The following is a 56,324-nucleotide window of genomic DNA, read 5'->3' on the forward strand; positions in this document are numbered from 1 at the left end:
GGGGGGGGGGGCGGGGGGGGGGGCAATCGACCGCCTCGGAAAGGGTGAAGCAGTCGGCATCGTTTGCCATCCACACCGGTTGGCCAAGCTGCTGCATGATATCCCGGCGCAGATCGTGGCCGTTGAGCACCAGGCAGTTGCAGTTTTTAATGCGTCCGCTTTGCGGATCGATAGCCCCGGGCAGGCCGATCCCCAGAGTGAACGGCTGCGGGCTGACCGCGCGCATATCGGCAATCAGGGTCAGCAGCTGACGCATAAAGGCGTCATAGCTCTCTTTGTGGGTTGGCCGACGCAGGCGCTGGACGCATTCGCCTGCGGGATCCAGCAGTACGGCCTCCATTTTGGTGCCGCCAATATCTATTCCAAGATGTAACATAGTGACCTCGGGGAATCAGACCCGGCCAGCACGTCTGGCCGGGCAAGGCGCTAGGCGTGAAGCGGTTGCGCGCGGTAAATCGCAATCAGTTCGGCAATCAGCTCTTTCGCCAGAATGGAGGTCATCAGGTGATCCTGAGCATGGACCATCACCAGCGTCATTTTGGTTTTTCCCTCGCCTTCGTCAGCTTCGATAAGCTGGGTCTGCACAAGGTGAGCTTCGCGGGAATAGTGCGCCGCTTCCTGCATTTTGGCGTCGGCGGTGGCGAAATCACCCGCTTTAGCGGCGTGCAGCGCTTCGTAGCACAGGCTACGGGACTGGCCGGCGTTGATGATGATCCCCATCACCTGTTCTTCTAATTCCATGATTATCCTCTGAATCGTTAGCGTTAAGCGGTTTGCGCCGCGTTGTCAGCCTGGTCGACGGCGTTTTCACGCTCCTGGGCCAGCAGCTGTTTTTCGTAAGCTTTGAGAAATGGCAGGTACATCACCATGGCGGTGGCCATACAAATAAGGCACAGGATCACCGGGCTAAAGCTCCAGTTCGCCGCCCACGAGGCGCCGATAGGGGCCGGCGTCGTCCACGGCGTCATCGACACTACGCGGCTGACCAGGTCCAGCTTCAGCGCAAAGTATGCCAGGGTCGCGTTGACCATCGGCACCAGCACGAACGGCAGGAAGAACAGCGGGTTCATGATGATCGGCGCGCCGAACAGAATCGGTTCGTTGATGTTAAATACGCCCGGAACCACGCCCATCCGGCCAATCGTCCGCAGATGCACGGCCTTGCTGCGCAGCAGCATCAGCGCCAGCGGCAGGGTTGAGCCGACGCCGCCGATCAGCAGATAGTGATCCCAGAAGCCCTGGACATAGATGTGCGGGATAGCGGTGCCAGCGGCCATCGCCGCCTGATTGACCGACAGGTTGGCCATCCAGAACGGGTTCATGATCCCGGTGACGATCAGCGCGCCGTGGATCCCGGCGAACCACAGTACCTGACAGACCAGCACTGACAGCAGGATCGCCGGCAGCGTATCGGAAGCTGCGACCAGCGGTTTCACCAGCGACATGATCGCTTCCGGAATGATCATCCCCAGCTGGGCCTCGATAAACAGGTTCAGCGGATGTAGCGTCAGAATGATCGCCAGCACCGGGATCAGGATCTCGAACGAGCGCGCTACCCCGGCAGGCACTTCCGGTGGCAGGCGAATGGTGATGTTATGTCGCTTGAGGAAGGCGTACAGCTCGGTGGAATAGATAGCCACCAGAATGGCGGTAAAGATCCCCTGGCCGGAGAAGTAGGCAGTAGAGATCTGGCCATCTTTCAGCGGCGCGGCGACCAGCAGAAACGACATCAGCGACAGCATCCCGGCGGTCAATGAGTCCAGGTGATGGTGCTTGGCGAGGCTGGCGGCGATCCCGACGGCGATAAACAGGGTCATCACCCCCATGCTGAAGTTGAACGGCAGCATCAGCGCCTCGCGATGATCGAGCGAAAATTGCAGCCAGGCGCGGGCAAAGCCCCACGTCGTATCCGGAGAAAACGGCGGGAAGATAAACACCAGCAAAAACGAGCCGACGATCATAAAGGGCAGGGCGGTAATAAAACCGTCTCGGATGGAGGTAACGTATTTTTGCTGGCCGATCGCCCCCGCCATAGGCGTGATCTGCCGTTCGATCACATCGATCAATTTAGCGTACAGAGAGCTCATGATCTTTCCTTAGTTCTTGTTTTCGATGAGGGAAAGGGCGAAATCAAGGACTGCGGCGCCTTTTTGCATGCCGTAGTCCATCATATTGATGGGTTCGACGCGGATACCGTATTTATCCGCCTGCTTTTGCAAATCCTGCTGCATGTATTTCACCTGCGGCCCCAGCAGCACCACCTGATAATGGCCAACCTGTTCGGCGAACTCTGCTACGCCATAGGCGTTGATCTCTACCGGCAGGCCCCGCTGTTCGGCTTCCGCAATCATTTTTTTCATCAGCAGGCTGGTGGACATGCCTGCCGAACAACACAACATAATTTTTTTCATAAGTACCGCTCCTGATGAGGTTGGATGTGCGGACTATAGTCAAAATGGATGCATTACGGAAAGCGCTTTCCGTTTATGGATTTATTTATTGTGACCATGATCACCTATGGCAGGCTTTCACTTTCCGGTGTTGTGGGCGATCATCCCGGCGAGACAATCATTCGCAAAGGTAGGAGTATGAACATTCAGTTAATGAATGTGGCCGTGGACATCATCGAGCAGCGGCTGGCGCCGCTGGCGAATGTTCTGACGCGCAACAACCACATTACGGCGATGCGCGATAGCTTTGCGCTGGCGATGCCATTTGTGATTGTTGGCAGCCTGTTGGTTCCCATTTTGTTTCCGCCCGTTTCCATCGACGGCGCCTCGCGTTTCGGCCAGGTCTATTTGCTGCTGCGGCCTATCCTGCTGCCGACCTTTCAGCTAACCATTGGCCTGGTGGCGCTGATTGTCGCTTTCGGCGCCAGCGCCAGTCTCGCCAAGCAGTACCGTCTGCCGGAACGGCTCTGTGGTTTAACCGGGTGTCTGGCTTTTCTGCTGTTTATCGGCTTTCGCGAGACTGCGGTGAGCAACGTTTATCTCGGCGGCATGGGGATATTTACCGCCCTGATATCCAGTACCTATTCCATTGAGATAATTCGTTTTTTCTACAAAAAAGGCTGGTGTATCCGCCTGCCTGATGAAGTGCCGCTGATGACTCGCAATGGCTTTCAACTGCTGATCCCGCTGCTGGTGGTGATGCTGTCGATAAGCGTGATGAATGCCATACTGCTGCAGACGACCGGGCGTATCGTACCGGAGCTAATCAGCGAAGCGGTGCGGCCGCTGGTGCTGGCGTCCGACACGTTGATGGCGGTACTTATCTCTTTGTTTATCTGTAACTTACTCTGGTTTATCGGTATCCACGGCGCGCTGATTATCACCGGGATTATGAACCCCTTCTGGATGACCTATCTGTTTGAAAATCAGCAGGCTTTGGCAGCGGGTTCGCCAACGCTGCCGCATATTTATCTGCAGGGATTCTGGGATTTTTACCTGCTGATCGGCGGTATCGGCTCCACTCTGCCGCTGGTATTGATGGCGATGCGCAGCCGCTCACGGCAGCTGAAAAGCGTGGCCAAAATTGGCCTGCTGCCGTCGCTGTTTAATATCAACGAGCCGATACTGTTTGGTTTTCCGGTGATCATGAACCCGGTTTTTTTACTGCCGTTTCTCTTTGTTCCGCTGATAAATGCCTGTATTGCATGGTATTTGACTCAGCTGGGCATCCTCGATCGCGCGGTGGCGATGCTACCCTGGTCGATGCCTTCTCCGCTGGGGGCGGCATGGTCGGCGAACGGCAGTTGGAAAAATTTGTGCATGAGCCTGTTCGCGATGTTTAACGCCTGGATGCTTTATCGCCCCTTCTTCAAAGTTTACGAACGCCAGCTCGCGGAAACCGAGCGCTGATCCCCTCGCCGTCGGCGGCTTATCCCCCGACGGCACCTGTTCACTTTCTCTTTCTTCCGCTCTGCTGCCGGCTTCCGGCGGTATTCTTGTTATTTTATGTGATCAGTCTCACGAATATATTCGTCGCAGAGCGAATTTTGTGAACCAGATAGGCAATTATGGAAAGCGCTTTCCATTTGTGGATGTACATTTCCATTTTTGATCCGTAAATTTCCCCTCCGTTATCAGTTCGTGTTAACAAACATAACGTGGGAAAAAATAATGATAAAGCTGAAACACTCAATACCTCTGGCTCTCCTCTCGCTGGCCGGGACCAGCAGCCTGGCCTGCGCCGATCCGAAGTATGATTTTGCGCTGCATGGCTATATTCGCTCCGGGATCCTTGCCAATTCTGATGGCAACCGCGCGGACTCCGTCGGCCTGATGCCGGACGGCAAGTGGCGACTGGGCAACGAAGAAGACACCAAGATTGAATTGATCCCCACCGTGACGCTGACGGCGGACAGCGGCGTGGTGGCGAAAGTGCAGGCCAACCTCACTCACCAGTCGAAATGCACCTCCGACTGGAACTGTCAGGATGACGATGGCCATGATGTGCAGTTTCGTGAAGGGTTCGCCGAGCTGAGCAATCTGGATTTTGCGCCGGAGATGACCTTCTGGGCCGGTAAGCGCTACAGCAGCTCCAACACTTCCAGCCATCAGTTTGACTGGGAGTACATTCAATACAATGGCACCGGCGGCGGCTTCGACAACATGGATCTGGGCTTCGCTCGCTTCGATGCCGGGGTCTACGCCTTTTCGCCCACCGATGAAACCAAAGCCTACCCGGTGGATAAGGGAGATCAGGGCTACCCGGATGACTACTCCCTCAACCTGTGGCTGAAAAAGATCGCCGGGACAGGCTTCGATCTGGAGCTGATCGGCCACCACATGAACCGTAACGAAAAGCATCCGACTTCCGCCGAAAAGGGCTATGGCGTGACCGGTATTTATAACTTTGACGGTTTTTATGGCCTCACCGGGGGGTACTCCCGCCTCGCATTGCAGTACGGCAAAGGGCTGGCGGCGGGCGACTCGCTGGGTAAAAACGGCTGGGGCTGGGCCAATCTGGAAAACACCCAGTCCTGGCGGGTGGTGCTGGATAGCGTGGCCTCGATGGGCGATCTGGAAATCTCCACCTTCGCCTTCTGGCAGAAGGATAAAAACTACCGCTGGTGGACGGAAGATGACAATGGCTGGGGACGCTCGATGTGGGTCGCCGGTATCCGCCCCTATCATCAGATCACCCGCAACTTTGCCATGCAGTACGAGCTGGGCTACGAATACCTGGATGACAAAAACTACAAAGGGGTTAACGGCAAAGGCAAAGGCGGCCTGACCAAAGTCACCGTTGCGCCAACGCTGACTTTTGACTCCGGCTTCTGGGCGCGCCCGCAGCTGCGTTTCTTCGTCACCTACGCGAAGTGGGACAAAGGTGTCTCCGATGCGCTGGACGGCAACTACAACTGGGATACCAATACCATCACCGCCGGCGGTTATTCCCGCAGTGGCTCAACCGACACCGTTAACTTCGGCGTACAGGCCGAAGTCTGGTTCTAAGGAGAGACAGAGATGAAGCCGATGAAAAACCTGCTGCTAATGGGGCTGCTGTCCGCGCTGGGGGCCGGCGGGGCGCTGGCCGCCGAGCGCTCGCATTTTGAACACTTTATCACTCGCGACGGCGCCGCTCTCAAGGATGGCGATAAGGTGTTTCGCTTCGCCGGGATCCACGCGCCGGAGCTGCACCGCATTGAAGACGACACCCGCGGCCCCTGCAGGGCAGACCCGCGCGGCTGGGGGCAATACTTTAAATGGCCGACGGCCCAGGAGCAGCAAAACTGGATCCAGGCGATGGTGCAAACCGGGGCGAAAGCCCAGCGCGTCTACGTGCTGTCGGTGCAGCAGGAGTTTGACAAGGCCTGCGGCCGCGAGACCCATATTCTCGCGCCAGAAACGGCGGACGGCATGCCGCGGCTGAATGAGAAAGCCATGCGGGTGTATGACAACATGATTGCCGAAGCGGATAAACAGGGATTGCGACTGATCCTGCCCTTTATCGACCACTGGTGGTGGTGGGGCGGGCGCGAGCAGCTGGCGGCGTTCTACCACGAAAAAGCGGAAGACTTTTATCGTACCGATAGCAAGACCTTCAAAGCCTATCTGGATGTGATCCGTCAGGTCATCACCCGGACAAATACCGTCACCGGCCGCGCCTATTTTGATGAGAAGGCGATCATGGCCTGGGAGACCGGTAACGAGCTGGAGGATACCAATGCCGATTTTCTGCAGCAGACCGCGGCGTGGATTAAAAAGTGGGCTCCCAACCAGCTGGTGATGGATGGCACCTATAAGAAAATCAATTCTTTTGCGTTGACTGACCCCAATGTGGATATCGTCAGCAATCACTATTACACCAACGCCGATAATAACCATCCCGGGCAGGTGACGCAGGATCTACGCGCCGTCGGCGGGCAAAAAGTCTATCTCGTCGGCGAGTTTGGCTTGCTGCCGGCGGATCAGCTGAACGCCATTATGCAGTCGATTGTTCACAGCGAGGTCAACGGGGCGCAAGCCGCCGGGGGGCTTATCTGGGGCTTCCGCGGCCATCGTCACGACGGCGGCTTCTACTGGCATAAGGAGTCGACCGGACACTACAGCTACCACCTGCCGGGGTTTGCAAAAGAAGGCGAAGCGAACCAGGAGCAGGCGGTGGTCGATCTGGTGCGCACCGCCGCAGCGCAGATGGCCGGACAGCAGAGGATGGCGCCGCTGCCGAAGCCGGACGCGCCTCTGCTGCGCGAGACCACCTCGCCCTTCGCGATCAACTGGATGGGTGCCGCGGTAGGACGTAGCTACGATGTCGAACGCGCTGGCTCGCCGACCGGGCCGTGGACGGTGGTGGGCCGGGATATATCCGATGGCGTTAACGAATGGAACCCGGAAACCATGGTTCTGTTCCGCGACGATTATCGTCAGCTTCAGCTCGGGCGGACGTACTACTACCGGGTGACGGCGAAAAACGAGAGCGGTCGTTCTGCCCCTTCCAATGTGATTAGCGTGAAGCATAGTGAGGTGAATCAGCCGCCGGCTATCACGCTGGAACCCGCCTTAACTACCACTCAGGACCAGGGCGTCGAGCTTACGGCCAACTGGCAGGACGATGGCCTGCCGTCGCGAGAGGTGAAAGTGGGCTGGCAGCACGCCGGCGACGGACAGGTACATTTCTGCCATGCCGATCGGCCGCAAACCCGGGCCTGGTTCACGGCGCCAGGCACCTATGCGCTGACGTTCACTGCCGACGATGGGCTGCTGAAAAGCAGCAAAACCGTGACCGTGACGGTGGGCGAGGCGACGGGGAAGGCGCCGGCGGATTTCTGTCGTTATCACGGCAAAGTCTATGGCGTGGCTGAGGGGCGCCTGACGGTAATGAAGAGTGATAAAGACGCGCTGGCAGTTGGCGAGGACGGTTTTCTCGGCCCATTTGCCAGCGAGGGGGATAAGATCAGCTGGCAGGTGCAGGCGCCGTGGAGCGGTCAGTTCCAGCTCAACGTAACCTTCAACGGCAAATGGGGCGGCAAGCAGAACTCCTTTGTCGTCAACGGGGGCGCTCCGCAGGCCGTGGCCTTCCCGCAGACGGATGAGCAGGGCCAGCAGCTGCGGATACCCGTAACGCTGAAAGCGGGGAGCAATCAGGTTGACTTCGGCCGCTTCGCCGGCGACTGGGGCTATATGTTTATTAAATCGATCGAAGTGGTCGCGGAGTAGTACGCTCAGGCTGCGCCAGACGGGCGCAGCCTTTTTTCGAAAGGAGAGGTTATGCAGCAGTATCAGTTTCCGCAAGGGTTTCTGTGGGGGGCGGCGGCGTCCGGCCCGCAAACGGAAGGGGTCACCAATAAACGCCATCGTTCCATCTGGGACAGCTGGTTTGCTGAGCAGCCGGAGCGATTTTATCAACAGGTAGGGCCGCAAACCGTGTGTGATACTTATCATCAGTATCCGCAGGACGTGGCGCTGATGAAACAGACCGGCTTCAACTCGTTTCGAACCTCGATTCAGTGGTCACGACTGATCGCGGATTTTGAAACCGGCGCGCCGGACCCGGACGCGGTGCGTTTTTATCACGCCTATCTTGATGAGATGATCGCCAACGGCATTGAGCCGATGATCAATCTCTACCATTTTGATATGCCTGAGGTGCTGCAGAAACAGTACGGTGGCTTTGAATCGGCGCACGTAGCAGAGCTGTTCGCCCGCTTTGCCCGCACCGCCTTTAACCTGTTTGGCCATAAGGTTAAATACTGGATAACCTTCAACGAGCCGATTGTACCGGTTGAGGGAGGCTACCTGTACGACTTCCACTATCCGTGTAAGAAAGATGGCCGGCTGGCGGCGCAGGTGGCGTTTAACATTATGCTGGCGCATGCCAAAGCGGTAACGGCTTATCGTGAACTGGCGCTGGCGGGCGAGATCGGCGTGGTGCTCAACCTGACTCCGAGCTATACGCTCACCGACAGCGACGCGGATAAAAAGGCCGCCTGGTATGCCGACCTGTTTTTTAACCGCAGCTTCCTTGACCCGCTGGTAAAACATGAATTCCCTAAAGCGCTGTGCAAGATCCTCGCCGCCCACGACTGCCTGCCGACGACCAGCAAAGACGACGTGGCGTTGATCCTCAGCGCGGAGATCGATTTTCTTGGGGTGAACTATTACGTGCCGCGGCGGGTAAAAGCGCGTGAGAGCGAATATAACCTCGATTATTTCACCCCGGAATACTATTTCGAAAACGCGGTGAACCCGCAGGGCCGCTTTAACCCCTATCGTGATAACAACGAGATCCTGCCGCAGGCTATTTACGACATTGCCGCCAATATTCGTGAAAACTACGGCAATATTAAGTGGTATCTCGCGGAAATCGGTATCGCGATGGATCGACAATCAGAGGGAGAGCCCGGGGCGGACGGGGTCATAGACGATACTTTCCGCATTCAACTGATGGAAGAGCATCTGGTGCAGCTGCACCGCGCTATTGCCGACGGCGCGAACTGCTTTGGCGTGCATCAGTGGACGTTTATCGACAACTGGTCGTGGATCAATGCCTTCAAACGGCGCTACGGCTTCTGGCGACTGGATCTGGATACCGGCGAGCGACAGATAAAACGCAATGCGCTGTGGTTTGCCGAACTGGCGACCAGCAACGGTTTTACCCGCGACAAATAGCGCGCTGCGCCAGCGCTCCCTCCTGGCGGCGCGCAAAGAGGGAGCGTGCGAGGCTACACCAGTTCGTCTTTATTAATGCCCAGCCGCTTCATGCGCGACAGGAGCGTGGTGCGCTTCAGCCCCAGCCGCTGGGCGGCGCCCTTCGGCCCGGCCACCACGCCGTTGCTCTCCTTCAGCACCCGGACAATCAGTTGATATTCATCTTCGCCTTCCTCAGGCAGGACCTCTGGCGACCGCGGAGGCTCGACGATATCCCGCTCCGGCAGGGAGAGCTGCAGCACGTTGCCGCGGGTCAGCAGGACCGCCCGTTCGATGACGTTTTCCAGCTCGCGCACGTTGCCCGGCCACTCCATGCGCGTCAGGGTGCGCAGGGTTTCCGCCGGGATGCTGTCGATATTGCGTCCCATGCGGCGGGCGATTTTGAAGGTAAACGCCTTCACCAGCAGCGGGATGTCGTCGGGACGCTCGCGCAGCGGCGGCAGGTGGATCGGGAACACGTTGAGCCGGTAGTAGAGATCGCTGCGGAATTCCCTGTCGATAACCATTTGCTTGAGATCGCGGTTGGTGGCGGCGATCAGTCGGACGTCGGTCTGGATCAGCTTGTTGCTCCCCAGGCGTTCGAACTCCTGCTCCTGGAGGACGCGCAGCAGCTTGGGCTGCAGCTCCAGCGGCATATCGCCCACTTCATCAAGGAACAGGGAGCTTTTGTCCGCCAGTTCGAAGCGGCCGATACGCTGGGCGCTGGCCCCGGTAAACGCGCCGCGTTCGTGGCCGAACAGATCGCTCTCCAGCAGCCCGGCGGGCATCGCGGCGCAGTTCATCTTCACCATCCGCCGACTGTTTCGTCCGCTGAGGTTATGAATGGCGCGGGCGATAAGCTCTTTACCGGTGCCGGTTTCGCCGAGGATCAGCACGGTGCTGTCGCTGTGGGCCACCATCTCGACCTGCTTGAGCACATTGTTCATCGCCTCGCTGCGGCCGATGATCTCCCCGAATTCGCTCTCGACATTGTTGAGCTGCTCGGTGAGGGCGAGGTTCTCATCCACCAGTCGCTCTTTCAGGCGCTGAATTTCGCGGTAGGCGAGGGCGTTATCGATAGCGATCGACACCCGCTCGGCGATCTGCCGCAGCAGCTTGAGATTGGTGGTGGTAAACACCTGTTCGTCGCACTGCGCCAGCTTCAGCACGCCGAGCAGGGTGTTGCCGGACATCAGCGGCAGCAGGCACAGGGTCTGGATCTTGTTGCCCCACATCTCGAAGAGCATTTTCTCGTACGGCGCGAGAGTGTCATGCTCGTGCAGGTTAAGCAGCAGCATCTCTTTGCTTTTGAACACCCGCTCGGTGAGGGTGCCGGCTTCATCCACCTCGCTCTGGTCGTGAACCGGATGGCTGGCGTCAAGATAGTGGGTGGAATAGATGTTGAGCTTCCCTTTGCGGTTGCTGCGCAGCACTACGCTGATGGCATCGATCCGGAAGTAGCGATGGATCTCTTTCGCCACCTCGCTGACCAGCTCGTCGATATCCAGACGCGAGAGGACCGCGTTGGTGATCGCCACCAGGATGCGAAAGTTGTCGCGCTCGTGGCACAGCAGATCGTAATCGACGTTGTTGCTGACCCGGTTCTGAATCTGCTCGGTGACCACGGCGACGATCTGCGCGAAGGTATGCAGCCGCTGGAACTCTTTCTCGCTCCATGGCCGGTTGTCACGACGCAGAAATTCGCAACCGCCGAAGATCCGCCCGTCGGCCGCCAGCGGCAGCAGCGAGTAGTACCCGAACGGGCGATAGATCCCGCTGCGGATAAGCTGCGGCCAGGTGTCGGCAAAGGTCTCATGATCGCAATGCAGGGCATCCGGCCGGGAGAGTAAGCGGCGTACAGGGCCGTGGGCGAGCACGGTTTCATCTTCGTAGCTCACCGGCTGGCCTGCCTCATCGCAGGCGTATCTGGCCGCGCGGTGGTTGCCTGCGTTCCACAGGATAATGGCCGCTTCGTCGGCCAGCGCGGACTGTTGCACCAGGCGGGTCAGGGTTTCGCTCAGCGCAGCCAGATCGGGCTGCTGTAATAAAAGCCGGGTGATATCAAACAGACCCTGCTGGCCGAGATCGCTCATCGGTGTATACGACATGGCTTACATCCAAAACGCGCCGGCAACGCGGCGCATAAGAAAATGATGGTACAAATAATAGTATGTTAATAAGGCGGTTGTGACCGCCGTTAACCCATCCGTGGGTGCCCGCTGGTTTGGGCGGGATACTCATGCTGGCTTTTCCCGGCTTACGCTGCGCTTAGCCGGGCTACAAGTGCGCGGAGTTTTGTAGCCGGATAAGGCGCCAGCCGCTATCCGGGCCCCGACGCCGTCGTTAACAAATTCTCGGCAGCGGCTCGGCGTGGGGAAGATCGAGCGTCCGCTTCACGCCGTACAGCCCGACGGAACGCACGCCCGGTCGGGCGACCACCTCGCCGATTATCGCCGCCTCGCATCCCAGGGCGTGAGACCGTAGATGCGTCAGCACATTTTCCGCTTCTTCGCGGGCGACGGCGATCACCAGCTTGCCTTCATTGGCGAAGTTCAGGGCGTCCAGCCCGAGCAGCTCGCAGACCCCGCGCACGGTGTCGTTGACCGGCAGCTTCGCCTCGTGCAGTTCAATGCCGCAGCCGCTGGCGACGGCGAACTCATGGGCGACGGCGTTGACGCCGCCGCGGGTGGCGTCGCGCAGGGCTTTTACGCCGCGCAGCGGCCGCAGGGTTTGGATCAGCGGCGTCAGCACCGCGCAGTCGCTGGACAGCGCGCCGTCGAGCCCCATCTGCTCACGCAGATTAAGGATGGTGGCGCCATGATCCCCCAGCGTGCCGCTGACCAGCAGCACATCGCCGGCGCTGATCTGCTGCGTCCCCCAGCGAACGTCCGCCGGGATGGCGCCGATGCCGGCGGTGTTGATAAACAGCTTATCCGCCGCGCCGCGCGGCACCACTTTGGTATCGCCGGTGACGATGGCGATCCCTGCCGCCCGAGCGGTATCGGCCATGCTGGCGACCACCGCTTCCAGGGTAGTCATCTCCAGCCCCTCTTCGAGAATAAACCCGCAGGAGAGATAGCGCGGGATGGCGCCGCTGACCGCCACGTCGTTGGCGGTACCGCAGACGGCCAGCTTGCCGATATTGCCGCCGGGAAAGAACAGCGGGTCAATCACATAGCTGTCGGTGGAGAAGGCGAGGCGATCCCCCTGAGCGGCAAGCGCCGCCAGATCGAGGCGCGCCTGATCCTCCTGCTCCGCCAGCCAGGGGTTGGCGAAAGCCTGCATAAACAGGTCGCCGATCAGCTGCTGCATTGCCTGACCGCCGCTACCGTGGGCTAACTGGACGCTTTTCATGCTTCATATTCCTGACTGCGATATTGATACCAGGCGGCGCAGGCCCCTTCCGAGGAGACCATCAGCGCGCCAAAGGCGCTTTGCGGATTGCAGGTGCTGGCGAAGAGCGGGCACTGGTGCGGTTTACAGCGACCGGTCAACACCTCGCCGCAGCGGGCGCGCGGGTCGTCGCACACGCGCTGCGGCGCCGGGCGGAAATGGGCCTCGGCATCGAAGCGCTGATAGGCCGGCGTGAGGCGCACGCCGGAGTCGCTGATGACCCCCAGACCGCGCCATTCGCTGTCGCCATCAAGGCAAAACACGTCGGCCATCGCCGCCTGCGCCAGCGGGTTGCCGGCATCCGGCACCACGCGACGGTACTGATTTTCCACTTCGCTACGCTGCGCTATTGTCTGCTCAACCAGCATCACCGCGCCTTGCAGTAGATCAAGCGGTTCGAAACCGGCGACCACTAACGGGCGATGATAGTCGCTGGCGATAAAGCCGTAGGCTTCGGTGCCGATCACCATACTGACGTGGCCGGGGGCGAGAAAGGCGTCGATACCGTTGTCCGGCTGATCCAGCAGACTGCGCAGGGTCGGCAGCAGGGTGATGTGCTGACAGAAAAAGAAGAAGTTTTCGACGTTGCGCTCCCGCGCCTGACGCAGGGTGAGGGCGGTGGCGGGCATGGTGGTTTCGAAACCAAGACCGAAAAAGACCACCTCACGCTGCGGGTTTTGCTGCGCCAGCCGCAGGGCGTCCATCGGCGAGTAAACGATGCGAACATCGGCGCCGCTGGCTTTCGCCTGCAGCAGTGAGCCGTTTTTGCCCGGCACGCGCATGGCGTCGCCGAAGGTACAGAAGATCACCCCCGGGCGGCTGGCAATCTCAATGCAGGCGTCGATGCGCCCCATCGGCAGGACGCACACCGGGCAGCCGGGCCCATGAATAAATTCAATATTCTCCGGCAACAGCTGGTCGAGACCGAACTTAAATATGGCATGGGTATGGCCGCCGCAGACCTCCATAATGCGCAGCGGACGCTGCGCGGTGTGCGGCAGCAGATGGGCACGCTGCTGAAGATGGGCCACCAGCTGCATGACCTGCTCGGGGGCGCGGTATTCGTCAACGTAACGCATTATCGCTCCTCGCCGTACAGCAGGGCGCCGACGTCCGGCTCCACGTCAAACATATTTTGCAGCGCCTCGAGAGTATCGCGCGCTTCGTCTTCATTAATCACGCTCATGGCGAACCCGACGTGCACCAGCACCCACTGGCCGAGACGCGGCTGACCCTGGTCGTCAACGGCGCCCACCAGCGTCAGGTCAACGTCGCGCTGAATGCCACAGACTTCCACCTTCGCCAGCACGCCGTCGATGGCGCAAATTTGTCCCGGAATGCCTATGCACATCGTTGCGTCTCCAGCCAGGTGAGCCACTGGTCCATGCCTTCGCCGCTGGTGGCGGAGAGGAGGATAATTTCAATATGCGGATTGACCTCGCGGGCGCAGGCCAGGCATTTACCGACGTCGAAATTGAGATACGGCAGCAGGTCGACCTTGTTGAGCAGCATCAGGCTGGCGGCGGCGAACATATGCGGATACTTCAGCGGCTTGTCTTCGCCTTCGGTGACCGACAGCACCGCCACCTTATGGCGTTCGCCGAGATCAAAGCTCGCCGGGCAGACCAGGTTGCCGACGTTTTCAATAAACAGAATGCCGTGGTCAGCCAGCGGCAGGCGCGGGGCGGCGTCGGCGATCATCTGGGCGTCGAGATGGCAGCCTTTCCCGGTGTTGACCTGGATCGCCGGAGTGCCGGTGGCGCGAATGCGGGCGGCGTCATTGACCGTTTGCTGGTCGCCTTCGATCACCGCGCAGTCGGCACGCCCTTTCAGCCGGGTGAGGGTTTCGGTGAGCAGGGTGGTTTTGCCGGAGCCGGGGCTGGAAACCAGATTCAGCACCAGCTGCTGCTTTGCCGCAAAGCGCGCGCGATTGCGCGCCGCCAGGCGGTTGTTTTTATCCAGCACGTCGATTTCCACTTCCAGCATCCGCCGCTGGCTCTGGCCCGGGGCGTGAGTCCCCGCTTCGCCATGGCCGTAATGCAGATCGCCCTCTGTCGTGCGGGTGGGGGCGAAGTGGTCAGTTTTGACGCCGGTGATGGTCATCGTCTGGCGTGGGGCGGGCGCGAAGGGGGCGCTGCGGAACGCGGAATGCGGGTTTCGTTCGTCTCCTTCAATATAGAGGTTGCCTTCGCCACAGCCGCATGTCGTACACATAATTTACTCCAATTCTAAACGCTGAATCTGTAAGCCGTCATCCGCCACGATCTGTAGCTGGTCGTTATTGCAGTGCGGGCAGCGGCGGACGTGCTGCGAGACAAGATGGACGTACTGCTGACAGCGTTCGCACCAGCATTCAGCCTGTTGTTCGGCGATATGCAGTTCACACCCCTCCGCCAGCGTGCCGCGGCAGACCAGCTCAAAGCAGAAGGTCAGGGCGCTGGCTTCGACGCAGGAAAATGCCCCGACCTTAAGCCACACGCCGGTCACCCGTCGCGCGCCGGCCTGCTGCGCCTGTTGTTCAATAATTTCCAGCGCCCGCTGGCTGAGGGTGATTTCGTGCATAGTCGCCTCCGTATCGCGATGCGCCTTTTATGCAATAACGATGCCAGAACAGACTCATGGCGGTGGGAAATGTCGATGACGACGCGCCGGGGCTGTCATCGACATGTCGCGTCGGCAGGAGATAAATATAAAAACATAATTAAATCAAATAAATAAAATGTGGCACGGAAAATGCTTAAACGGTGCATCTCATGCTACGGAGAAACCGATATGACTATTTGGGAAATAAGTGAAAAGGCGGATTACATCGCCGACCGTCACCGGCAGCAGCAGGAGCAGTGGCATATCTACTGTAACTCGCTGGTTCAGGGGATCACCCTGTCGAAAGCCCGCCTGCATCACGCGATGAGCTGCGCGCCGGACAAAGAGCTGTGCTTCGTGCTGTTCGGCCATTTTCAGGTGTTCGTCGCCCTGGCGGAAGGCTTCAACAGCCACACCATCGAATACTACGTCGAAAACAAAGGCGGCGGTGATAAGTATCTGATTGCTCAGGCCACGCTCGCCGCGGATGGCACGGTGGACGGGCGGATCAGCAACCGCTCCCGCGATCAGGTGCTGGAGCACTATCTGGCGATTATCGCCACCGTCTATGACCGTCTGTACGACGCCATGGAGCAAGACCAACCGGTGGACTTAAGCCATCTGGCCCTGACCCACTGATCGCAAGGTGTCGACATGTGTCGAAAATGACACCTGCGCAACCTGATTTCGTCAAAAGTGACTTTCACCCGAGGATGACCCGGTGAACCGTTTTGTAATTGCTGACTCCACTGTCTGTATCGGCTGCCGCACCTGCGAAGCCGCCTGCTCTGAAACGCATCGCCAGCATGGCCTGCAGGCGATGCCGCGGCTGCAGGTGATGCGTAATGAAAAAGAATCGGCACCGCAGATGTGCCACCACTGCGAAGACGCCCCCTGCGCCGCTGTCTGTCCGGTTAACGCCATCCAGCGCGTCGATGGCGCTGTCCAGCTCAACGAGAGCCTGTGCGTAAGCTGCAAACTGTGCGGCATCGTCTGCCCGTTTGGCGCGATCGAATTTTCTGGCAGCCGTCCGCTGGATATTCCGGCCAATGCCAATACCCGACTGGCGCCCCCCGCGCCGCCGGCGCCGGCCCGCGTCAGCTCGCTGCTCGACTGGGTGCCAGGGGTGCGCGCCATTGCCGTGAAATGCGACCTCTGCCACTTCGATGACCAGGGGCCGGCCTGCGTGCGGACCTGCCCGACCAAAGCGCTGATGCTGGTGGATAGCCGTGATATCGCCCTGGCCAGCAAGCGTAAACGCCAGCTGACCTTTAATACCGACCTTGGCGACTTGTCGCTGTTCCAGGCGCAACAGGGGGAGAGGGAATGAGTGTAATTGGATTAGTCAATCAGGCGGTGACATGGTACGCCGCCAGCGCCGTGCTGGCCTTTGTGTTTGCCATGCGTAAACCGCTCAGCGGCGCCATTGCCGGGATCGGCGGCGCGGTGGCCAGCGCCATGCTGGTGGTTGCCGGCGGCGCCGCGCTGTTGATGCCGGATCGGATCCACGGCGGCATGCTGCAGTTTCTCCATCTGACGATGCGGGTGGGCGGCGTGAATGCCTTGTGGCTGCTGGCCATTGGCCTGTCGGCGCTGCCGGTGTCGCTGTTTAACATTAGCTGGCATCGCCACCCGCAGGTGAAGGCCAACGGCCTGCTGGTCAACCTGCTGCTGGCCGCCGCCACCTGTGCGGTGGTGGTGACCAATATCGGCTCGCTGGTGGTGATGGCGGAGATCATGGCGCTCTGCGCGGCGTTTCTCACCGGCTGCGCCGCCTCCGGCAAGCTGTGGTTTGCCCTGGGTCGTCTCGGCACGTTGCTGATGGCCTGGACCTGCTGGCTGGTGTGGTCGACCTACGGCACCCTCGAGCTGGCGCAGATCAATCTTCAGGCGGTGGATATGATGCAGAGCCCGCTGCTGTGGCTGCCGGGGCTGGCGGGGTTCGCCCTGCTGGCGGGGGCTATCCCGCTGCACGGCTGGGCGCCGCAGGCGCACGCCGGGGCCAGCGCGCCGGCCGCCGCGCTGTTTTCCACTGTGGTCATGAAGGTCGGTCTGTACGGCATGTTAACCGTTTCGCTGGCCGGCGGCGTGCCGCCGCTGTGGTGGGGCGTGATGCTGCTGGTGCTGGGGATGATCACCGCCTTTATCGGCGGGCTGTATGCGTTGATGGAACATAACATTCAGCGCCTGCTGGCCTATCACACCCTGGAGAACATCGGCATTATCCTGCTGGGGCTGGGCGCCTTCGTCACCGGCGTGGCCACCCGCAACAGCACGCTGATGGTGCTGGGTTTCATCGGTGGCATGTATCACCTGATTAACCACAGCCTGTTCAAAACTACGCTGTTCCTCGGCGCCGGGGCGGTGTGGTTCCGCACCGGCCATCGCGATATCGAGAAGCTGGGCGGCATCGGTAAAAAAATGCCGCTGATCTCCCTCGCCATGCTGGTGGGGCTGATGGCGATGGCGGCCCTGCCACCGCTGAACGGCTTCGCCGGCGAGTGGGTTATCTACCAGTCCTTCTTCAAAATGAGCACCAGCGACCTGTTTATTGGCCGTCTTCTGGGGCCGCTGCTGGCGGTCGGTCTGGCGATCACCGGCGCGCTGGCGGTGATGTGTATGGCCAAAGTCTATGGCGTCACCTTCCTCGGCGCGCCGCGGAGCAAAGAAGCGGAAAACGCCACCTGCGCCCCCTGGCTGATGACCCTGAGCGTGGTCATGGCGGCGGTCTTCTGCCTCGTTGGCGGCATCGCCGCGCCGTGGCTGCTGCCGCTGGTGAGCGGTGCCTTCCCGCTGCAGGCCCAGGTGTCGAGCGTGGTGTCGCAGCCGATGATCGCGCTGCTGCTTATCGCCTGCCCGCTGCTGCCGTTCTTGCTGATGATCTTCTTTAAAGGCGATCGCCTGGCGGCGCGCTCGCGCGGCGCGGCCTGGGTCTGCGGCTACGATCACGAACAGTCGATGGTGGTCACTGCCCACGGTTTCGCCATGCCGGTGAAAGAGGCCTTTGCGCCGCTGCTGAAGCTGCGTCACTGGCTGAATCCGGTGCGTCTGGTGCCGGGCTGGCGATCGGCCTCGGCGCCGGCGCTGCTGCGCGGAATGGCGCTGGTTGAGCTGGCGGTGCTGGTGGTGATTGTCATTTCGCGAGGAGCCTGAGAATGAGTTTGTTAATTGCATTGCTACAGGCGCTGGCGCTGTTTGCCGTCGCGCCGCTGTTATCCGGGATCGTTCGCGTCGCCCGCGCGCGGCTGCATAACCGCCGCGGTCCGGGCGTGCTGCAGGAGTATCGGGATATCCTGAAACTGCTGGGCCGCCAGAGCGTTGGTCCCGACGCCTCGGGCTGGGTGTTCCGCCTGACGCCGTACGTCATGGTGGGCGTGATGCTGACCATCGCCACCGCCTTGCCGGTGGTGACGGTGGACTCTCCGCTGCCGGTGCTTGGGGATCTCATCACCTTGATCTACCTGTTCGCCATCGCCCGTTTCTTCTTCGCGATTTCCGGTCTGGACACCGGCAGCCCATTTACCGCGCTGGGCAGCAGCCGCGAAGCGATGCTCGGCGTGCTGGTGGAGCCGATCCTCCTGCTGGGCCTGTGGGTCGCCGCGCAGGTCGCCGGCTCGACGCACATCAGCACCATTACCGATACCCTTTATCACTGGCCGGCAGCGCGCAGCATTCCCTTGATTCTGGCGCTGTGCGCCTGCGCCTTCGCCACCTTTATCGAGATGGGCAAACTGCCGTTCGATCTGGCGGAAGCGGAGCAGGAGCTGCAGGAGGGGCCGCTTTCCGAGTACAGCGGTAGCGGCTTTGGCATCCTGAAGTGGGGCATCAGTCTCAAACAGCTGGTGGTGCTGCAGATGTTTGTCGGGGTCTTTTTCCCGTGGGGCCAGATGACCAGCTTCAGCGTCGGCGGCCTGCTGCTGGCGCTGGTGGTGGCCGTCGTCAAGCTGGTGGTGGGCGTGCTGATCATCGCGCTGTTCGAGAACAGCATGGCGCGTCTGCGTTTTTGTGCCACCTCCCGCGTCACCTGGGCCGGGTTTGGTTTTGCCTTTTTAGCCTTCGTCTCCTTGCTGGTGGCGTGATTTAAGAGAGTTTGAGCATGTCTGAAGAAAAAATCGGTCAACACTATCTTGCGGCGCTGCACCAGGCCTTTCCGGGCGTGGTGCTGGACGAAGCCTGGCAGACCAAAGACCAGTTAACCATCACCGTGAAGGTCAATTACCTGCCGGAAGTGGTGGAGTTTCTCTACTACCAGCAGGGCGGCTGGCTGTCGGTGCTGTTCGGCAACGATGAACGTAAGCTGAACGGCCACTACGCGGTCTATTACGTACTGTCGATGGAGCAGGGCACCAAATGCTGGATCACCGTGCGCGTGGAAGTGGACGCCAACAAACCGGAATACCCGTCGGTGACGCCGCGCGTGCCGGCGGCGGTGTGGGGCGAGCGCGAAGTACGCGACATGTACGGCCTGGTGCCGGTCGGCCTGCCGGACGAACGCCGGCTGGTGCTGCCGGACGACTGGCCGGACGAACTCTATCCGCTGCGTAAAGACAGCATGGACTACCGCCAGCGTCCGGCGCCGACCACCGACGCCGAAACCTACGAGTTCATCAACGAGCTCGGCAGCAAGAAAAACAACGTGGTGCCGATCGGCCCGCTGCACGTCACTTCCGATGAGCCCGGCCACTTCCGCCTGTTCGTTGACGGTGAGAACATTATCGATGCCGATTACCGTCTGTTCTATGTCCACCGCGGCATGGAGAAACTGGCGGAAACCCGCATGGGTTATAACGAAGTGACTTTCTTGTCTGACCGCGTGTGCGGCATCTGCGGCTTCGCCCACAGTACCGCTTATACCACCTCGGTGGAGAATGCGATGGGCATCGTGGTGCCGGAGCGGGCGCAGATGATCCGCGCCATTCTGCTGGAGGTGGAACGCCTGCATTCGCACCTCCTGAACCTTGGTCTGGCCTGCCACTTCACCGGCTTCGACTCCGGCTTTATGCAGTTCTTCCGCGTGCGCGAAACCTCGATGAAGATGGCGGAGATCCTCACCGGCGCGCGTAAAACCTACGGTCTGAACCTGATCGGCGGGATCCGCCGCGACCTGCTGAAAGAGGACATGATCCAGACCCGTCAGCTGGCGCAGCAGATGCGTCGCGATGTGCAGGAGCTGGTGGATATGCTGCTCAGCACCCCGAACATGGAGCAGCGCACCGTCGGCATTGGCCGGCTGGACCCGGAAATCGCCCGCGACTTCAGTAACGTTGGCCCGATGGTGCGCGCCAGCGGCCACGCCCGCGATACCCGCGCCGACCATCCGTTCGTCGGTTACGGCCTGCTGCCGATGGAGGTTCACAGCGAGCAGGGCTGCGACGTGATATCCCGCCTCAAGGTGCGGATCAACGAGGTTTATACCGCGCTGAACATGATTGATTACGGTCTCGATAACCTGCCCGGCGGTCCGCTGATGGTGGAAGGGTTCACCTATATCCCGCACCGCTTCGCGCTGGGCTTCTCCGAGGCGCCGCGCGGCGACGATATCCACTGGAGCATGACCGGCGACAACCAAAAACTGTACCGCTGGCGCTGCCGGGCGGCGACCTACGCCAACTGGCCGACCCTCCGCTACATGCTGCGCGGCAACACCGTTTCCGATGCGCCGCTGATCATCGGCAGCCTCGACCCGTGCTACTCCTGTACCGACCGCATGACCGTGGTCGATGTACGCAAGAAGAAGAGCAAAGTGGTGCCGTACAAAGAGCTGGAGCGCTATAGCATCGAGCGTAAAAACTCGCCGCTGAAATAAGGAATCGCCATGTTTACCTTTATTAAAAAAGTCATTAAGACCGGCTCCGCGACGCACGCCTACCCGCTGGAGCCGATGCCGGTAGATAAAAACTTCCGCGGCAAGCCAGAGCATAACCCGCAGCAGTGTATCGGCTGCGCGGCCTGCGTGAATGCCTGCCCATCGAACGCCCTGACGGTCGAGACCGATCTGGCCACTAACCAGCTGGCGTGGCAGTTCAACCTCGGGCGCTGCATCTTCTGCGGCCGCTGCGAAGAGGTCTGCCCGACGGCGGCGATTAAGCTGTCGCCGGAGTATGAGCTGGCGGTGTGGAAGAAAGAGGATTTCCTTCAGCAGTCGCGCTTCGCTATCTGCCACTGCCGGGAGTGCCAGCGGCCGTTCGCAGTGCAAAAGGAGATCGACTACGCCATCGCGCTGCTCAAGCATAACGGCGATACCCGCGCCGAGCTGCACCGCGAAAGCTTCGAAACCTGCCCGGAATGTAAGCGCCAGAAATGTCTGGTGCCGTCCGATCGTATTGAACTGACCCGCCACATAAGGGAGGCCAGCTGATGAGCACTTTACTTGGCCCGCGCGATGAAAACGGCATTCCGGTGCCGATGACGGTGGATGAATCCATCGCCAGCATGAAGGCCTCGCTGCTGAAGAAAATCAAACGTTCCGCCTACGTTTATCGCGTCGACTGCGGCGGCTGTAACGGCTGCGAAATCGAAATCTTCGCCACCCTTTCGCCGCTGTTCGACGCTGAACGCTTCGGGATTAAGGTTGTGCCTTCGCCGCGCCATGCCGATATCCTGCTGTTTACCGGGGCGGTGACCCGCGCGATGCGCTCCCCGGCGCTGCGCGCCTGGCAGTCGGCGCCGGATCCGAAGATCTGTATCTCCTACGGCGCCTGCGGCAACAGCGGCGGCATCTTCCACGACCTGTACTGCGTCTGGGGCGGTACCGATAAAATCGTACCGGTCGATGTCTATATTCCGGGCTGCCCGCCGACGCCCGCTGCTACCCTGTACGGCTTCGCCATGGCCCTCGGCCTGCTGGAGCAGAAAATTCACGCCCGCCTGCCGGGCGAGCTTGACGAACAGCCGACCGAGCTGCTGCACGCCGATATGGTACAACCCCTGCGGGTGCGTATCGATCGCGAAGCGCGGCGTCTGGCGGGCTATCGCTATGGCCGGCAGATTGCTGACGACTATATGCGTCTGCTCGGCCAGGGCGACAGCCAGGTGCTGCGCTGGCTGGAGGCGGAAAAAGATCCGCGTCTGACCGAGATCGTCACCCATCTCAACCAGGTGGTCGAGGGGGCGCGTATCCGATGAGCGAGACGGTGGTGTTCAGTCAGCTGAGCCGTAAATTTATTGATGAGAACGACGCCACGCCGGATCAGGCGCAGCAGGTGGTCTATTACAGCCTGGCGATTGGCCACCACCTCGGCGTTATCGACTGTCTTGAGGCGGCGCTGAGCTGCCCGTGGGAGGCGTATCTGGCGTGGATCGCCACCCTTGAGGCCGGCAGCGCCGCACGGCGCAAAATGGAGGGGGTGCCGAAGTATGGCGAGATCGTCATCGACAGCAGCCACGTGGCAATGCTGGCCAACGCCTTTGATAAAGCGCAGTCCGCGCAGACCCCGCAGCAGCAGGCGTGGAGCAAAGCGATGCTCAGCATGCTGCATGATATTCACCAGGAGAGCGCCATCTATCTGATGGTGAGGAGATTACGTGACTGACGTTTTACTCTGTGTTGGCAACAGTATGATGGGCGACGACGGCGCCGGACCGTTGCTGGCGGAGATGTGCGCGGCGAACCCGGCCGGCCAGTGGGTGGTCATCGACGGCGGCAGCGCGCCGGAAAACGACATCGTGGCGATCCGTGAATTACGCCCCGAACGCCTGCTGATTGTTGATGCCACCGACATGGGCCTTAACCCCGGCGACATTCGCGTCATCGACCCCGACGACATCGCCGAGATGTTTATGATGACCACCCATAACATGCCGCTCAACTATCTGGTCGATCAGCTGAAAGAGGACGTCGGCGAGGTGATCTTCCTCGGCATTCAGCCGGATATCGTCGGTTTTTATTATCCGATGACCCAGCCGGTGAAAGAGGCCGTTGCCCGGGTGTACCAGCAGCTGGCAGACTGGCAGGGCCAGGGCGGCTTTGCCCGGCTGGAGGCCGCAGACGATTAACCCTGCGGCGATCAGGGCTCCCCGACGGCGCGCGACTGGCCTGCCGGGAGCCCCGTTACCGGCGGCGCCAGCTCAAGATTCTCTATCACTAATTTACCGGGCGACACCGAGACTCTGACCTGCGTGCCGACCGGAAATCCCGCCTGCTCCAGCCAGTCGCCGTTCAGGCTCAGGGCCGCGTGGCGGGTGTAGCGCCGCGTCTCCCGCGTTTTGCGGTTCTCATGGCGTTTTCTGACATAACCCACGGTTAACTGGCGAATGGCCCTGACGATCCCTCTGGCTGCGGGGGGCTGCTGTGCGTTCATGATCTGCTCCTTGCTGAAGATACCCCTGAAAATATACTGGATAAAATACCAGTTGTTGTGAACGGGAGGCAAACCAGAAACTGGAATCAGGCTCGAGAAAAAAACATGTAATGGATGCAACAGAAAGCAGACGCCCGTCCCCCGGTCAGCGCAGGGGGACGGGCGAGCGCCGGAGACGCGCTTAGTCGAGGTCGGCGCCGTTGCTGGCTATTACCTTCTGGTACCAGAAGAACGACTTTTTACGCTTGCGCGCCAGCGTGCCGTTGCCGGCGTCGTCGCGATCGACATAGACAAAGCCGTAGCGTTTGCTCATCTCGCCGGTTGACGCCGAGACCAGATCGATACAGCCCCAGCTGGTGTAACCCAGCACCGGAATACCGTCGCCGATGGCGTCGCGCATCGCCTTGATGTGCTCGCGCAGGTAGCTGATACGATAATCGTCATTGATCTCGCCCCTGGCGTCGATCTCGTCCCGGGCGCCGAGCCCGTTTTCCACCAGGAACAGCGGCTTCTGATAGCGGTCGTACATCATGTTCATGGTGATGCGCAGACCCAGCGGGTCGATGCCCCAGCCCCATTCGCTGGCCGGAATGTGCGGATTCTTCAGCGACTTGACGATATTGGCGGCATTGGTGTTGCTGGCGTTCATCTCCGCCGAGGCGCAGCGTGAGGCGTAGTAGCTAAAGGAGACGAAATCGACGGTGTTTTTGAGGATCTCGTCATCGCCCGGCTGCTTCGCAATGGTGACCCCCTTTTCCCGGAACACCCGCGCGGCCCACACCGGGTAGGCGCCGCGCGCCTGGACGTCAATAAAGAACAGATTTTCGCGGTCCTTCTCCAGCGCCATCCAGACATCTTCCGGCTTGCAGGAGTAAGGGTAGAAATTACCGCCCGCCAGCATGCAGCCGACCTGATTTTGCGGGTTTATCTCGTGGGCGATTTTTGTCGCCAGCGCGCTGGCCACCAGCTCGTGATGCGCGGCCTGGTACTTCACCTGCTCCTGGTTTTCTCCCGCTTCAAACACCAGACCGGCGCCGGAGTAGGGGCTGTGCAGCATGATATTGATTTCATTGAAGGTGAGCCAGTATTTCACCAGACCGTCAAAAGCTTCAAAGCAGGTGCGGGCGTAGTGGCTAAAGAAATCGACCATTTTGCGGTTGCGCCAGGAGCCGTACTCCATCACCAGGTGCATCGGCACGTCAAAATGGCACAGCGTGACCAGCGGCTCGATACCGTGCTTTTTGCACTCTTCGAACAGCGAGCGATAGAAGGCGATGCCCTGCGGATTCGGCTGCTGCTCGTCGCCGCGCGGGAACAGGCGGCTCCAGGCGATGGAAGTGCGAAAGACGCTGAACCCCATCTCCGCCATCAGGGCGATATCTTCCTTGTAGCGGTGGTAGAAATCGATCGCCTCGTGGCTGGGGTAGAATTCGTCTTCGCGAAGCGTGAAGCGCTTCTCCAGGCCTAATTTTACCGGCAGACGATGGGCGCCGTGGGGGAGGGTATCCACGGTGGCCATCCCTTTCCCCCCTTCGCGCCATGCGCCTTCAGACTGGTTGGCGGCCAATGCGCCGCCCCATAAAAATCCCTGTGGGAAACTCGCCATGCGTTACCTCGTTATCAATGATGTGTTCAGGCGTGGGTTGCCTGGGCCTGGGCCTGGCGCGCTCGGGCGTCGGCGGCGGCCTGTTCAACGGGAATATCTTCAAAGCCGAGGATCAGCGTCAGGGCAAACGACAGCACTACCGACAGCGCCATCACGCCAAACACCCAGACGATGGTCATTGGATTGGCTGGATCGAAAAACTGCACGCTGGTGAACAGCCCCGGCGCCGCCATCGAGTGGCTGGCCAGTCCGGCGATACCCGCCACCGCGCCGCAGATAAAGCCGCTGATCAAGCTGGCGATCAGCGGGCGTTTCAGGCGCACCGCCACGCCGTACAGCGCCGGTTCGGAAATCCCGGCCAGAATCGCCGATGCCGCGGCGGCCAGCGCCGTCTGGCGCAGTTCCGGGTTTTTGGTTTTCCACGCCACCGCCAGCGAAGAGCCGCCGAGCGACAGGTTAGCGCCGATCTCCGACGGCATTACCATGCCCTCTTTGCCGGTTTCGGCGATGGTCTGAATGATGGTCGGCGTAAAGACCCGGTGCATGCCGGTCATCACCAGCAGCGGCCACAGCCCGCCCATGATCGCCACCGACAGCCAGCCGAGATAGCTGTGGATCGTATAGACCAGCGCGGAAATGGCGCTACCGATCCAGATGCCGAGCGGGCCAATCAGCAGGATCGCCAGCGGGGCGGCGATCAGCACGATCAGCATTGGCTTAAGGAAGTTTTTCGTCACCGCCGGGGTAATGCGATCCACCCAGCGTTCGATATACGACAGGCACCAGGTCATCACCAGCGCCGGGATCACCGTGTAGGTGTATTTCACCGCGGTCACCGGGATAAAGGCAAATTCAACGTGTTCGCCCTGAGCGGCTTTGGCCATTAATTCGATAAACCCGGGATGCACCAGCACCCCGGCGATAGCGATGGCAAGCGACATATTGGTTTTGAATTTCACCGCCGCGGAGGCGGCCACCATCAGCGGCAGGAAGAAAAATGCGCCGTCGCCGATAAGCGTCAGGAGGGTCAGCGTCGGCGAGCCTTTCGGCAACGCGCCGCTCATCTCAAGGATCATCGCCATCAACTTGACCATCGATCCGCCGATAATCGCCGGGATCAGCGGCGACATGGTGCCGATCAGCGCGTCAAGGATCCCGGCGCCGATGCGTTTCAGGGTGACCGGCGCTTTGCCCTGCGGCTCGACCGGGCGCAGGTCGCCGGGCAGCAGATTCACCACCTCGCGATAGGCCTGTGAGACCGTGTTGCCGATGATCACCTGGCACTGGTTATCGCTGCGCACGACGCCGAGCACCCCGGTCAGGCCTTTCAGTGTAGGGCTATCGACCTGTTCGTTGTCTTTGACCACGAAACGCAGACGAGTCATGCAGTGGGTCACGGCGACGACGTTATCGACTCCGCCTAATGCCGCGACTATCTGTTGCGCCAGGGCTGCATAATTTTTCGACATCGGATTTTATCCTGTTTATCAATAGGGTACTGATCTGTTACCGCGCCGCATCGCCGGGCGATACCATGCTTTATAGGAAACCGGTTCCACAAAATCATGGTTAGTTTCATTTGATTGCACAAGAAATAAAAAAATATGATCTCAGTTTTGTGATTTTGATCGCTAATCGTCGCGGTGAACAGGGGAGTGCTGTAAAAGCGGGAAACGTGCAGTACACTGCCTGCAACTTTTGCAACAGGAAGAATCACATGGCAACGATGCTGGAGGTCGCTAAGCGCGCGGGGGTATCGAAGGCGACCGTGTCGCGGGTGCTGTCGGGCAACGGCTATGTCAGCCAGGAGACCAAAGACCGGGTTTTTAAGGCGGTGGCGGAGAGCGGCTACCGACCGAATCTGCTGGCGCGCAACCTGGCGACCAAAACCACGCAAACCCTCGGCCTGGTGGTGACCAATACCCTGTACCACGGCGTCTATTTCAGCGAGCTGCTGTATCAGGTGGCGCGGATGACCGAGGACCAGGGGCGGCAGCTGATCCTCGCGGATGGCAAGCACAGCGCGCAAGAGGAGCGGGAGGCGATCCAGTACCTGCTGGATCTGCGCTGCGATGCGATCATCATCTACCCGCGTTTTCTCACTGTCGACGAGATGGATGAGATCGTTGAGAACCACTCGCAGCCGATCATGGTGCTTAACCGCCGCCTGCGCCGCCACGCCAGCCACTGCGTCTGGTCCGATCAAAAAGCGTCGGCGATGCGGGTGGTGGAGCGGCTGATTGCCCTGGGCCACCGCGATATCGCTTTTATTACCGGCTCCCTTGACTCGCCCACCGGCGTTGAGCGTCTTGCCGGCTACAAAGACGCGCTGGCTGGCCACGGCGTTACCCTGAACGAGGCGCTCATCGCCGAAGGGCGCTGGACGCCGGAAACCGGCGCGGCGGCAGTGGAGAGCCTGCGTCAGCGCGGGGTGACCTACAGCGCGCTGGTGGCAAGCAATGACGATATGGCCATCGGGGCGATGAAGCAGCTTCACCAGCTGGGCATTAAGGTGCCGGAGCAGGTCTCGGTGGTGGGGTTTGACGATATTGTGCTGGCGCCGTACATGGTGCCGTCGCTCGCCAGCGTCCGGGTGCCGGTGACGGAGATGATTAAAGAGAGCATTAATCGCCTGATATTTATGCTCGATGGCGGGGAATTCAATGTTCAGCAGAGTTTCCCAGGGGCGCTGATCGAGCGTGAGTCGCTGGTGGCGGGTCCCTGCGCCTGACGTCGTCAGCTGTCATCGTCACTACTGACGATGACAGCGCATCACCGATTAAAATCTATTTATTATCAATAATATAAAAATTGGAACGTATTATGCATACTCCGGCGCCTAACCCTCTTACTGCTGGAGAAATGGATGAACCGTTTCATTATCGCCGATGCGAGCAAATGCATCGGCTGTCGCACTTGCGAAGTGGCCTGCGTGGTGTCCCATCAGGAACATCAGGACTGCGCCTCCCTGACGCCGCACACCTTTCAGCCGCGTATTCATGTGATAAAAGGGGTCAATGTCTCCACGGCCACCGCCTGCCGTCAGTGTGAGGACGCTCCCTGCGCCAACGTCTGCCCGAACGGCGCTATCAGTCGCGATAAAGGCTTTGTTCACGTGATGCAGGAGCGCTGCATCGGTTGCAAAACCTGCGTCGTCGCCTGCCCGTACGGGGCGATGGAGGTAGTGGTGCGGCCGGTGATCCGCCATAGCGGCGCCGGACTGAACGTCGTGGCGGAAAAAGCCGAAGCCAACAAGTGCGATCTCTGCTTCCACCGCGACAGCGGCCCGGCCTGCATGGAGGTCTGCCCGACGCACGCCCTGGTCTGCGTAGACCGCAACAAGCTGGAGCAGATGAACCAAGAGAAACGTCGCCGCACGGCGCTGGCCTGGTAACCTCTGGCATGAACGGGGTGCAAATCCGCATTCGCGGTAAGGTGCAGGGGGTGGGGTTCCGCCCCTTTGTCTGGCAGCTGGCTCAGAGGCAGGCTCGCTGCGGCGATGTCTGTAACGACGGCGAGGGCGTTCTGGTGCGGCTGGCCGGGGGCGATGACGGTTTTACTGCCGCCCTCGCTGCCCACTGCCCGCCGCTGGCGCGGGTCGACAGCGCCGACTGCGCCCCTTATCGCTGGGCGGCTCCGCCGCAGGGCTTCACCATCCGTGAGAGCGGGGCGGGGCGGATGCGCACCCAGATCGTGCCCGATGCCGCGACCTGCCCGGCGTGCCTCGCGGAGATGAATGATCCCCGGGCGCGCCGCTATCGCTACCCCTTTATCAACTGCACCCACTGCGGGCCGCGGTTGACCATCATTCGTGCCATGCCTTACGACCGGCCTCTTACCGCGATGGCGCCGTTTCCGCTCTGTCCGCCCTGCGAGGCGGAATACCGCGATCCCGCCGATCGCCGCTTTCACGCCCAGCCGGTGGCCTGCCCCGACTGCGGGCCGCGGCTGGAGTGGCGGGCCCAGGGTGAAGTGCGGCGCGGTGAGGCGGCGCTGCAGGCGGCTATCGCCCGGCTGGCGGCGGGCGACATCGTGGCGATAAAAGGCGTCGGCGGCTTTCATCTGGCCTGCGACGCCGGCAACCCCGCTGCTGTTGCCACGCTGCGGGCGAGGAAACACCGTCCGGCGAAACCGCTGGCGGTGATGCTGCCCTCTGCGGCGGGGTTACCTGCCGACGCCGTGGCGCTGATGGACTCCCCGGCGGCGCCCATCGTACTGATTAGCAAAGCGCAGGTCTCCGGCCTGTGCGACGAGATTGCGCCAGGGCTTGCGGAAGTTGGGGTGATGCTGCCGTCTAATCCGCTGCAGCATTTGCTTCTGCAGGCGCTGGCGCGCCCTATCGTGATGACCTCCGGCAACCTTAGCGGCCGCCCGCCGGCGTTAAGTAATACTGAAGCACTCAACGACTTAGCCGACATCGCCGACGGCTTTTTGCTCCATAACCGCGACATCGTGCAGCGGCTGGATGATTCTCTGGTGCGCTCGAGCGGAGAAATGCTGCGCCGCGCCCGGGGCTATGTCCCGGATGCGCTGCCGCTGCCGCCGGGTCTGGACAAGGTGCCGCCGCTGCTGGCGCTGGGCGCGGACATGAAAAACACCTTCTGCCTGGCGCGCGGGGGCGAAGCGGTTCTCAGCCAGCACTTCGGCGATCTTGGCGAGGAGGGCGTCGAGCAGCAGTGGCGCAGCGCGCTGCAGCTGATGCAGAACATCTTCGCCTTTGCGCCGCAGCGGGTGGTGGTTGACGCCCATCCTGGCTATCGATCGACGCAGTGGGGAGCGGCTCTGCCGCTGCCGGTGGAGACCGTGCTGCATCACCATGCTCACGCCGCGGCGTGCCTGGCAGAGCACCGCTGGCCGCTCGACGGCGGAGACGTTATCGCCCTGATCCTCGACGGAATCGGCATGGGGGAGAACGGCGCGCTATGGGGAGGGGAGTGCCTGCGGGTTAACTATCGCCAGTGCGAACATCTCGGCGGGCTGCCGGCTGTCGCCCTGCCGGGCGGCGACCTGGCGGCGCGTCAGCCGTGGCGTAATCTGCTGGCTCAGTGCCTGGCTTTTGTCCCTGACTGGCAGGATTACCCGCAGACCGGTACGCTGCGCCAGCGCAACTGGCCGCTGCTGGCGCAGGCCATCGACCGCGGTATTAACGCGCCGCGCGCCTCGTCCTGCGGACGGCTGTTTGATGCCGTCGCCTGCGCGCTGGACTGCGCCCCGGAGAGCCTGAGCTATGAGGGGGAGGCGGCCTGTCGGCTGGAGGCGCTGGCCGCCAGCTGCCCCGGCGTCAGCCATCCGGTCACGCTGCCGTGGCGCGGCAATGCGCTGGACCTGGCCACCTTCTGGCGACAGTGGCTGCGCTGGCAGGCGAGCCCGGCGCAAAAAGCCTGGGCATTTCATGACGCCCTGGCCTGCGGACTGGCGGCGATGGCCCGCGACTGTGCGACTGCCCGCGGCATCGACACGATTGTCTGCAGCGGTGGGGTGCTGCATAACCGTCTGCTGGCGGCGCGATTGACCTTTTATCTGGCGGATTTTACTCTGCTGTTTGCGCAGCAGTTGCCGGCCGGCGACGGCGCAATCGCCTATGGTCAGGCGGTGATCGCCGCCGCTCGCGTTCAGGCTCAAGGAACACAACAATGATAATGACAGTTTTACGCCAGCAGCCGCGCGCCGCGGGCCTGGTGTTGGGGTTGATCGCGGCGAACTTACTGGCCTGGTGCTGGGCGCTGCAGGCCTTTGGCGACAGCGGCGCGCTAATGGCCGCCAGCCTGCTGGCCTGGGGCTACGGCCTACGCCACGCAGTGGACGCCGATCATATCGCGGCGATTGATAACGTCACCCGCAAGATGATGCAGCAGGGGCGGCGGCCCTTCGCCGTCGGGGCCTGGTTCTCGCTGGGCCACTCGTCGATTGTGGTGCTGGCCTCGGCAGCGATTGCCGCTACCGCCACGGCCTTCAGCGCGCAGATGAACTGGCTGCACGACACCGGTAGCGTCATCGGCACCGCTGTGTCGGCGCTGTTTCTGCTGGCGATGGCCTTTATCAACCTGGTGATATTGCGCAGCGTCTGGCGTAGCTTTCGGGCGTGGAAGCGGGGTGAGCCGTTGAGCGACGAGATCGTCAGCGGCGGCGGGGTGATGAGCTGGCTGTTTGGCAAAACCTTTCGTCTGGTCAGCCGTAGCTGGCAGATGTACCTGGTCGGTTTCCTGTTCGGCCTCGGGTTTGATACCGCCACCGAAATCGGCGTGCTGGGCATCTCCGCCGCCGGCGCGTCGAGCGGGATTTCCGTCTGGTCGATTATGGTCTTCCCGGCGCTGTTCGCCAGCGGCATGGCGCTGGTGGACACCCTCGATAACGTGCTGATGGTCGGCGCCTACGGCTGGGCGTTCAGCAAGCCGCAGCGCAAGCTTTACTACAACATGACCATCACCGGCACTTCGGTGGTGGTGGCGCTGTTTATCGGCGGCCTGGAAGCGCTGGGTCTGCTGATGGATAAGTTTGCGCTCAGCGGCGGAATATGGCGCTGGGTAGGGGAGTTAAACGACAACCTCGGCGACGCCGGGTTTGTGGTGGTCGGGCTGTTTGTCGCCTGTTGGGCGCTGTCGGTGCTCAATTATCGCTGGCGCGGCTACGATAATCTGGCGCGTTAGGTTCAGCATTTTCCCGGCTTGCGCTGCGCTAAGCCGGGCGATCATCACTCTCTGGCGGCGCTTCTCTGCGCAGGTTCCCACCGGTCGTCACGAACCATCGCTCTACGTTAATCAGCTCACTTATTTAACTCATTGAAAAATTATTATTTTTATCAAATCTTCATTTCTCTTCGTTTTAACGACCCGCAGCATCTGTGATTCACCTCTTATTTACATCATTTAAACCATTCGTTAACTGGATAAAAACACGGCAGCCTCGTTATAGTAGTTTTGTAAAATAAAACACTGTTGTACAGGGTAAAACAAAACGAGGTGTTCATGGAGATCGTTACCGCGCCGCACCTTGCGGTCAGAAACGAGTGGCTTGCGTTACATCGTGAAGCGCCATTACAACCCGAGCTGCCCATCATTGATGCGCATCATCATCTTTGGGATCGGCAAACCGGCCGCTATCTCACCCATGAGTTCAGCGACGATATCCAGACCTCAGGGCATCGCGTTGTCTCATCGGTCTATGTGCAATGCCGCTCCATGTTGCGTCGCGACGGGCCGGAGACGCTTAAACCGCTTGGTGAAATCGAGTTTGCCAGCGGTATCGCCGCGATGTTCGCCAGCGGACATTATGCAAACGTGCTCGGATGCGAAGCCGTCATCGGCGGCCTTAGCTTGCTGGCGGGCGATGCGATGCAGCCTGCCATCGAGAGCGCGATAGCGTTATCCGGCGGGCGGCTGCGTGGGATGCGCAATCCGTTGGCCTGGCATCCCGATCCGCGGGTCACGTCCAGCCCGGTTACGCCACCGCCAGGACTGGCGCTGAGCGATCCGTTCCATCGGGGCGCTCTCTGCCTTGCGAAAAATGGATTGTCGCTTGATGTGTGGGTTTACCACACGCAACTGGATGAAATTGCCGAGCTGGCGCGGCACATACCAACGCTTCAGATTGTGCTCGATCACTGTGGCGGGCCAGTCGGCGTTGGACCCTATTCAGAACGGGATCCAGACATGTTTCAGCAGTGGCGAAACAGTATGCGACATCTGGCGGAACTGCCGAACGTATGCGTAAAAATTAGCGGATTTGGTATGACGGTCAGGGGATTTCCCTTCGCAGCGGCAGAAACACCGCCGGATTCGCAAATGCTGGCACAGGCCTGGCAACCGTGGTTTGAGACCATCGTTTCGCTTTTCGGTGCGGAACGCTGCATGTTCGCCAGCAACTTTCCGGTCGATAAAGGCATGTTCAGCTACGGCGTTTTCTGGAACGCCTGCAAACGCCTGGCGCAACAGATGTCCCCTGGCGAACAGGCGCAGTTGTTCTGGCGCACTGCCGCAACCTGTTATCGGTTAACCTCTGTGGAGAAGATCAATGACCAGTAAAAGCGAGCTGAATCAATTTACTGCGACTAAAGCGACGCCTGACACATTGCCACAGCGCGTTGCTGAGAGGCGGACGCTGGCGCTGGGCGGCCTTGGCTGGACATTTGAAAGCTATGACTCCTTTCTGCTTTCATTGCTGTTGCCAGTACTGGGCGTGGTGTTCGGTATTAATAAAACCGAGCTTGGGCTGTTTATCAGCGTCACGGCCGGGGGGCAGATTATTGGCGGGATCCTGTTTGGTTTTATCGCCGACAAAATTGGCCGTGTAAAAACGGCGCTGACCTGTATCGCCATCTATTCACTCTTTTCCGGCCTGTTAGCCTTTACGCACGATCAACAACATTTCGCGCTGTTACGTTTTTGCGGCGCGCTGGGTATGGGCGGAATGTGGACATCGGGCGCGGCGCTGATTGCGGAAACCTGGCGGCCAGAGCGGCGCGCGCGCGGCGGCGCGCTGATGCAAATGGGGTTGCCCGTTGGCGCGATTCTGGCCATCAGCCTGACGGCAATCGTCAGCTCGGTTAATGGCGGCCTGGAGCAGGGGGCATGGCGCTATCTGTTTATGATCGGCGCGCTGCCGGTGTTCATTATGAGCGTGGTGGCCTGGTTCACACCGGAATCGCAGGTTTGGCTTGCTCGTCAACAGGCGAAGGCGACGAGTAGTCAACCTGCCGCGAAGCTGGGGAAACACAATCTGCGAGGTCTGCTGCTGGCCTTTGTCTTTATCTTTTTTATTCAGTATCTGTTCTGGGGCGTATTTACCTGGACACCCACCTATCTGCGAGAAGTCAAACACCTGGATTTTCTGCACAGTCTGAAATTTGTACTTGCGCTGCAGGCTGGGGCCATCGCGGGGTTTCTGGTGTTTTCGGTGCTGGCGGATAAGTGGGGACGCCGTCCAATGTTCCTGATTTATCTGTTAACGGGCGCGATTGCCGTCGCGCTTTACCTTGTGACCACTCAACCCATCATTCTGATGGTGGCGATTTTCATGGCCGGTTTCGGGGTTAACGGTATTTTTGCGGGCTCCGGACCCTTCCTGGCGGAAATCATCGGGGACACCTCTTCCCGGGGCTTCCTGATGGGGCTCGCCTATAACGGAGGCCGTCTGGGCGGATTTATTGCGCCGCTACTGATTGGCGCTGTCGCCAATGCCGGCGGTTTCACCGCGGGACTGGCGACGACCGTGGTTGCTTTCCTTGCGGCGATGCTGGTGGTGTGGCGAGCGCCGGAAACCAGAGGCATCAAGCTGAAGTAACGTATTTCATCTCTACATCGTTTTCCTGATAAACATAATGAAACCCTGCGAGGAAACCATGACCGATCAATTACCGAACCGCGCGACCGATAACGACGCGCTGGAAAAAGAGACCATGCGACGGGTTATCTGGCGCATCCTGCCTTTCCTGGTGGTGAGCTACCTGGTGTCGATTATTGACCGGGGCAATATAGGCATGGCGGCGCTGCAGATGAATGAAGATCTGGGGCTAAGTAAGGCGGCTTTTGGTTTCGCCAGCAGTTTGTATTTTGTGGCCTACTTTATTTTTGAAGTACCCAGCAATCTGGCGATGCAGAAGGTGGGCGCACGCTTGTGGCTGCCGCGCATTATGATCAGCTGGGGCGTGGTATCGATGTGTATGGCGCTGGTGCAAAATACCACCTCACTGTATATCGTCCGTTTTTTGCTGGGCGCCGCCGAAGCGGGCTTCTTTCCGGGCGTGGTGCTCTATCTTACCTGGTGGATCCCGTCGCGCTACCGTGCGCGTATCATAGCCTCTTTTATGGTGGCCATTCCGCTGGCTAACTTTATCGGTTCACCGCTTTCAGGGTTGATCCTGACCCTGGATGGCTGGTTAGGGCTGCGTGGCTGGCATCTGTTATTCATTATTGAAGGGCTGCCGGCGGTACTGCTGGGAATAGCCGCGTTTTTTATTCTGCGCGACCGCCCTCACCAGGCCGGCTGGTTAACCGAGCGGCAAAAAACGTGGCTGGAAAACACCCTTCAGGCGGAGCGGCAACAGCAGACACAGATCGGCCACACCACGACATGGCAACTGTTGAAGCATCGCCAGATCTGGCTTATGGCGCTGATTTACGCTGGCGCTTCTTCTGCCGGCACCACGCTAAGCGTCTGGTCTCCACAGCTGCTGAAGTCGTTCCATCTTGATAACCTGACCACCGGGCTGCTGAATGCCATCCCCTATGGCCTGGCCTCGGTGCTGATGATTGTATGGGGACGCAGTTCGGACCGGAATAATGAACGCCGCTGGCACACGGCCCTTGCCCTCTTTATGATTGCGGCTGGCGTGTTCGCGGCATTTATCAATCTATCGCTGCCGGCCACCATTATGATCCTCAGTACCATACTGATTGGCGCATATGCGGCGAAGGGCCCCTTCTGGGCGCTGGCATCGGGCTGGATGAGCAGCACGTCAGCTGCCGCCGGGCTGGCGGCCATCGGCGCGATCGCCAACCTGATTGGCGGCGCGGTGATGGTGAATGCCTATGGCATTATTAGCGAACGGACAGGAAGCTATACGCTGGCGATGCTGCCGCTGGCCGCCTTGTGTCTGGCAGGCGGCATTGCGGTGCTGGCGATGGGGCGCCGTTACTCGCAGTCTGCCAGGCAGGAAAAACAGGTGACCCATTAATAAGCAAAGGCGGGATTTTTCCCGCCTTCTCAGCAAAGCTTACTCTTTCACACCGTAAAACGTTTCGCAGAAAGGCTTGCTGGCCCCTAGCTTGAGCGACAGGCGGTTGGCCGTCTCCTGCATGAGCTGGCTGATGCCGCTCGTTTTACGATCTTCCGTCAGACGCGATGCCGGCCCGGTCAGGGCCAGCGCCGCGATCAGTTTATCGTGGACGCCAAAAACAGGCATTGCGAAGGCCGCAGTGTGCGGGTCGCGCGCGCCGGAGGTATAGAACGGCAGCGTCGGTTCGTCTTCCGGCAACGATTCACCCAATCCCCAGTGGCGTAAAACCTTGCTGATAGCGGAACCATCCAGCGGGAACTGGCTGCCGGGCAGGTTGCTGTGGCGTAATCCCTGGGAGGCTTCGGCGCGGAACAGGCACAGGCGTTGCCCACCCTCAATCACATACCAGCTTGCGCTTTCGCTGGAGGCCTGCGACAGCGCCTGCAATTCCGGCTGTACGACTCTGGCAAGTTCAAATGATTGCTCATAGAGCTTGCCGAGATAGAGCAAACGGTGGCCGAGCGTATAGGTGCCATCGTCGTGCCGGATGATGTAGTTCATTCGCTCAAGCGAATTCATCAGGCGATAAACGGTTGTTTTGTGATATCCCGAAAGCTGGGCCAGCTCGGTTAACGTCAGACTGTCATTACCGGGACGGAAGCAGTCAAGTAAAGCCAGCGCCTTTTCAACGGCAATTACGCCTTCATTCCCCATCATGTTCTCCTTTTTGCCGACCAAAATTGTACCTGAATTTTGTGAGTAACTTCGTGTTTACATCACAAACAACTTCGCAACACTGGCGAAAAGCGACGCAATGCTCGTATAGTTGTTTTATATAGTACACATAAGTTGTACCTAGTAAAACAAATGGAGAGTCACCATGTCTGCTTCACAACAGAAACTCATCAATCTTGATATTGCGCGTGTTGACGCGGAAGAGGTCCGTCAGGCTGCCGAATTTCAGGCCGCCATCCTGGCTGACGTAGCCGGACGCCGTGGCACATTACATGGCCGCATCAAGCCGCTGGCGCCGCATATGACGGTTGCCGGGCCGGCGATTACCGTAGAGGTACGCCCAGGGGATAATCTGGCTATTCACGCCGCAATGGCCGTCGCCAAACCTGGCGACGTGCTGGTCATCGACGGGAAGGGCGATCTCTCCTGCGCGCTGCTGGGAGAGATCATGGCAACGCAGGCGCAGGCCAGCGGTATCGCCGGGATCGTCATCGATGGCGCTGTTCGTGATGCGGAAACCTTAAGTAAACAACGCTTTCCGGTTTTCGCAGCCGGCCTGAATCCGTGCGGCCCCACCAAGTTCATTCCTGGCCGGGTCAATCATGCCATTTCGGTCGGTGGCGCCGCGGTGCAGGCAGGTGACTTAGTGGTAGGGGATATTGACGGCGTGGTTGTTATCCCGCGCGATGAAGTCCGCACTATCATCGAGCTGGCGAAAGGTAAACTGGAAATGGAATCAAAACGTCTGGTTGCTATCCGCGACGGCGACCTTCGTCCGCACTGGCTGGAGAGCGCTCTGCGTCAGGCGGGGATGCTGAGCGAAGGGGAGACACTGCCATGAGCGCTAAAAATGTCATACTGATTACCGGCAGCGATTTGGCTGACGCGGCGCTGGGGATGCTGGAAGATTACGAACTTGTCTTTGCCGGCCGCCAGCCTACAGAGGCCCAGCTGATCGCGCTGTGCCAGCAGCACAATCCCGTCGCCATCCTGGTGCGCTATGGCCACATCACTGCCGCCGTTATGGATGCCGCCCCTGCATTGAAGGTGATTGCCAAACATGGCAGCGGCATCGATGTCATTGACGTTGAGGCGGCTGCCGCACGCGGCATTCTGGTTCGCGCGGCGACCGGGGCGAATGCCGCCGCGGTTTCCGAACACACCTGGGCGTTAATTCTGGCCTGTGCTAAGTCGGTCATTCCGCTTGATCGCCGCCTGCGCGAAGGGCACTGGGATAAATCAACGCATAAATCGCTTGAGCTTGAGGGCAGAACGCTGGGACTCATCGGCCTCGGCGCCATTGGCAGCCGGGTGGCGAAGATTGCCTGTGCCTTTGGCATGAAGGTTCTGGCTTACGATCCCTATGCGAAAGCGGTTCCGCCGGAATGTGAACGTGTTGCTGAACTTAGCGAGCTGCTCATGCAGGCCGATGTGCTGTCGCTTCATTGCCCTTTGACGCAACAAAACAGGGGAATGATCAATGCCGCCACGCTGGCGCAGTGTAAGCCGGGCGCCATCCTGGTGAATACCGCGCGCGGCGGGTTGATTGACGATGCGGCGCTGGCCGCGGCATTAAAAGCGGGGACCTTGCGCTGGGCGGCGCTTGACAGTTTTAATAGTGAACCATTAACCACGCCGCATATCTGGCAGGCGATCGATAATGTCATTCTCTCTCCGCATGTGGGCGGCGTTAGCGATGCCTCTTACGTGAAAATGGGGACCGCCGCCGCGGCCAACATTCTGCAGGTGCTGCAGGAGTTGGCTCAGACAGAAACAACGTATTAAGTGTTAACCGAACCTGCGCTCCCGGTTAATTATTCTGCCCTTATGCACTTACGGGCGGCGTCCGCAGGCCGGGTAAGCGTAGCGCCAGCCGGCGAAATTAACGCGCAACAGGCTGCGTGGGAGGTAATCAACGCTTGCCCGGCGGCGCTGCGCTTGCGCGGGCCTACAATGTTTGAGCTTACGGGTTACATCCGTAGGCCGGGTAAGCGTAGCGCCACCCGGCAAAATAACCGCGCAACAGGGCTGCGTGGGAGGTAATCAATGCTTGCCCGGCGGCGCTGCGTGTATTGCAGATACGGTTATCGGAATGCCACTTTGTCACTCCGGCAACAGCGTCTGTCGCCTGTAACTTCAGCGTACATTGCGCTCCCGGTTAATCTTCTGCGTTATGTCTTTCATGGCGCAGGGAGCGCACAGGGGGCGGCCAGTCGCCGCCGCCCCCTGTACCCCCGGGCTCCGGCCAGCAAAATCGCCGCTGCGCGGTCCCTTCGACTTATCCCTGCAGGCTTCGGGTCGGGCCGAGGCAGCGTCCGTGCAAAACACGGCCCTCAGCCCGCATCCATGCGGGCTGCCCCGGCCTTCCGGGAACGTCTCAGCGATTTTGAGGCCGTCAGCACCGGCAGTTTCAGCGACCCCAGCGCCAGCGGTGATTTGGGGCTGTAGGCCGGGTAAGGTGCAGCCGCCACCCGGCGAAATCAAGGATACCGTGCCTGATATCTTGCCCGGCGGCGCTGCGCTTGCACGGGCCTACGGGGTGTGAGCCTGTGAGTGGATCCTGTAGGCCGGGTAAGCGTAGCGCCACCCGGCAAACTAACGGCGCAACAGGGCTGCCTGGAAGGTCATCAACTCACCAGCTGTTTGAGCAGGGCAAAGGCGTCTTTCATCTTGTCTTCGCTGACCACAAAGGCGCGCAGCTGCTTCTCACCATCCAGCCCTTTCGCCACCAGCCCCTCTTTGGCGGCCACGATGTTCCACGTCAGATCCTCGCGACGGGTATCGCCGGCCAGATGCAGCGGCAGATCCGGGGTCTTCACCTTCACCAGCATCGGCGGCAGTTTCAGTTCTCCCGTCTGCGCCAGCAGGTTTTTACTCAGGCACATGGCGCTGAGTAAAATCGGCTGCAGGAACGGCATTACCGTACCGTTGATTTCCGCACAGTCGCCGAGGGCGTAAATCGCCGGGTCGCTGGTTTGCAGCTGGCTATTGACCACCACGCCGCGGTTAATCTGCAATCCGGCGTGGCGCGCCAGCGAGGTTTCCGGGCGCAGGCCGGCGGCGGCCACCACTGCATCGACGGTTATCACGCGCTGGCGATCGAGGCTAACGCGGATGCCGTCGGCGGTATGCTCAAGCCCTTCCAGCTGCGTTTTTAACATCAGATGGACGCCCATCCCGGTGAGGCGATGCTGCAGACGGCTGCTGACCTCCGGCGGCATCAGCGCCGCCAGTACGCTGGCGGCGTTATCAACCACCGTCACCGCTTTACCGGCGCGACAGAAATCCATCGCCAGCTCGCAGCCAATCAGGCCGCCGCCGACGATCAGCACCCGCCTGGCGTCGCGGAGCTGGCTCTGCGCGGCGCCATATTCGCGCTGGCTGTTCAGCGTCAGCATCAGCTCGCGGCCCGGCACCGGGGGGATAAACGGCGTGGCGCCGGTGGCCAGCACCAGTTTGTCGTAGCGCCACTGCTTATCCAGGCTTTTCACCCGATGGTTTTCAGCGTCGACATCGTTCACCCAGGTATGGGGAAACAGGCGCAGATTGTACTGCTCGGCGAACTCGCCGGCGCTTTGCAGGGTGAGATCGTCGGCGTGCTGTCCGCGGCTGATGACGTGGCTGAGATCGGGCTTGTTGTACTCATCCATGCTATCTGCGGCGATGAGGGTCAGCGGGATTTCGGCATCCTGCTTACGAATATTTTTCACCAGCTGGCGGGCCGCGAAGCCCGAGCCGATGATGACGATACCATCACTCATTTTGCCTCCGTCGCCAGGACGTCAAAGACATCTTTGCCAAGAGAACACTCAGGGCAAAGGAAATTGTCCGGCACTTCACTCCAGGGCGTACCCGGCTGGACATCCTGGTTAGGTTCGCCTTTCGCCGGGTCATACACCCACTGGCAGACGCTGCACTGCATCATGGGACCGAGATCGGCGGCCGTGGCGGCGGCACAGGCGCAGTCCTGTTGTTCCGGCGTGACTGACGCTTCAGCGACCGGCAGCGGGGAGAGGGCCCACTGGCGGGCGATGTCGCGACCGTGTTGGCGGCACAGTTCGAGCGCGTCGATATCCGGGCGCCATTTGGCTTTCAGGCTCAGGGACATCTCAAAGCCGGCATCCTGCAGGCGGGTGGACAGGCGGTCTACCGCGCCGCCGCTCCAGCCGTGGGAGCCAAAGGCGCTGGCGCGTTTGTTGCGAAAACGCAGTCCGGTCATCTCTTCCACCAGCCCGGCGATTTTCGGCATCATCACGTTGTTCATGGTAGAGGTGCCCACCAGCACGCCCTTCGAGCGGAAAACATTGGTGAGGATGTCGTTTTTGTCGCTGCGGGCGACGTTAAAGATTTTCACCGCCACCTGTGGGTCGACCTCAGTGATCCCCTGGGCAATGGCGTCCGCCATCATGCGGGTGTTGTTGGACATGGTGTCGTAGAAAATCGTGATGCGATCTTCCAGATAATCCGCCGCCCATTCGAGGTATTTCTCGACGATTTGCGTCGGGTTATCGCGCCAGACCACGCCGTGGGAGGTGGCAATCATCGCTACCGGCAGATTGAAGCCGAGGATTTCGTTAATTTTCGGCGTCACCAGGCGGCTGAAGGGCGTCAGGATGTTGGCGTAGTAGCGCTGGCACTGTTCGTACAGTTCACTCTGGTCCACTTCATCGTTGAACAGATGTTCGTCGCAGTAGTGCTGCCCGAAGGCGTCATTGCTGAACAGCACCGCGTCGCCGGTCAGGTAGGTCATCATGCTGTCCGGCCAGTGCAGCATTGGCGTTTCGACGAAGATCAGCTGCTTACCGTTGCCGATATCGAGAGTGTCGCCAGTTTTCACCACGTGGAAGTTCCACTCCGGATGGTGGTGATGACCGTTGATGGAGTCGATGGCGTTGGCGGTGCAGTAGATCGGTGTATCCGGGATCTGCATCATCAGCTCAGTCAACGCGCCGGCGTGGTCCTCTTCGGCGTGGTTAATAACGATGTAGTCGAGGTCGGCGAGGTCGATTTCGCGGCGCAGGTTCTGCACGAACTCGCGGCTGAATTTATGATCGACGGTATCGATCAGCACGTTTTTCTCTTCGCGGATGAGATAGCTGTTATAGCTGCTGCCGCGCAGCGTTTTATATTCGGTGCCGTGGAAATCACGCACTTCCCAGTCACGTTGGCCAACCCAAAGAATGTTATTTTTCACCACAATAGACATAGCAACCTCAATCAATACAGTGTGTTTAAACTCAGTTGCCTGGCGTATTACAAGTTGCGTGCCAGTTTTTTAATTCATTGATAATTATCCATTTTTAATTTTTCATGATTTTGGTTGCTGTCAAAATGACAATGATTAAAATAGTCGATATGACTATTAAGGTTGTCAAAATGACAATGGAGCGATGATGAGTTTTTCCGTTGAGGCGCTGGCGAGAATCGCCATTGATTTACAAAGCGATATCGGTCACGTCGACCGCTTTTCGCGCCTGATCGCCACCCTGCGGCAGATCCTGGGCTGCGACGCCTCGGCGCTGCTGCGCTATGAGGCCCATCAGTTTGTGCCGCTGGCGATCGATGGCCTGGCGCAGGATGTGCTTGGCCGGCGCTTTGCGCTGGATGGGCATCCGCGGCTGGAGGCGATCGCCCGCGCCGGCGATGTGGTGCGCTTCCCGGCGGACAGCGACCTGCCGGACCCCTATGACGGCCTGATCCCCGGCCAGGAGAGCCTCAAGGTTCACGCCTGCGTGGGGCTGCCGCTGTTTGCCGGGCAAACGCTGATCGGCGCACTGACCCTTGACGGTATGGATGCCGACCGCTTCGACAGCTTCAGCGATGAAGAGCTGCGGCTGATCGCCGCCCTGGTGGCCGGGGCGCTGAATAACGCGCTGCTTATCGCCCGCCTTGAAGCGCAAAACGTCCTGCCGCCGCAGGTGGTGAATTACCCGCAGCCGGAGCGCCAGGAGCTCATCGGCCTGTCGGCGCCGATGCTGCAGCTGAAAAAAGAGATCGAGATTGTCGCTGCCTCGGATTTAAACGTGCTGATCAGCGGCGAAACGGGGACCGGCAAAGAGCTGGTGGCGAAGGCGGTGCATCAGGGTTCGCCGCGGGCGGCTAACCCGCTGGTGTACCTCAACTGCGCGGCGCTGCCGGAGAGCGTGGCGGAGAGCGAGCTGTTCGGTCACGTGAAAGGGGCATTTACCGGGGCTATCAGCAACCGCAGCGGCAAATTTGAGATGGCCGATAACGGCACGCTGTTCCTCGACGAAATCGGCGAACTGTCGCTGGCGCTGCAGGCGAAGCTGCTGCGCGTCCTGCAGTATGGCGATATTCAGCGTGTCGGCGATGACCGCAGCCTGCGGGTCGATGTGCGGGTGCTGGCGGCGACCAACCGCGATCTGCGCCAGGAGGTGGTGGAAGGGCGCTTTCGCGCCGACCTCTATCACCGGCTGAGCGTTTTCCCGCTGTCGGTTCCGGCGCTGCGCGAGCGGGAAAATGACGTGGTGCTGCTGGCAGGCTATTTTTGCGAGCAGTGCCGCCTGCGGATGGGGCTGGCGCGGGTAATTTTAAGTGAGGCAACGCGTAACAGGCTGCAGCAGTGGTCGTGGCCGGGCAACGTGCGCGAACTGGAGCATGCCATTCACCGGGCGGTGGTGCTGGCGCGGGCTACCCAGGCTGGCGATGACGTAGTACTGGAGCCGCAGCATTTCCAGTTTACAGCGGCTGCGCCGACGTTGCCGACCGAGGAGATGGCAGCGGCGCCGGCGATGGGCAACGTCAATCTGCGCGAAGCCACGGATAACTTCCAGCGCGAGGCGATTTCCCGCACGCTGGCGGCGCATCAGGGCAACTGGGCGGCGACCGCCCGCGCGCTGGAACTGGACGTCGCCAACCTGCACCGGCTGGCGAAACGTCTGGGGCTTAAAGGATCCCGGCCTGGTAAAAGTTCTGCAGGTTGATGGCGCCGACCAGCAGGCCGTTTTCATCCACTACCGGCGCGGCGCTGATTTTATGTTTCATCAGCCGCTCTTTGGCTTCCACCGCGCGGCTCTCCGCCTGCAGCGTCACGCCGTTGCGGGTCATCGCCTGCGTGACGCCGTCGTTTAAGGTGCCGCCGCCCACCAGCCAGCGGCGCAGGTCGCCGTCGGTGAAGACGCCCTGCACGCGGTTGGCCTCATCGCAGACCGCCACCAGGCCGAGCCCGGTGCGGCTCAGCTCGAGCATCGCGTCCATGACGTTGGCGTCTGTACCGACGCGCGGCACTTCGTCGTCGCGGCGCATCAGATGATGCACTTTGTTCAGCAGACGCGCGCCGAGCGCCCCCGCCGGATGGGAGCGAGCGAAATCCTCTTCACTGAAGCCGCGGGCTTGCATCACCGCCATCGCCAGCGCGTCGCCGAGCATCAGGGTGTTGACGGTGCTGGAGGTCGGCGCCAGATGCATCGGACAGGCTTCGCGCTCCACGGCGATATCCAGCACTGCTTTCGCCGCCAGCGCCAGCGGCGAGGTGGATTTGCCGGTCATCGCCAGCAGGGGTATCCCTTTTTCCTCCAGCCGCGGCACGATCAGATCCAGCTCTTTCGCGCTGCCGGAGTAGGAGATAAACAGCATCACATCGCGACCGTCGAGCATGCCGAGATCGCCGTGCAGGGCTTCCGCCGGGTGGACGAAAAAGGCCGGAGTGCCGGTGCTGGCGAAGGTCGCCGCCAGCTTTTTGCCGATATGACCGGATTTCCCGATACCGGAGACAATCAGTTTGCCCTCGCAGTGGATGATGGTCTCCGCCGCGCGGATGAAGTCATCGCCCAGGCGTTCCGGCAGGCGGCTCGCCTCCTGTAGCTCCAGCATCAGGGTCTGGCGTCCGGCCTCTAACAAAAAGTTACTCATGATGTTCTCCAGTAATGATGACTTCTATGCCTTTGGCTTCCAGCGCCCGCTGGAATGCAGGGTCAATATCGGCATCGGTAATCAGTTTATCCACGCGCTCCAGGCCGCAGACAATATTGGGGCTTTTACGGCCAAACTTTGACGAGTCGGCCATCAGGATCACTTCGCGGGCGGCGTTGCACATCGCCTTGCTGACGGTATACACCTCATTGAAGGTGGTGACGCCGGCGTTCAGATCGATGCCGTCGGTGCCCATAAACAGCTTGTCGAAACTGAACTGTTCGAAAGCGTTTTCCGCCAGCTGGCCGTGAAAGGAGGCCGATTTTTTGCGGAAGGTGCCGCCGGGCATCAGGATAGTCTGTTCATTATCCAGTTCGGCAAGGGCATTGACGATATGCAGGCTGTTGGTCATCACCGTGATGTTATTGAAGCGGCTGAGCAGCGGGACCATCTGCAGCACCGTGCTGCCGGCATCGAGGATGAGGGAGTCGCCATCATGAATAAAACGCACCGCCGCTTCGGCGATACGCGCTTTCTTATGGGTGTTGATCAACGTCTTATGATCGATCGGCGGATCGGCTTCATCCTTGTTGAGTACCACGCCACCGTAGGTGCGAATGACGGTGCCGGCGTTTTCCAGCGTGACCAGATCCTTACGGATGGTGGTGCCGGTCGTATCGAAATGTTGCGCCAGCTCTTCGACCGAGCATTTTCCCTGCGACTGCAGGAACTCGAGAATGGCTGCCTGGCGCTGACGTGGTTTCATAGGCGTCTATCCTGCGTTTAAGTTTCGAAGTGATAATTTCGCAAGATATTTACTTTTACAACGAAATTATCCATGTTTCGGATTAAGCGCTAATGATAGTGCATTCTGACAGCGCGGATCATGGGGAAAGATCACATCAGGCTGCAATTCCGCGATATGTTTGCCGTCCAGCGCGGGGATTTTTTGCGGACGGGCGAAAATGGTGAAGCCTTTCATCAGCAGCGTGTCGCAAATGCGGTTGTCATCATCAACGGCGATAGCGACGATGGCGCGCGGTTGAAAGCGTCCGGCGGAGCGGCCGACCCCCACCCGACCCTGCTGGCACAGGCTGTCGAAAGCGCGATTGAAACGGCGGATCTGCCAGCCGCCAAAGGCCATTTGGGTAAGCCAGGCGATGGCGGCGACGGTGATTAATACGCTAACCATAGGTATCTCCTTAAGGGGGGCGGGAACAACCCGGGTCGTGGCGCGAGCGCCTAACCCGAGCGATCCGCGGTGCCTTTTCGTCGGGTAGCGGCTAACGCCTTACCCGACCTACAGTTTTGTAGCCCGGATAAGCGCGGCGCCATCCGGGATCCCTTTAAAACATCACCTGACCGCCGGTAACGTTGATCGACTGACCGGTGCAGTACGACGCCTGCGGGCTGGCGTAAAACATTAATACGTTCAGCACATCCTGATATTCGCAACCGCGCTTCAGGGGCACCTTGTCGATGTAATACTGCTCGACCTCGCTCTCATCGATACCGAGCTTGGTGGCGTACTGCGGCAGCAGCGACTGGAACATCGGCGACTTCAGCAGATTGCCGAGCATCAGTGAGTGTACGGTAATGCCGTATTCCGCCAGATCCAGCGCCAGCGACTGGGTCAGTCCGACGCCGCCGAACTTCGCCGCGCTGTAGCCGGAGTTGTGCTTGCTGCCGACTTTGCCGGATTTCGAGTTGATCTGAATGATGCGTCCCTTAATGCCGTCGCGGATCATCAGCCGGGAGAATTCGCGGGCGCAGAGGAAGTAGCCCACCAGATTGACCTGTAGCGAGCGGTCGAAATCCCCCAGCGCAAAGTCGCTAATAAACGCCGCTTTGGCGATGCCGGCGCTGTACACCAGCAAGTCGACGCGCGAGAAAATCTCATCCACCCCATGGGCCAGCGCGGTGACGCTGGCCTCGCTGGTGGCGTCGGCGCCGAAGCCATACGCCATGCCTTCGCCATATTCAGCGTTAATCTCCTGGGCGACGCGGCTGGCTTTTTCGCTCTGAATATCGACCACCGCCACGCGGTAGCCCTCGGCGGCCAGCCCGCGGCACAGAAACTCTCCTAAGGTTTGCCCACCGCCAATGACAACAGCAACCTGATTCATCTTTCTCTCCTGTTAAGCAACAAATTTCAGTACGCAGCCGGGCGCAATGGCGTCCGGCACCGGGCCCGCCACGTGGACGGTCCCCGGAAACTCCGCGTCGCGATGGCCGTCAAAGCGCAGGGTGATATGGCCCAGCTCGCGCAGATTTTGCTCGGCAACGTCGCCGACGGCGGTCACCGGGTAGCGCAGCTCGCCAAGCTGCAGCTCTGCACCCGGCTGCAGCGAACCGGCAAGCTCGCCGTGGTTGTGAATAAAGCAATACGCTTCGATATCCGCCGGGGCGCCCTCGCGGAAGGTGATCAGCATTTGTTCTTCCAGCGCCATCGCCGCGCAGGCGCCGATGTGCGTAATAGTGGTCTGGTAAATCACGGTCATGTTCTGGCCCCTCTTACTGGTAAATAAATCCGGAAACGAACCACGCGATCAGCACCGTTGGCGCGCCGGTCAAAAAGCGGCTGACCAGCACCGACGGCACGCCGACGCGCACGGTATCCTGGCGAGCTTCGGCCAGCGACAGGCCAACCGGGATAAAATCGCAGGCGGCCTGGGCGTTAATGGCGAACAGCGCCGGCAGGGCGAGGTGCGGCGGAATATTGCCGAGGCCGATCTGCACGCCGATCAGTACGCCAATCACCTGGGCGATAACCGCGCCGGGGCCGAGAAACGGCGACAGCAGCGGGAAGGAGCAGATCAGCGCCAGGGTCACCAGACCCAGCGGATGGCTGGCGAGCGGCGCCAGGCCATGGGCGATCCAGTCGCCGATGCCGGAGGCCATGATGATGCCGATCAGCGCCGAGACGAAGGCCATAAACGGCAGGATGGTTTTCAGCACCGTATCGATGGTGTCGCGTCCGGCCTGGAACAGCACCGCCACCACCGAGCCCATCCCCATCCCGACCTTCGCCAGTAGGCCATCGCTCTGTTCAGTGATCTTTTTGCTGGCGTCGTAGTCGCGACCCGCGCGGTTGTTCTCCGCCGGTGGCTCGGGAGCTATCGTGCCGCCGGTCGCGATGCGCTGAATGTTCTCCTCCTTGACGCCGGAGACGTAGATATCTTCTGTGATGTACTGGGCCAGCGGCCCCGATTTGCCGGTGGCATGGATATTCACCGTCGGGATGCGGCGCTTGGGATAGAGCCCGCAGCGCAGGGTGCCTCCGCAGTCGATAATCGCCACGCCGATGTCGCTTTCCGCCGGTTCGCCCTCTTTAAAACCGTCCACCGCCTGCCAGCCGGTCAGGCTGGCGATGCGGTCAACGATCGCCGGGCGGGTGCCGGCGGTGATATAGACGATCTTTTTGCCCTCGACGACGTCGAGTTCAAGGGGGCCGCCCCAGCCGCCGGTGCCTTTCTCAATACGAATCCGGGTCATGATGTCGCTCCTGACAGATGCACTTTCTGAGCCAGCTGAATCGCCATTTTTCGCTCGAAAATCGAGGTGGTCAGGTCGGTAACCCAGCCGCGGAAGAAGTTGGTCACCAGCCCGACCAGCAGATAGCTCACCGCCAGCGGACCGAGCGGCAGGCCGAGGGTGGTGAGGCCGTTGGCGATGCCGAGATAGACGAACAGTTCGCCGGGGTTGATATGCGGAAACAGACCGTTCATTGAGTGGCAGCTATAGGACGCCGCCGCGTAATAGCTGGGCTTGTACTTCTCTGGCATAAAGCGGCCCAGGCTCAGGGTCATCGGGTTACAAAACACAAAGGTACCGATGCAGGGCAACAGCAGGTAGCGGGAGATCGGGTTCCCGGCGCAGCGCTGCGCCAGTTTTTCGATCCGCTGCTGGCCAATAAAGTTGATCAGCGCGTTCATGATCACCAGCAGACTGATCAGCAAGGGGAGGATCCCGGTCACCATGCCGGTAAACACCTCGCCGCCTTTCTGAAACAGGCCGATAAACCACTCCGCGCCGTGGGTCACGACGTCAATCATTGTTCTCTCCTTCAGCATGTTATTTTTCTTGCTAACTGCAGACTGATTTTAATCATTTTGAAAGGTTTTAAAGTGTTAAATGGATCGCAAAATGAAAGATAAATATTTTATTTTGAAAGATTGGCGCTGAGAGGATGAAATAACGAGGGGCATGACAGCATGCAGGGAAGGGGGCGGTGAAGGACTATTTTGTCTACAAACGGATTGTCGCTTTCTTGTTGGTCGTCGCATGCTTTACCATAATTATCCCTTGCTGAATTTGTTAAACGGAATTCCCATGTTGAAGCGTCGCTCTCTGGCTTTACTTCCCCTTTGTGTGCTCCTCGCTGCCTGCAGCAGCAAACCCAAGACTCCCGCGGAAACGGAGATGGCGAGTGGAACCGGCGGCTTTTTGCTGGAACCGCAGCATAACGTGATGCAGATGGGCGGCGACTTCGCCAACAACCCGGCGGCGGCGCAGTTCATCGATAAGATGGTGGCGAAGCACGGCTTCGACAGGCAGCAGCTGCAGGAGATCCTGTCGCAGGCGAAGCGTCTGGACTACGTTCTGCGGCTGATGGATCGTCAGGCGCCGACCGGCTTGCCGCCGACCGGGCCAACCGGCGCCTGGCTGCGCTACAAGAAACAGTTTATTACCCCGGATAACGTGCAGAACGGCGTGGTGTTCTGGAATCAATATCAGGACGCGCTCAACCGCGCTTATCAGGTCTACGGCGTGCCGCCGGAAATCATTGTCGGTATTATCGGCGTGGAGACCCGTTGGGGACGGGTGATGGGCAAAACCCGCATCCTCGACGCGCTGGCGACCCTGTCGTTTAGCTATCCGCGCCGCGCCGAATACTTCTCCTCCGAGCTGGAAACCTTCCTGCTGATGGCGCGCAGCGAAAGCGACGACCCGCTGGATCTGAAAGGCTCTTTCGCCGGGGCGATGGGGTACGGCCAGTTTATGCCGTCGTCCTATAAGCAATACGCGGTGGACTTTAACGGCGACGGCCATATCAACCTGTGGGACCCGGTGGATGCTATCGGCAGCGTGGCCAACTACTTCAAACAGCACGGCTGGGTGAGCGGCGATCTGGTGGCGGTGCAGGCGCTGGGCCAGGCGCCGGGGCTGGAGAATGGTTTCAAAACCAAATACAGCGTGTCGCAGCTGGCGGCGGCGGGGCTAACCCCAACCCAGCCGCTGGGTAACCATCAGCAGGCCAGTCTGCTGCGCCTGGACGTCGGGACCGGCTATGAGTACTGGTACGGGCTGCCGAACTTCTACACCATCACCCGCTATAACCACAGCACCCACTACGCGATGGCCGTCTGGCAGCTTGGCCTGGCGGTTTCGCAGGCCCGCGGCGGTTATTAATACTGTCATCCGGCTGACAGTATCCGAGCCTCCCCGGATAACGGCGCGTAGCGCCTTATCCGGGCGACGGTCTGTTATCTGGTTGGTGGCCCCGTAAGCGCAGCGCGACCGGGGGATTTCCCGGAAAGGCCGCGCTTATCCTGCTGTTTCTTCCCGTCGGCATGCTTCCTGTCTACCTTTGTTACATTTCCGCTCACCGGCTCTGATTTACAATCTAATTTCGCCTCTGTATTGTTATGTTATAACATTTAATAAAAGGGGTAAGGATATGTTCGCATCGGTTTTTATGGCATCCGGCGCGGCGCGCCTGGCCATCGCTGGAACGCTGCTGGCGGCGCTATGGCTGGCGACCTGGTGGGCGGTGACGCTGCCATGATTGAACTGGAACAACTGATAACCGGCTATGGCGGGGCGGCGATCACCCCTCCGCTGAGCGGGATGATATGTCCCGGCAGCCTGACGGCAATCGTTGGTCTCAATGGCTGCGGAAAATCGACCCTGCTGAAAACCCTCGCCGGGTTTCTTCCGCCGGTCAGCGGCCGCCTGCGCTGGCAGGGAAAGCGGCCGGTGATTGGCTGGCTGGCACAGCGCCATGCCCTCGAGTCACAGTTTCCTCTCAACGTGCAGGATGTGGTGAGTCAGGGCGCATGGCCCGGCGTGTCGCTGCTGCGCGGTCTGAGCGGCGATACCCGGCGACGCATCGGCGCGGTGCTGGAGCGGGTCGGGCTGGCGAGCCTGGCGAAAACCCCGATCGAAGCGCTCTCCGGCGGCCAGTTTCAGCGCATGCTGTTTGCCAGGGTGATGGTGCAGCGGGCGCCGCTGGTGATGCTCGACGAGCCCTTCACGGGTATCGATGAAGCAACCAGTCGCGAACTGATGGAGCTGATCCTCGACATGCACCGGCAGGGGCAAACCATCCTGGCGGTGCTGCATGATAACCAGCGGGTAGCCGACTTTTTTCCGGAGACGCTGCTTTTAACCCGCCAGCGCGCCTGCTGGGGTGCCACCCGGGCGGTTCTCCCGGCCTTCAGCCAGGCGAGGTCAGCATGATCTGGCACACCTTCTTTCAACCTTTTATTGAATTCGGCTTTATGCGCCGGGCGCTGGTGGTCTGCCTGGCGCTGTCGCTAAGCACCACCATGCTGGGCGTCTTCCTGTTGCTGCGGCGCATGAGCTTGATGGGCGACGCGCTGTCGCACGCCATTCTCCCCGGCGTGGCGGTGGGCTATCTGCTGAGCGGCATGTCGCTGCTGGCCATGACCGTGGGCGGCTTTGTCGCCGGCATCGCGGTCGCGCTGGTGGCGGGATGGGTGAGCCGGCGGACGCCGTTAAAAGAGGACGCCAGCTTTGCTGGATTTTATCTGGGATCGCTGGCGCTGGGCGTCACTCTGGTGTCGCTGCGCGGCTCCAGCGTCGACCTGCTGCATCTGCTGTTTGGCTCCATTCTGGCGGTGGATCGTGACGCGGCGCTGTTTGTCAGCGGCGTCGCCAGCCTGACGCTGTTGTGCATCGCGCTGTGCTACCGCGGTCTGGTCAGCGAGGCGTTCGACAGTGCCTGGCTGCAGGTGAATAACCGCCGGCTGCCCGCGGTGCTGCATGGGCTTTTTCTGGCGCTGCTGGTGCTTAACCTGGTGGCGGGATTTCAGGTGCTCGGCACGCTGATGGCGGTAGGGGTGATGATGCTTCCGGCGGTTGCCGCGCGCTGCTGGGCGCGAACGCTGCCGGGCATCCTGCTGCTGGCGGCGCTCTCCGGCGCGCTCTGCGCCTGGCTGGGTTTGAGTCTCTCCTGGGCGGCCAGTCTTCCCGCCGGGCCCGCCATCGTGCTGACCGCCAGCGCGCTGTTTTTTATTTCGCTGTTTTTTGGCTCGCGCAGCCGACTGCTGGTCGGCTGGCGCAAATTGATGGGGTAAGGAAATGATGAAACGTAGTGCAATAGTGGTCGCGCTGGCCTTCGGCCTGATGGCGCAGGGGGCGATGGCGAAACCGCTGAATGTGGTAAGCAGTTTTTCAGTTCTGGGTGATATGGTGCAGCAGGTTGGCGGGGAGCATGTCCATGTGGATACCCTGGTCGGCCCGGATGGCGATCCGCACACCTTCGAGCCGTCGCCGAAGGATAGCGCGCTGCTCAGCAAGGCCGACGTGGTGGTGGTTAACGGCCTGGGACTGGAAGGCTGGCTGGATCGCCTGATTAAGGCCTCTGGTTTTAAGGGCGAGCTGGTGGTGGCGTCGAAGGGCGTCAAGACCCATACCCTCGATGAAGACGGCAAAACGGTGACCGATCCCCACGCCTGGAACAGCGCAGCGAACGGCGCATTGTATGCGCAGAATATCCTCGATGGTCTGGTGAAAGCCGACCCGGAAGATAAAGCGGCGTTGACCAGCAGCGGCAAGCGCTATATCGACCAGCTGACGGCCCTCGACGGCTGGGCGAAAGGGCAGTTCAGCGCCATTCCGCTGGCCAAGCGCAAGGTCCTGACCAGCCATGACGCTTTCGGCTATTTTGGCCGCGCTTATCACGTAACCTTCCTCGCGCCGCAGGGGCTCTCTTCAGAGAGCGAGGCCAGCGCGGCGCAGGTGGCGGCGCTGATTAAGCAAATCAACGCGGACGGCGTCCATACCTGGTTTATGGAGAACCAGCTTGACCCGCGGCTGGTGAAGCAGATTGCCAGCGCCACCGGCGCGCAGCCCGGCGGAGAACTCTATCCTGAGGCGCTCTCCGCCCCGGGGGGCGTCGCGGATAGCTATGTCAAAATGATGCGTCATAACGTGGCGCTGATCGCCGCCAGCATGAAGTAAGCGTGCGATTTCTCATCCCGGCGCCGCCGGGATGATTCATTTTGGATGTCCCCTCGTAAATTCCACACCTCGTCCCCATATCTCTGTGGAAAGTGCTATCTTTGATGGCCTCTTTATCCGGAGCAAAGCGGGGCGATAATGACCGATTCAGAATTAATGCAGCTAAGCGAGAAGGTCGGCCGGGCGCTGCAGGCGCAGGGCGCGACGGTGACCACGGCGGAATCCTGCACCGGTGGCTGGATAGCGAAAGCCATCACCGATATTGCCGGCAGCTCAGCGTGGTTTGAACGCGGTTTTGTGACTTACAGCAACGAGGCCAAATCGCAAATGATCGGCGTCAGCGAAGCGACGCTGCGGGACAACGGCGCGGTGAGCGAACCGGTGGTGGTGGAGATGGCGATCGGCGCGTTGCGCGCCGCGCGCGCGGACTATGCCATCTCGGTTAGCGGCGTCGCCGGGCCGGATGGCGGCAGCGACGAAAAGCCGGTCGGGACGGTGTGGTTTGGCGTCGCCAGCGTTAGCGGGCAAGGGGTGACGCGGCGGGAATGCTTTGCCGGAGACCGCGAAGCGGTACGTCGTCAGGCGACGGCCTACGCGCTCAATCTGCTCTGGCAACAATTTCTACAAAAGACTTGATACTGTATGACTATACAGTATAATTGCCTCAACTGAACAAATATTAACGGCGAAGCGAACACGCTTCACCCTGCATGATTAGGAGTAACAATGGCGATCGACGAAAACAAACAGAAAGCGTTGGCGGCTGCACTGGGCCAGATCGAAAAGCAATTCGGTAAAGGCTCCATCATGCGCCTGGGTGAAGACCGTTCTATGGACGTAGAAACCATCTCCACCGGCTCGCTTTCTCTGGATATCGCGCTGGGCGCCGGCGGTCTGCCAATGGGCCGTATCGTCGAGATCTACGGGCCGGAATCCTCCGGTAAAACCACCCTGACGCTGCAGGTTATCGCCGCAGCGCAGCGCGAAGGTAAAACCTGTGCGTTCATCGATGCGGAACACGCGCTGGATCCGGTCTATGCGCGCAAGCTGGGCGTGGATATCGACAACCTGCTGTGTTCTCAGCCGGATACCGGCGAGCAGGCGCTGGAAATCTGTGACGCGCTGGCGCGCTCCGGCGCGGTTGACGTTATCGTCGTCGACTCCGTCGCGGCGCTGACGCCGAAAGCGGAAATCGAAGGCGAAATCGGCGACTCTCACATGGGCCTCGCGGCGCGTATGATGAGCCAGGCGATGCGTAAACTGGCGGGTAACCTGAAGCAGTCCAACACGCTGCTGATCTTTATCAACCAGATCCGTATGAAAATCGGCGTGATGTTCGGTAACCCGGAAACCACCACCGGCGGTAATGCGCTGAAGTTCTACGCCTCCGTGCGTCTGGATATCCGTCGCATCGGCGCGGTGAAAGAGGGCGACAACGTCGTCGGTAGCGAAACCCGCGTCAAAGTGGTGAAGAACAAGATTGCGGCGCCGTTCAAACAGGCTGAATTCCAGATCCTCTACGGCGAAGGCATCAACTTCTTCGGCGAGCTGGTTGACCTCGGCGTGAAAGAGAAGCTGATTGAGAAAGCGGGCGCCTGGTACAGCTACAACGGCGACAAAATTGGTCAGGGCAAAGCGAACGCTATCACCTGGCTGAAAGAGAACCCGGCGGCGGCGAAAGAGATTGAGAAGAAAGTGCGCGAACTGCTGCTCAACAACCAGGACTCTACGCCGGACTTCGCCGTTGACGGCAACGATGCAGAAGAAACGGAACAAGATTTCTGATATTGTCTAACAGAGTGATAAAGGGCTGCTTATGCGGCCCTTTTGCTTTTTTTAGATTATTGAGGTGCCTGTGACTGAACCTTCATCACGCCGCTCCGGCTACGCCCGCCTGCTGGACCGCGCTATCCGCATTCTGGCGATGCGCGACCACAGCGAACAGGAGCTGCGTCGCAAACTGGCTGCTCCGGTAATGAGCAAAAATGGCCCCGAGGCGCTGGACGTCACCCCTGAAGAGCTGGAGCAGGTGGTTGCCTGGTGTATCGAAAACCGTTATCTCGACGATAATCGTTTTGTCGGCCAGTTCATCGCCAGCCGGAGCCGCAAAGGCTATGGCCCCGCGCGCATTCGTCAGGAGCTCAGCCAGAAAGGCATTGCGCGCCAGGCCGTGGAACAGGCGATGCGCGAATGCGACATCGACTGGGTGAGCCTTGCCAGGGCGCAGGCGCAGCGTAAATACGGTGAACCGTTACCCTCCGCCTTTGCTGAGAAAGTGAAAATCCAGAGATTCCTGCTGTACCGTGGCTACCTGATGGAAGATATCCAGGAAATCTGGCGAAATTTTGCAGATTGACCCATCCGGGATTTTACTTCGCCGTAAAGAAAACTTATCTTATTCCCACTTTATTCCGTCGGGCCGCTGGTTGTGACAGTGCAGGCAGCGTCCTGGGCGATTATTCCTTTACACAAAATCATTCAAGCTGCATCAGGGCGGCAAGAGAGACTATCTTCCGCAACGCACGTCAGTTCGGTGCCGGAAGAGCAAGCGCAGCCAGGACAGAGGCGACTTGAAGGATGACGTGTAGCTTGATTTCAGGATAATTATGAGCAAGAGCACCGCTGAGATCCGTCAGGCGTTTCTCGACTTTTTCCATAGCAAGGGACATCAGGTAGTTGCCAGCAGCTCCCTGGTGCCGCACAACGATCCGACCCTGCTGTTTACCAACGCAGGGATGAACCAGTTCAAGGATGTCTTCCTTGGTCTCGACAAACGTAATTATTCGCGTGCGACCACCGCGCAGCGTTGCGTGCGTGCGGGTGGTAAACACAACGATCTGGAAAACGTCGGTTACACCGCGCGTCACCACACCTTCTTTGAAATGCTGGGCAACTTTAGCTTCGGCGACTACTTCAAGCAGGATGCCATCAAATACGCGTGGGAGCTGCTGACCGGTGAGAACTGGTTCGCGCTGCCGAAAGAGAAGCTGTGGGTCACCGTTTACGAGACCGATGACGAAGCATTCGACATCTGGGCCAATGAAGTAGGCGTCCCGCGCGAGCGAATCATCCGCATCGGCGACAACAAAGGCGCGCCGTTTGCTTCAGACAACTTCTGGCAGATGGGCGACACCGGTCCGTGCGGTCCGTGCACCGAGATTTTCTTCGACCATGGCGATCACATCTGGGGCGGCCCTCCGGGAAGTCCGGAAGAAGACGGCGACCGCTACATTGAGATCTGGAACATCGTCTTCATGCAGTTCAACCGTCAGGCTGACGGTACCATGGAGCCGCTGCCGAAGCCGTCCGTCGACACCGGTATGGGCCTGGAGCGTATTGCCGCGGTGCTGCAGCACGTTAACTCAAACTATGACATCGACCTGTTCCGCGATCTGATCGCCAGCGTGGCGAAAGTCACCGGCGCCACCGATCTGACGAACAAGTCGCTGCGCGTTATTGCCGACCACATTCGCTCCTGCGCCTTCCTGATCGCTGACGGCGTAATCCCGTCGAATGAAAACCGCGGCTATGTGCTGCGCCGCATCATTCGCCGCGCGATCCGTCACGGCAACATGCTGGGCGCGAAGGATACCTTCTTCTGGAAACTGGTTGCCCCGCTGATCGCCGTGATGGGCTCCGCCGGCGAAGAACTGAAGCAGCAGCAGGCTCAGGTTGAGCAGGTGCTGAAAACCGAAGAAGAGCAGTTCGCCCGTACTCTGGAGCGCGGACTGGCGCTGCTGGATGAAGAGCTGTCGAAGCTGAAAGGCGACACCCTGGAT

Annotated in this window: 54 protein-coding genes (1 of these 54 running past the window's edge); 31 read left to right on the top strand and 23 right to left on the bottom strand. The window is 60.1% G+C overall.

The window, feature by feature from the left end:
• The 4 genes from ABLU73_RS21620 to ABLU73_RS21635 all read right to left on the bottom strand — a co-directional run.
• A partial coding sequence (locus ABLU73_RS21620; RefSeq protein WP_348850435.1) for an ROK family protein occupies nt 1-376 on the bottom strand: 376 nt, incomplete at its 3' end.
• 50 nt (nt 377-426) lie between these two features.
• Nucleotides 427-741 carry a PTS lactose/cellobiose transporter subunit IIA gene (locus ABLU73_RS21625; RefSeq protein WP_002914983.1) on the bottom strand — a complete coding sequence of 105 codons (315 nt, stop codon included), beginning with the start codon at nt 739-741 and terminating at the stop codon, nt 427-429.
• Between the two features lie 23 nt (nt 742-764).
• The gene (locus ABLU73_RS21630) at nt 765-2,087 is read right to left on the bottom strand and encodes a PTS sugar transporter subunit IIC (RefSeq protein WP_004205635.1); all 1,323 of its coding nucleotides are present in this window, start codon (nt 2,085-2,087) and stop codon (nt 765-767) included.
• 9 nt (nt 2,088-2,096) lie between these two features.
• Nucleotides 2,097-2,411: a PTS sugar transporter subunit IIB gene (locus tag ABLU73_RS21635; protein ID WP_002914979.1), complete on the bottom strand. Its 315-nt coding sequence runs from the start codon at nt 2,409-2,411 to the stop codon at nt 2,097-2,099.
• A gap of 177 nt (nt 2,412-2,588) precedes the next feature.
• On the opposite strand from ABLU73_RS21635, the gene ABLU73_RS21640 reads away from it, so the two are divergent.
• The 4 genes from ABLU73_RS21640 to ABLU73_RS21655 all read left to right on the top strand — a co-directional run bounded on the left by ABLU73_RS21640 (nt 2,589) and on the right by ABLU73_RS21655 (nt 9,116).
• The gene (locus ABLU73_RS21640) at nt 2,589-3,860 is read left to right on the top strand and encodes a PTS transporter subunit EIIC (protein WP_004151052.1); all 1,272 of its coding nucleotides are present in this window, start codon (nt 2,589-2,591) and stop codon (nt 3,858-3,860) included.
• Between the two features lie 261 nt (nt 3,861-4,121).
• A complete protein-coding gene (locus tag ABLU73_RS21645; protein WP_004205637.1) occupies nt 4,122-5,459 on the top strand; it encodes a carbohydrate porin in 1,338 nt (445 codons plus the stop codon).
• A gap of 12 nt (nt 5,460-5,471) precedes the next feature.
• Complete coding sequence (locus ABLU73_RS21650; RefSeq protein WP_264923707.1) at nt 5,472-7,664, top strand: CBM35 domain-containing protein; 2,193 nt, start codon at nt 5,472-5,474, stop codon at nt 7,662-7,664.
• 51 nt (nt 7,665-7,715) lie between these two features.
• A complete protein-coding gene (locus ABLU73_RS21655) occupies nt 7,716-9,116 on the top strand; it encodes a glycoside hydrolase family 1 protein (protein WP_064187469.1) in 1,401 nt (466 codons plus the stop codon).
• A gap of 53 nt (nt 9,117-9,169) precedes the next feature.
• On the opposite strand, the gene flhA is transcribed toward ABLU73_RS21655, so the two are convergent.
• From flhA to hypA, 6 genes are all read right to left on the bottom strand, one after another.
• Complete coding sequence (flhA, locus tag ABLU73_RS21660) at nt 9,170-11,242, bottom strand: formate hydrogenlyase transcriptional activator FlhA (protein ID WP_004205639.1); 2,073 nt, start codon at nt 11,240-11,242, stop codon at nt 9,170-9,172.
• A 235-nt stretch (nt 11,243-11,477) separates the two neighbouring features.
• Nucleotides 11,478-12,488 (bottom strand): hydrogenase expression/formation protein HypE, encoded by a 1,011-nt coding sequence (hypE, locus tag ABLU73_RS21665; protein ID WP_043520715.1) that lies wholly within the window; start codon nt 12,486-12,488, stop codon nt 11,478-11,480.
• Nucleotides 12,485-13,606, bottom strand: a complete 1,122-nt coding sequence (hypD, locus tag ABLU73_RS21670; protein WP_017899633.1) for a hydrogenase formation protein HypD — start codon at nt 13,604-13,606, stop codon at nt 12,485-12,487. Before hypD ends, hypE begins: the two co-directional genes overlap by 4 nt.
• A complete protein-coding gene (locus ABLU73_RS21675; RefSeq protein ID WP_043520714.1) occupies nt 13,606-13,878 on the bottom strand; it encodes a HypC/HybG/HupF family hydrogenase formation chaperone in 273 nt (90 codons plus the stop codon). The genes hypD and ABLU73_RS21675 overlap by 1 nt, the downstream gene beginning before the upstream one ends.
• Nucleotides 13,869-14,741, bottom strand: a complete 873-nt coding sequence (gene hypB, locus ABLU73_RS21680) for a hydrogenase nickel incorporation protein HypB (protein WP_017899634.1) — start codon at nt 14,739-14,741, stop codon at nt 13,869-13,871. Before hypB ends, ABLU73_RS21675 begins: the two co-directional genes overlap by 10 nt.
• 3 nt (nt 14,742-14,744) lie before the next feature.
• On the bottom strand, nt 14,745-15,089 hold the full coding sequence (gene hypA, locus ABLU73_RS21685; protein ID WP_004205644.1) for a hydrogenase maturation nickel metallochaperone HypA: 345 nt from the start codon (nt 15,087-15,089) through the stop codon (nt 14,745-14,747).
• Between the two features lie 210 nt (nt 15,090-15,299).
• Between hypA and hycA the strand changes: the two genes are divergently transcribed.
• The 9 genes from hycA to hycI all read left to right on the top strand — a co-directional run bounded on the left by hycA (nt 15,300) and on the right by hycI (nt 23,105).
• Nucleotides 15,300-15,749, top strand: a complete 450-nt coding sequence (hycA, locus tag ABLU73_RS21690; protein ID WP_004205645.1) for a formate hydrogenlyase regulator HycA — start codon at nt 15,300-15,302, stop codon at nt 15,747-15,749.
• Between the two features lie 82 nt (nt 15,750-15,831).
• Nucleotides 15,832-16,440, top strand: coding sequence for a 4Fe-4S dicluster domain-containing protein (locus ABLU73_RS21695; RefSeq protein ID WP_032456505.1), 609 nt, complete (start codon nt 15,832-15,834; stop codon nt 16,438-16,440).
• Nucleotides 16,437-18,263, top strand: coding sequence for a formate hydrogenlyase subunit 3 (gene hycC / locus ABLU73_RS21700; RefSeq protein ID WP_065696870.1), 1,827 nt, complete (start codon nt 16,437-16,439; stop codon nt 18,261-18,263). The genes ABLU73_RS21695 and hycC overlap by 4 nt, the downstream gene beginning before the upstream one ends.
• Nucleotides 18,264-18,265: 2 nt before the next feature.
• Complete coding sequence (locus ABLU73_RS21705) at nt 18,266-19,189, top strand: respiratory chain complex I subunit 1 family protein (RefSeq protein ID WP_004205648.1); 924 nt, start codon at nt 18,266-18,268, stop codon at nt 19,187-19,189.
• A gap of 17 nt (nt 19,190-19,206) precedes the next feature.
• Complete coding sequence (gene hycE, locus ABLU73_RS21710) at nt 19,207-20,916, top strand: formate hydrogenlyase subunit HycE (protein ID WP_004205649.1); 1,710 nt, start codon at nt 19,207-19,209, stop codon at nt 20,914-20,916.
• Nucleotides 20,917-20,925: 9 nt separating this feature from the next.
• Complete coding sequence (locus tag ABLU73_RS21715; RefSeq protein ID WP_065696871.1) at nt 20,926-21,468, top strand: formate hydrogenlyase complex iron-sulfur subunit; 543 nt, start codon at nt 20,926-20,928, stop codon at nt 21,466-21,468.
• Entirely contained in the window at nt 21,468-22,235 is a 768-nt protein-coding gene (locus ABLU73_RS21720; protein ID WP_002914891.1) for an NADH-quinone oxidoreductase subunit B family protein, read from the top strand. The genes ABLU73_RS21715 and ABLU73_RS21720 overlap by 1 nt, the downstream gene beginning before the upstream one ends.
• Nucleotides 22,232-22,642 (top strand): formate hydrogenlyase maturation HycH family protein, encoded by a 411-nt coding sequence (locus tag ABLU73_RS21725; protein ID WP_023318987.1) that lies wholly within the window; start codon nt 22,232-22,234, stop codon nt 22,640-22,642. Before ABLU73_RS21720 ends, ABLU73_RS21725 begins: the two co-directional genes overlap by 4 nt.
• Complete coding sequence (gene hycI, locus ABLU73_RS21730; protein WP_023298125.1) at nt 22,635-23,105, top strand: hydrogenase maturation peptidase HycI; 471 nt, start codon at nt 22,635-22,637, stop codon at nt 23,103-23,105. The genes ABLU73_RS21725 and hycI overlap by 8 nt, the downstream gene beginning before the upstream one ends.
• An 11-nt stretch (nt 23,106-23,116) precedes the next feature.
• Here the strand turns inward: hycI and ABLU73_RS21735 are convergent, their stop codons facing one another.
• The 3 genes from ABLU73_RS21735 to ascF form a co-directional block, all read right to left on the bottom strand.
• Nucleotides 23,117-23,410, bottom strand: a complete 294-nt coding sequence (locus ABLU73_RS21735; RefSeq protein ID WP_004205653.1) for a SymE family type I addiction module toxin — start codon at nt 23,408-23,410, stop codon at nt 23,117-23,119.
• A 181-nt stretch (nt 23,411-23,591) separates the two neighbouring features.
• A complete protein-coding gene (locus ABLU73_RS21740) occupies nt 23,592-25,016 on the bottom strand; it encodes a 6-phospho-beta-glucosidase (RefSeq protein WP_064178263.1) in 1,425 nt (474 codons plus the stop codon).
• 26 nt (nt 25,017-25,042) lie between these two features.
• On the bottom strand, nt 25,043-26,485 hold the full coding sequence (ascF, locus tag ABLU73_RS21745; RefSeq protein ID WP_264923706.1) for a PTS cellobiose/arbutin/salicin transporter subunit IIBC: 1,443 nt from the start codon (nt 26,483-26,485) through the stop codon (nt 25,043-25,045).
• Nucleotides 26,486-26,733: 248 nt separating this feature from the next.
• On the opposite strand from ascF, the gene ABLU73_RS21750 reads away from it, so the two are divergent.
• From ABLU73_RS21750 to ABLU73_RS21780, 7 genes are all read left to right on the top strand, one after another.
• Entirely contained in the window at nt 26,734-27,747 is a 1,014-nt protein-coding gene (locus ABLU73_RS21750; RefSeq protein ID WP_135699174.1) for a LacI family DNA-binding transcriptional regulator, read from the top strand.
• Between the two features lie 135 nt (nt 27,748-27,882).
• Nucleotides 27,883-28,410 (top strand): electron transport protein HydN, encoded by a 528-nt coding sequence (hydN, locus tag ABLU73_RS21755; protein WP_004205658.1) that lies wholly within the window; start codon nt 27,883-27,885, stop codon nt 28,408-28,410.
• Nucleotides 28,411-28,418: 8 nt separating this feature from the next.
• Nucleotides 28,419-30,653, top strand: a complete 2,235-nt coding sequence (hypF, locus tag ABLU73_RS21760) for a carbamoyltransferase HypF (protein WP_048295436.1) — start codon at nt 28,419-28,421, stop codon at nt 30,651-30,653.
• Nucleotides 30,650-31,663, top strand: coding sequence for a HoxN/HupN/NixA family nickel/cobalt transporter (locus ABLU73_RS21765; RefSeq protein ID WP_080841366.1), 1,014 nt, complete (start codon nt 30,650-30,652; stop codon nt 31,661-31,663). Before hypF ends, ABLU73_RS21765 begins: the two co-directional genes overlap by 4 nt.
• Before the next feature lie 318 nt (nt 31,664-31,981).
• On the top strand, nt 31,982-33,037 hold the full coding sequence (locus tag ABLU73_RS21770; RefSeq protein ID WP_264923705.1) for an amidohydrolase: 1,056 nt from the start codon (nt 31,982-31,984) through the stop codon (nt 33,035-33,037).
• On the top strand, nt 33,027-34,295 hold the full coding sequence (locus ABLU73_RS21775) for an MFS transporter (protein WP_043520692.1): 1,269 nt from the start codon (nt 33,027-33,029) through the stop codon (nt 34,293-34,295). Before ABLU73_RS21770 ends, ABLU73_RS21775 begins: the two co-directional genes overlap by 11 nt.
• 58 nt (nt 34,296-34,353) lie before the next feature.
• Nucleotides 34,354-35,688 carry an MFS transporter gene (locus ABLU73_RS21780; RefSeq protein WP_032456500.1) on the top strand — a complete coding sequence of 445 codons (1,335 nt, stop codon included), beginning with the start codon at nt 34,354-34,356 and terminating at the stop codon, nt 35,686-35,688.
• A gap of 39 nt (nt 35,689-35,727) precedes the next feature.
• On the opposite strand, the gene ABLU73_RS21785 is transcribed toward ABLU73_RS21780, so the two are convergent.
• Complete coding sequence (locus ABLU73_RS21785; protein WP_017899643.1) at nt 35,728-36,444, bottom strand: IclR family transcriptional regulator; 717 nt, start codon at nt 36,442-36,444, stop codon at nt 35,728-35,730.
• 166 nt (nt 36,445-36,610) lie between these two features.
• Between ABLU73_RS21785 and ABLU73_RS21790 the strand changes: the two genes are divergently transcribed.
• Complete coding sequence (locus ABLU73_RS21790; RefSeq protein ID WP_017899644.1) at nt 36,611-37,306, top strand: diguanylate cyclase; 696 nt, start codon at nt 36,611-36,613, stop codon at nt 37,304-37,306.
• A complete protein-coding gene (locus ABLU73_RS21795) occupies nt 37,303-38,250 on the top strand; it encodes a hydroxyacid dehydrogenase (protein WP_004205666.1) in 948 nt (315 codons plus the stop codon). Before ABLU73_RS21790 ends, ABLU73_RS21795 begins: the two co-directional genes overlap by 4 nt.
• An 842-nt stretch (nt 38,251-39,092) precedes the next feature.
• Here ABLU73_RS21795 and norW read toward each other — a convergent pair.
• Together norW and norV are read right to left on the bottom strand one after the other, a co-directional pair.
• The gene (gene norW / locus ABLU73_RS21800) at nt 39,093-40,226 is read right to left on the bottom strand and encodes an NADH:flavorubredoxin reductase NorW (protein ID WP_062913535.1); all 1,134 of its coding nucleotides are present in this window, start codon (nt 40,224-40,226) and stop codon (nt 39,093-39,095) included.
• Nucleotides 40,223-41,671 (bottom strand): anaerobic nitric oxide reductase flavorubredoxin, encoded by a 1,449-nt coding sequence (gene norV / locus ABLU73_RS21805; RefSeq protein WP_348850438.1) that lies wholly within the window; start codon nt 41,669-41,671, stop codon nt 40,223-40,225. The genes norW and norV overlap by 4 nt, the downstream gene beginning before the upstream one ends.
• Before the next feature lie 187 nt (nt 41,672-41,858).
• Here norV and norR point away from each other — a divergent pair, with 187 nt between their 5' ends.
• Entirely contained in the window at nt 41,859-43,409 is a 1,551-nt protein-coding gene (norR, locus tag ABLU73_RS21810) for a nitric oxide reductase transcriptional regulator NorR (RefSeq protein WP_043521289.1), read from the top strand.
• Here norR and gutQ read toward each other — a convergent pair.
• From gutQ to ABLU73_RS21845, 7 genes are all read right to left on the bottom strand, one after another.
• Nucleotides 43,372-44,337, bottom strand: coding sequence for an arabinose-5-phosphate isomerase GutQ (gutQ, locus tag ABLU73_RS21815; protein WP_004205670.1), 966 nt, complete (start codon nt 44,335-44,337; stop codon nt 43,372-43,374). The genes norR and gutQ overlap by 38 nt on opposite strands.
• Entirely contained in the window at nt 44,330-45,103 is a 774-nt protein-coding gene (locus tag ABLU73_RS21820) for a DNA-binding transcriptional repressor (protein ID WP_004205671.1), read from the bottom strand. The genes gutQ and ABLU73_RS21820 overlap by 8 nt, the downstream gene beginning before the upstream one ends.
• Nucleotides 45,104-45,169: 66 nt before the next feature.
• A complete protein-coding gene (gutM, locus tag ABLU73_RS21825; RefSeq protein ID WP_048295427.1) occupies nt 45,170-45,529 on the bottom strand; it encodes a transcriptional regulator GutM in 360 nt (119 codons plus the stop codon).
• A gap of 154 nt (nt 45,530-45,683) precedes the next feature.
• Nucleotides 45,684-46,463 carry a sorbitol-6-phosphate dehydrogenase gene (gene srlD, locus ABLU73_RS21830; protein WP_002914815.1) on the bottom strand — a complete coding sequence of 260 codons (780 nt, stop codon included), beginning with the start codon at nt 46,461-46,463 and terminating at the stop codon, nt 45,684-45,686.
• Between the two features lie 12 nt (nt 46,464-46,475).
• Entirely contained in the window at nt 46,476-46,838 is a 363-nt protein-coding gene (gene srlB / locus ABLU73_RS21835; RefSeq protein WP_004205674.1) for a PTS glucitol/sorbitol transporter subunit IIA, read from the bottom strand.
• Nucleotides 46,839-46,851: 13 nt separating this feature from the next.
• Entirely contained in the window at nt 46,852-47,832 is a 981-nt protein-coding gene (locus tag ABLU73_RS21840; protein WP_004205675.1) for a PTS glucitol/sorbitol transporter subunit IIB, read from the bottom strand.
• Nucleotides 47,829-48,392: a PTS glucitol/sorbitol transporter subunit IIC gene (locus ABLU73_RS21845; RefSeq protein ID WP_004205677.1), complete on the bottom strand. Its 564-nt coding sequence runs from the start codon at nt 48,390-48,392 to the stop codon at nt 47,829-47,831. The genes ABLU73_RS21840 and ABLU73_RS21845 overlap by 4 nt, the downstream gene beginning before the upstream one ends.
• A 277-nt stretch (nt 48,393-48,669) precedes the next feature.
• Here ABLU73_RS21845 and mltB point away from each other — a divergent pair, with 277 nt between their 5' ends.
• From mltB to alaS, 8 genes are all read left to right on the top strand, one after another.
• Nucleotides 48,670-49,749, top strand: a complete 1,080-nt coding sequence (gene mltB, locus ABLU73_RS21850; RefSeq protein ID WP_043521292.1) for a lytic murein transglycosylase B — start codon at nt 48,670-48,672, stop codon at nt 49,747-49,749.
• Nucleotides 49,750-50,088: 339 nt separating this feature from the next.
• On the top strand, nt 50,089-50,799 hold the full coding sequence (locus ABLU73_RS21855; RefSeq protein ID WP_162921965.1) for an ATP-binding cassette domain-containing protein: 711 nt from the start codon (nt 50,089-50,091) through the stop codon (nt 50,797-50,799).
• On the top strand, nt 50,796-51,659 hold the full coding sequence (locus ABLU73_RS21860) for a metal ABC transporter permease (protein WP_264923704.1): 864 nt from the start codon (nt 50,796-50,798) through the stop codon (nt 51,657-51,659). Before ABLU73_RS21855 ends, ABLU73_RS21860 begins: the two co-directional genes overlap by 4 nt.
• A 7-nt stretch (nt 51,660-51,666) precedes the next feature.
• Nucleotides 51,667-52,545: a metal ABC transporter substrate-binding protein gene (locus ABLU73_RS21865; protein WP_348850439.1), complete on the top strand. Its 879-nt coding sequence runs from the start codon at nt 51,667-51,669 to the stop codon at nt 52,543-52,545.
• A 138-nt stretch (nt 52,546-52,683) separates the two neighbouring features.
• A complete protein-coding gene (pncC, locus tag ABLU73_RS21870) occupies nt 52,684-53,181 on the top strand; it encodes a nicotinamide-nucleotide amidase (RefSeq protein WP_004205685.1) in 498 nt (165 codons plus the stop codon).
• A 90-nt stretch (nt 53,182-53,271) separates the two neighbouring features.
• The gene (recA, locus tag ABLU73_RS21875; RefSeq protein WP_004205686.1) at nt 53,272-54,330 is read left to right on the top strand and encodes a recombinase RecA; all 1,059 of its coding nucleotides are present in this window, start codon (nt 53,272-53,274) and stop codon (nt 54,328-54,330) included.
• 70 nt (nt 54,331-54,400) lie between these two features.
• Nucleotides 54,401-54,901, top strand: a complete 501-nt coding sequence (recX, locus tag ABLU73_RS21880; protein ID WP_004205687.1) for a recombination regulator RecX — start codon at nt 54,401-54,403, stop codon at nt 54,899-54,901.
• A gap of 250 nt (nt 54,902-55,151) precedes the next feature.
• Nucleotides 55,152-56,324, top strand: the 5' portion of a protein-coding gene (gene alaS / locus ABLU73_RS21885; protein ID WP_017901380.1) for an alanine--tRNA ligase. Its footprint extends 1,455 nt past the window's final position; 1,173 of the gene's 2,628 nt are visible here — the first part of the coding sequence; it begins with the start codon at nt 55,152-55,154; its stop codon lies off the right edge, out of view.

It is taken from the genome of Klebsiella sp. GG_Kp175 (genome assembly GCF_040062325.1).
In the GTDB taxonomy this organism is placed as follows: Bacteria; Pseudomonadota; Gammaproteobacteria; order Enterobacterales; family Enterobacteriaceae; genus Klebsiella; species Klebsiella quasipneumoniae.

What these genes read in the sequence shown, in the direction of transcription:
- ABLU73_RS21625 (WP_002914983.1), bottom strand. Translation starts at nt 741, where the DNA reads ATGGAATTAGAAGAACAGGTGATGGGGATCATCATCAACGCCGGCCAG.
- ABLU73_RS21630 (WP_004205635.1), bottom strand. Translation starts at nt 2,087, where the DNA reads ATGAGCTCTCTGTACGCTAAATTGATCGATGTGATCGAACGGCAGATC.
- ABLU73_RS21635 (WP_002914979.1), bottom strand. Translation starts at nt 2,411, where the DNA reads ATGAAAAAAATTATGTTGTGTTGTTCGGCAGGCATGTCCACCAGCCTG.
- ABLU73_RS21640 (WP_004151052.1), top strand. Translation starts at nt 2,589, where the DNA reads ATGAACATTCAGTTAATGAATGTGGCCGTGGACATCATCGAGCAGCGG.
- ABLU73_RS21645 (WP_004205637.1), top strand. Translation starts at nt 4,122, where the DNA reads ATGATAAAGCTGAAACACTCAATACCTCTGGCTCTCCTCTCGCTGGCC.
- ABLU73_RS21650 (WP_264923707.1), top strand. Translation starts at nt 5,472, where the DNA reads ATGAAGCCGATGAAAAACCTGCTGCTAATGGGGCTGCTGTCCGCGCTG.
- ABLU73_RS21655 (WP_064187469.1), top strand. Translation starts at nt 7,716, where the DNA reads ATGCAGCAGTATCAGTTTCCGCAAGGGTTTCTGTGGGGGGCGGCGGCG.
- flhA (WP_004205639.1), bottom strand. Translation starts at nt 11,242, where the DNA reads ATGTCGTATACACCGATGAGCGATCTCGGCCAGCAGGGTCTGTTTGAT.
- hypE (WP_043520715.1), bottom strand. Translation starts at nt 12,488, where the DNA reads ATGAAAAGCGTCCAGTTAGCCCACGGTAGCGGCGGTCAGGCAATGCAG.
- hypD (WP_017899633.1), bottom strand. Translation starts at nt 13,606, where the DNA reads ATGCGTTACGTTGACGAATACCGCGCCCCCGAGCAGGTCATGCAGCTG.
- ABLU73_RS21675 (WP_043520714.1), bottom strand. Translation starts at nt 13,878, where the DNA reads ATGTGCATAGGCATTCCGGGACAAATTTGCGCCATCGACGGCGTGCTG.
- hypB (WP_017899634.1), bottom strand. Translation starts at nt 14,741, where the DNA reads ATGTGTACGACATGCGGCTGTGGCGAAGGCAACCTCTATATTGAAGGA.
- hypA (WP_004205644.1), bottom strand. Translation starts at nt 15,089, where the DNA reads ATGCACGAAATCACCCTCAGCCAGCGGGCGCTGGAAATTATTGAACAA.
- hycA (WP_004205645.1), top strand. Translation starts at nt 15,300, where the DNA reads ATGACTATTTGGGAAATAAGTGAAAAGGCGGATTACATCGCCGACCGT.
- hycC (WP_065696870.1), top strand. Translation starts at nt 16,437, where the DNA reads ATGAGTGTAATTGGATTAGTCAATCAGGCGGTGACATGGTACGCCGCC.
- ABLU73_RS21705 (WP_004205648.1), top strand. Translation starts at nt 18,266, where the DNA reads ATGAGTTTGTTAATTGCATTGCTACAGGCGCTGGCGCTGTTTGCCGTC.
- hycE (WP_004205649.1), top strand. Translation starts at nt 19,207, where the DNA reads ATGTCTGAAGAAAAAATCGGTCAACACTATCTTGCGGCGCTGCACCAG.
- ABLU73_RS21715 (WP_065696871.1), top strand. Translation starts at nt 20,926, where the DNA reads ATGTTTACCTTTATTAAAAAAGTCATTAAGACCGGCTCCGCGACGCAC.
- ABLU73_RS21720 (WP_002914891.1), top strand. Translation starts at nt 21,468, where the DNA reads ATGAGCACTTTACTTGGCCCGCGCGATGAAAACGGCATTCCGGTGCCG.
- ABLU73_RS21725 (WP_023318987.1), top strand. Translation starts at nt 22,232, where the DNA reads ATGAGCGAGACGGTGGTGTTCAGTCAGCTGAGCCGTAAATTTATTGAT.
- ABLU73_RS21735 (WP_004205653.1), bottom strand. Translation starts at nt 23,410, where the DNA reads ATGAACGCACAGCAGCCCCCCGCAGCCAGAGGGATCGTCAGGGCCATT.
- ABLU73_RS21740 (WP_064178263.1), bottom strand. Translation starts at nt 25,016, where the DNA reads ATGGCGAGTTTCCCACAGGGATTTTTATGGGGCGGCGCATTGGCCGCC.
- ascF (WP_264923706.1), bottom strand. Translation starts at nt 26,485, where the DNA reads ATGTCGAAAAATTATGCAGCCCTGGCGCAACAGATAGTCGCGGCATTA.
- ABLU73_RS21750 (WP_135699174.1), top strand. Translation starts at nt 26,734, where the DNA reads ATGGCAACGATGCTGGAGGTCGCTAAGCGCGCGGGGGTATCGAAGGCG.
- hydN (WP_004205658.1), top strand. Translation starts at nt 27,883, where the DNA reads ATGAACCGTTTCATTATCGCCGATGCGAGCAAATGCATCGGCTGTCGC.
- hypF (WP_048295436.1), top strand. Translation starts at nt 28,419, where the DNA reads ATGAACGGGGTGCAAATCCGCATTCGCGGTAAGGTGCAGGGGGTGGGG.
- ABLU73_RS21765 (WP_080841366.1), top strand. Translation starts at nt 30,650, where the DNA reads ATGATAATGACAGTTTTACGCCAGCAGCCGCGCGCCGCGGGCCTGGTG.
- ABLU73_RS21770 (WP_264923705.1), top strand. Translation starts at nt 31,982, where the DNA reads ATGGAGATCGTTACCGCGCCGCACCTTGCGGTCAGAAACGAGTGGCTT.
- ABLU73_RS21775 (WP_043520692.1), top strand. Translation starts at nt 33,027, where the DNA reads ATGACCAGTAAAAGCGAGCTGAATCAATTTACTGCGACTAAAGCGACG.
- ABLU73_RS21780 (WP_032456500.1), top strand. Translation starts at nt 34,354, where the DNA reads ATGACCGATCAATTACCGAACCGCGCGACCGATAACGACGCGCTGGAA.
- ABLU73_RS21785 (WP_017899643.1), bottom strand. Translation starts at nt 36,444, where the DNA reads ATGGGGAATGAAGGCGTAATTGCCGTTGAAAAGGCGCTGGCTTTACTT.
- ABLU73_RS21790 (WP_017899644.1), top strand. Translation starts at nt 36,611, where the DNA reads ATGTCTGCTTCACAACAGAAACTCATCAATCTTGATATTGCGCGTGTT.
- ABLU73_RS21795 (WP_004205666.1), top strand. Translation starts at nt 37,303, where the DNA reads ATGAGCGCTAAAAATGTCATACTGATTACCGGCAGCGATTTGGCTGAC.
- norW (WP_062913535.1), bottom strand. Translation starts at nt 40,226, where the DNA reads ATGAGTGATGGTATCGTCATCATCGGCTCGGGCTTCGCGGCCCGCCAG.
- norV (WP_348850438.1), bottom strand. Translation starts at nt 41,671, where the DNA reads ATGTCTATTGTGGTGAAAAATAACATTCTTTGGGTTGGCCAACGTGAC.
- norR (WP_043521289.1), top strand. Translation starts at nt 41,859, where the DNA reads ATGAGTTTTTCCGTTGAGGCGCTGGCGAGAATCGCCATTGATTTACAA.
- gutQ (WP_004205670.1), bottom strand. Translation starts at nt 44,337, where the DNA reads ATGAGTAACTTTTTGTTAGAGGCCGGACGCCAGACCCTGATGCTGGAG.
- ABLU73_RS21820 (WP_004205671.1), bottom strand. Translation starts at nt 45,103, where the DNA reads ATGAAACCACGTCAGCGCCAGGCAGCCATTCTCGAGTTCCTGCAGTCG.
- gutM (WP_048295427.1), bottom strand. Translation starts at nt 45,529, where the DNA reads ATGGTTAGCGTATTAATCACCGTCGCCGCCATCGCCTGGCTTACCCAA.
- srlD (WP_002914815.1), bottom strand. Translation starts at nt 46,463, where the DNA reads ATGAATCAGGTTGCTGTTGTCATTGGCGGTGGGCAAACCTTAGGAGAG.
- srlB (WP_004205674.1), bottom strand. Translation starts at nt 46,838, where the DNA reads ATGACCGTGATTTACCAGACCACTATTACGCACATCGGCGCCTGCGCG.
- ABLU73_RS21840 (WP_004205675.1), bottom strand. Translation starts at nt 47,832, where the DNA reads ATGACCCGGATTCGTATTGAGAAAGGCACCGGCGGCTGGGGCGGCCCC.
- ABLU73_RS21845 (WP_004205677.1), bottom strand. Translation starts at nt 48,392, where the DNA reads ATGATTGACGTCGTGACCCACGGCGCGGAGTGGTTTATCGGCCTGTTT.
- mltB (WP_043521292.1), top strand. Translation starts at nt 48,670, where the DNA reads ATGTTGAAGCGTCGCTCTCTGGCTTTACTTCCCCTTTGTGTGCTCCTC.
- ABLU73_RS21855 (WP_162921965.1), top strand. Translation starts at nt 50,089, where the DNA reads ATGGCTGGCGACCTGGTGGGCGGTGACGCTGCCATGATTGAACTGGAA.
- ABLU73_RS21860 (WP_264923704.1), top strand. Translation starts at nt 50,796, where the DNA reads ATGATCTGGCACACCTTCTTTCAACCTTTTATTGAATTCGGCTTTATG.
- ABLU73_RS21865 (WP_348850439.1), top strand. Translation starts at nt 51,667, where the DNA reads ATGAAACGTAGTGCAATAGTGGTCGCGCTGGCCTTCGGCCTGATGGCG.
- pncC (WP_004205685.1), top strand. Translation starts at nt 52,684, where the DNA reads ATGACCGATTCAGAATTAATGCAGCTAAGCGAGAAGGTCGGCCGGGCG.
- recA (WP_004205686.1), top strand. Translation starts at nt 53,272, where the DNA reads ATGGCGATCGACGAAAACAAACAGAAAGCGTTGGCGGCTGCACTGGGC.